This is a genomic window from Actinomyces procaprae (assembly GCF_004798665.1).
GTDB lineage: Bacteria > Actinomycetota > Actinomycetes > Actinomycetales > Actinomycetaceae > Actinomyces > Actinomyces procaprae.
Window position 1 is genome coordinate 115,344 of record NZ_CP039292.1, and the last position, 57,671, is coordinate 173,014.

Below are 57,671 nucleotides of genomic sequence, written 5' to 3' on the forward strand. Positions count from 1 at the left end.
CGCGTGCCGTCAAGGTGCCGCTGACCGCCGCCGGCCGCCACGACGTGCCCGCCATGATCGCCGCCATCACCCCCCGCACGCGCGCCCTGCTTGCCTGCACCCCCAACAACCCCACCGGACCGGCCCTCACCGCCGATGAGCTCGCCGCGCTGGTGGAGGGCGTCCCGGAGCGGGTGCTGGTGATCGTGGACGAGGCCTACCTCGACTTCGTCGCCGACCCCGCGGTCGGGGACGCGCTCAGGCTGCTGGAGAAGTACCCGAACCTGCTGGTCAGCCGCACCTTCTCCAAGGCCCACGCCCTGGCCGGCATGCGCGTGGGCTACCTGGTGGGCGAGCCCGGCATCATCTCCGCCATCCGCTCCGTGGCGACACCCTTCGGCGTCAACCTGCCGGCACAGGCAGCAGCCGTCGCCGCCCTCTCGCCCGAGGCGCTGGCCGAGACCGCCCGACGCGCCGCCGTCGTCGCCGCCGAGCGGGACCGGGTGCTGGCCGCGCTGCGGGAGCAGGGCTGGCAGGTGCCCGATGCGCAAGGGAACTTCTTCTGGCTGGCAGTCGGGGAGGAGACGAGCGCGCTGGCCGAGCACCTGCGGGCGGCCGGAATCCTGGCGCGACCCTTCTCCGGCGAGGGCGTGCGCGTATCCATCGGCACACCGGCCGAGAACGACCGCGTGCTCACGGCCGCGTCCGCCTGGCTCGCGCGCTGAGCCCCACGTCCCCGGCAACGGACGCCGACGGTCGGCGCAAGGCGAAGCGATCAGTCGGTGCGCCGTCGTCTGCCCGCCGACGGCTCAGCGGCTCTCCGGCGCGCACGCGCCCCGGACGCTTCTCAGGCGGCGGCGATGGTCAGCACGAACAACAGGCAGAAAACGATCTCGGTGATGCCCATGACCCGGGGGCGCAGCGGGGCCCTGCGGACGCGCACCAGATGCCACTGCCACAGTGGGATGGCCAGGGAGCGCACCGCCAGCACCACCCACAGGGCGGCGTGCACGACGGGCAGCCAGCCGCCGCGGGCGAGGTACACGGTGACCGCGGCGACCAGCACGTGCCAGGCGACCGTGCCCGCCAGCAGCGGTCGGTTGAAGCGCTCGCGGATCATCGACTTGATGTAGGGAACCGTGCCGCAGAAGTAGGCGGCGGTCAGCGCCGTCACCAGCCACATCCACGCCCAGCCGGTGAGTTCTCCATTGGGCGAGGCGCCGGGCAGGCTCGTGGCCTCGGCCCCCAGGCCCAGGAAGCCGCCGCGACCGCCGACGCCTAGTGAGTAGGTGACTGCCGCTATGAGCGACGTGGCGGTTGTAGTCGCCAGTCCCGACACAAGTGAGCGTTCCTGGCCGCGCCAGGACTCCCACAGGGCGATTGCGAACAGCGGGGCCAGCGGCACCGCCCACTGCAGCAGGTAAGGGGCGACTGCCAGCGTCAACACGCCGAGCAGTGCTGTCCACGTGGTGTAGACCGCCAGCGGCGGCAGTGCCAGCGCCCGGCGGCGTGGGGAGCGTGCGCGCGCCCACTGCGACCAGGCCCAGTAGGTCAGGTATGCACAGATCCATGCGGGGATGAACAGCAGGTTCACCCAGCTGAACCCGCCCACGATCCAGCCCATGATCGGCGGCAGTGCCAGCATGTAGTGCGCGCCGTGCTGGTTGGGCAGCCAGGCCCGGCGCCCACGCTGACCGCCCGGACGTGCCGGGGACGAACCAGGCCGCGGAGAGGCCGACCTGGCGCCGGCCCCCGCAGAGGACGGGCGCACGGGCTCCCCGGTCGCCAGGAGGAGATCATCCTCGGGTCCGGGGCGTGACTGCTGGTGCGGGATGGAGCGGCGCGGGCCGCGGGCGGTGGAACCCGCCGAGGTCGAGCCGGCTGCGGCGGGGTCAGTGTTCGCGTCTGACAGCCCGGAGACGTACTCGATGTGGCGGTCGGATGGGTCCGAGGGGCGCTGCTGTGTCACGCAGGTCAGCCTAATTGGGGCGGATCTGTCATGGAATGCACCACTTTCGGATGTCCCCCGGCTTCGTCGCTGCACCGATCCGCATGATGATGCGCCTGGTCTTCCGACTCGCGGCTAGGGCGGCCAGAATGTGGTGCATCCAGTGACACCGATGACGGTTTTAGCCGGTGGATGTGTCTGCCACGGTGGGCTGCCGGTCCGGAGTGGACCGAGGGTCAACGGGTTTTCCACAGGCTGTGACTGCTTATTGAGTATTGTTTGTGCTGTTTGACAGTATTTGGTTGTGGATCGTGTTGACAGAGAAGGTCGTCTCCTGGTTGACCTCGGCCGCTGCGGCGGCGCGGCGAGGCGTGCGAGTCTGTGCCGTGACCGCTCCGACTGGCGTGCCCTCTCAGCATTAGTGGAGGGAGGCAAGGTCAGTTCCTATCCCCAGGGGGTCGTCGCCCTCCCGCAGGCCGACCGGGCGAAGGTTGTGGCCAGGCGCGTCGGCGGGCTGCTGACTTGCGGGCACGCTCTTGCCCGCTACGGGATTCCCCTCCGCGAGGAGCCGGCTGCGGTTCACGTCGCGGTTCGGCGCGGGCGCAGTCATATCCCGTCCGGAGTGGGGCGGGTCGTCATCCACCGGGTCGAGGGGCTGGCGCCGCGTGGCCCTCTGGAGCCGCCGATCGCCGATCCCGAATCCGTTGTGCTGACGGTTATGCGGTGTGCAGACGAGCTCGATGCGTTGATAGCGCTGGACGCTGCGCTGAGGGTTGGCCTGGTTCACGAGACCATGCTGTTAGCGAGGTTGGCAGGTCCGCGCAATGGTCGCCTGCGGTCGCTGCTGCGGCGGGCTGATCCTCGGGCTGGTTCCCTCCTGGAGACGATTGCTCGGTACGACCTGCAGGAGGCCGGGCAGGAGCCGGAAGTCGCTGCCGATCTCGGCTTCGAGGTGGACCTGCTGATGGGGCGCCTGGTCATCGAGACGGACGGATACGCCTACCACGGCGACCGGGACTCTTGGGAGAATGACCATAGGCGTGACCAGTCGCTGCTGCGGCGCGGTTATGTGCCGCTCAGGCTTACCAGCGCCCAGGTGCTCTCGCGTCAGACGGTGGGGCTGGTTGAGCCGGTGGCCCGCCGCCTGGGCTGTTGGCGTGAGAGCTGAGCGCAGGCCGGGTCTGTGGGGAATGAAGCCGTATGGGACTCATGTCGCCCGGATGCCTTGGGTGATCCGGTGGAAGAATGCGCGTGCATGAGCGATGTGGAGGTGCCGGCCGTGCCTCTGTCAGAGCCGAAGGTAAGAGCTGATCGCGCCCTGCGCCGGCTGCTTGGCGCGGATTGGGGTGTGGTGTGCCCGCTGTTGGTGCGGCCCGGGTGGGTGCGGCCGAGTTGAAAGGCGTCAGCCCGCTTGCGGCATCAGCCGTCCTTGGCGCTACTGCCGGACATTGTTGTCTCGCTGGGCTGGCAGGTCGCCTGCGGGCGGGGGTCAGGATGGTGAGCGTGGTGGAGTCGGTGAGAGCCTTTGGCAGGTCGCCTGCGGGCGGGGCTGAGTGACCTGCGAGGCTGGCTACTGCAAAAGTGAGGGCGGACTGCACTCCAGCTTGCTTGCTGCACATGCGGGGTCCGGCGACGGGGGCTGACCCCCGTCGCCGGACCCCGGCTGTGTTGTGGCGCGGTGCTGTGCCTACCGTGCGGCGGCCTGGTCTCAGGCGCCGAGTGCGGCGGAGACGACCTGCTTGGCCTCCTCCTGGACCTGGGCCAGGTGCTCGGCACCCTTGAAGGACTCGGCGTAGATCTTGTACACGTCCTCCGTGCCCGAGGGGCGCGCGGCGAACCAGGCGTTCTCGGTGGTGACCTTGAGCCCGCCGATGGGGGCGTCGTTGCCGGGGGCGCGCACCAGGCGGTCGGTGATCGGCTCCCCGGCCAGCTCGGTGGCGGTGACGTCCTCTGGCGAGAGGGCGGCCAGCTTGGCCTTCTCCTCCTTGGTGGCAGCGGCGTCGATGCGGGCATAGGCGGAGGCGCCGAAGCGCTCCACCTGCTCCTCGTGCAGCTGGGAGGGGGTCTTGCCGGTGACGGCGATGATCTCGCTGGCCAGCAGGGCCAGGATGATGCCGTCCTTGTCCGTGCTCCACACGGTGCCGTCCTTGCGCAGGAAGGAGGCGCCGGCGCTCTCCTCGCCGCCGAAGCCGACGGAACCGTCCAGCAGGCCGGGCACGAAGTGCTTGAAGCCGACCGGCACCTCCACCAGCTTGCGGCCCATGGCGGCCACCACCCGGTCGATCAGGCTGGAGGACACCAGCGTCTTACCGACCGCGGCGTCCGCGGGCCAGCCGGGCCGGTGGGTGAACAGGTACTCGATTGCGACCGCCAGGTAGTGGTTGGGGTTCATCAGCCCGTCGGGGGTGACGATGCCGTGGCGGTCGGAGTCGGCGTCGTTACCGGTGGCGACGTCGTAGGGGGTGTTGCCCTCGGCGTCGGGGGTCATGGCATTCCTCAGCGACGCCATGGCGTTGGGGGAGGAGCAGTCCATGCGGATCTTGCCGTCCCAGTCCAGGGTCATGAAGGACCAGGCCGGGTCGACCTTCGGGTTGACCACGGTCAGGTCCAGGCCGTAGCGCTCCCCGATGGCGCCCCAGTAGTCCACGGAGGCGCCGCCGAGCGGGTCGGCGCCGATGCGCACGCCGGCGTCCCGGATGGCGTCCATGTCGATGACGTTCTCGAGGTCTGACACATAGGTCTCGAGGTAGTCGTGCTTGATGACGTAGTTGCCGTCCAGGGCCTCGGCGATCGGCACGCGCGGCACGTCCCGCCAGCCGTCGGCCAGCAGCTCGTTGGCGCGGGCGGCGATCCAGCTGGTGGCGTCGGAGTCGGCGGGGCCGCCGTGCGGGGGGTTGTACTTGAAGCCGCCGTCGCGGGGCGGGTTGTGCGAGGGGGTTACCACGATGCCGTCGGCCAGGCCGGGTCCGGTGGTGCGCACGCCGGACTCGGTGCCGGCGCCGTTGGCCAGCAGGATCGAGTGGGAGACGGCGGGCGTGGGCGTGTAGGAGCCGCGGGCGTCGACGGCGGTGGTGACGCCCGCGCCCGCCAGCACCTCAATGGCGGTGCGCCAGGCGGGCTCTGATAGGGCGTGGGTGTCACGGCCGATGTAGAGCACGCCGTCGGTGCCCTGGGAGCGGCGGTACTCGACAATCGCCGCCGTGGTGGCAACGATGTGGGCCTCGTTGAAGGCGGTGTCCAGAGACGAGCCGCGGTGTCCGGAGGTGCCGAAGACGACCTTCTGCGCCGGGATCGCGGGGTCAGGGACGAGTTCGTAGTAGGCGTTGACGACCTCATCGACGTCAATGAGGTCCTCTGGTTGGGCGGGAAGTCCTGCGCGTTCGTGCATGGGTGCAGTGTGTCACGGACCACGGAGCGTGTCCTGGGAATCCCGGAGATCGGACGTATTGGTTTTGGCGATGCGACGCAGCGTCCCCAGATGACGCCGGGTGACGCGCGGCGGCGGCCGCGTGCTTAGGATGCCGCCATGTCGACCGCTGCACAGACCGCCATCGCCACCACCAGCGCCCCGGCCGCCGTCGGCCCGTACTCCCAGGCCGTGTCCACCGGCGTGGGCAGCGGCGCCACCGTCTACATCTCCGGGCAGGTGCCGCTCGACCCGGCCACCGGAAAGCTGGTCGACGGCGATATCGCGGCCCAGGCCGAGCGGGTGCTGGCCAATATCGGTGCGATCCTTAAGGCCGCCGGCCTGGGGTACGAGCACGTCGTCAAGACCACGGTGCTGTTGGCCGACATCGCCGACTTCGCCGCCGTCAATGAGATCTATGCGCGCTTCTTCACCGGCGCGGTGCTGCCCGCCCGGGCGGCCTTCCAGGTGGCGGCGCTGCCGCTCGGCGCGGGCGTGGAGATCGAGGCCGTCGCGGTGCGCCCATGAGAGGTGTCGCCGACGCCGCCGCGGCGCCTGCTACTGACAAGCTACTGACAACTACTGCTAATTTCTTTACAGTAGACGCATGGATGTGATCGGTAGAGAACCTCCAAGCAGGATCGACTTCGAGTCACTGGTAGCGGCAGATCCGCGACAGCGCGGGGTGATGCTCGTTGGCGCGCCGGAGAACCAGTGGTTCGAGCGCAAGTCGGTTCGCGTCGACGCCAAGCGGCTCGCCGCCGCACTGATCGGGATGGCCAATGCTGAGGGCGGCATGGTGGCTGTGGGGGTCAGCGAGGGACGAATTGAAGGCATTGACGGCGAGACCCGCAAGGTCAACCGACTGCGCCGGGTCCCGGTTGATCTCATCGATCCGCCGCTCGTACTCAGAGTGGAGGAGATGCCGGTCGAACGCTCCGACCGCACGCAGGACCATGTCCTGGTGTTTCTGGTGGAGCCGAGTCGTCACGCCCATCAGCGCACCGACGAGGAGGCCTTCATACGGGCGGGTGACTCGACCATCACGCTGAGTCGGACTGCCTGGCAGGAACTCGTCTACGACCGTGAGGCCGATGCCTATGAGGCGCAGCCCGCTCCAGTCGGCCGCGAGGGTGTGGACTCGGCTCGTGTAGATGCGCTGCGGGAGGCTATTGGCGCGGTAGGGGATGACCTGCACGTACTGCGCGCACGCTCTCTGGTAACCCCCGATGATCGATTGACGGTTGCCGGACTGCTCCTGGTGGGGGTGCACCCGCAGCGATTCCTCCCGCAGGCACTCGTGCGCGTGCTGCGATACCAGGCCGATGAGACCGGTGTGGGATCACGCCAGACAATGGTTGCCGACGGTGATCGCCGCCTGGAGGGAACGATCCCGGAGATGATTGAGGCCGCATTCTCCTTGGTCGAGGAGTGGGCTCCGCGCCGTCGTGCACTCGGCGTAGATGGCAAATTCGGTCCGGTGGATGTCATTCCTCGCGAGGCGTGGATGGAGGCGATCGTCAACGCAGTCATCCACCGCTCGTACTCGATGGCTGGGGACCACATCCGGGTCTCGATCTTCCCGCATCGTATTGAGGTCTCCTCGCCGGGCCGTTTCCCCGGTCTGGTCGATCCGTCCCGACCGCTTGAGATCGCCAGATATGCGCGTAACCCGCGTATCGCGCGCGTCTGCTCGGACCTGGGATTCGCTCAGGAACTGGGTGAGGGGATTCGTCGCATGGTGGGGCAGATGCGCCAGGCAGGTCTCGGCGACCCGGTGTACCGGCAGACGTCGACGAGCGTAATAGTGAGTCTGGATGCCGCCTCGCGAATTTCGACGACGGTTGCCGACCGACTTGGCCAGCCTGCGCTCGATGCCATGGCGTTGCTGCGCGGCACCGGTCCGCTCGGTACTGCGGACATTGCTGCCGCGATGGGTGTCACCCGCCAAACGGCGCTGAAGCGTCTCAAGGCTCTGGAGGCCGAGGGATTGGTGATGCGCACTGGCAGGTCGCCGCGCGACCCGCGATCTACGTGGGTCATCCCCGGGGCGTGACCAGCAGGTGGGTACCGCCGAAGGTGTAGATCCCGCAGGCACCTGCTACTGACAAGCTACTGACAACTACTGTTAAGAAATTAACAGTAGTTGTCAGTAGCGGGCAGTCCTGGTCAGTGGGCGCCGACCTCAGGCCCAGTCCTCGATGTCGGTGGTCACGTCCCGACCGGAGGCGGCGGCCTCGTCGATGGCGCATGACAGCAGGTGGTCCTGGCAGGCCTGCGCCAGCGGGTAGGGGGCCGGGCCCTCGCCGCGCGCCCACCGGCCGGTGTCGGCAAGGATGGTGGCGGCGGCGAGGTCGTCCTCGCTCATGCGCGTTCCCACCCACCGGTTGCGGTAGAGGACCCGCCCATCCAGGCCGGCGTGGACCAGGTCGTTGCCCTCGAGGTTCAAGTCGCACCCAGTGCGCCGGTACTCGATCCGGCTGGTCACGGGGCCCGCGTCCGGCACCCAGCGGGTGACGGCGTCGTCGACGATCTCCCCCAGGGTGCCGCGCACGAGCACTCGCCGGGACAGCAGCGGGTTGTGCCACTGGTTGGAGGTGAACTCGTAGACGCCGGTGCGGCCGCCGTCGAAGGCGAGGGCGGCCAGCACCGTCTCGCCCGGCTCGACCGCGGGCACTGCGCTCCAGCCGGCGCGGTCGAGGGGCTGGAGGAGTGGGGCGGGGAAGCTGCGGGCGGTGACGGTGACGGGGCCGGCCAGCGGGGCGCCGTCGTCGGCCAGGAAGTGCCGCAGTAGCGAGACGGCGTGGTAGCCGTGCGTGGAGGAGACCTGCGCCCAGGTGGGGGTGCCGATGGTGCCGGCGCGGATGGCCGCGAGGCGGGCGGCGTGGCCGGGCATGCGGGTGTACTGCTCGGCGACCTGGACCAGGCCGGAGGCGCCGACGTCGCGCCACAGGGCGCGCAGCGAGTCGGGGTCTGGCGCGGGCGGGGTCTCCGACAGCACCGGGATGCCACGGTCCACCAGTTCGCGAACCAGGTCCGGCATGGCGGCCCAGCCCACCGACGGCACGACCAGCTCGGGGGAGCGGGCTCGCAGGCCGTCGAGGGAGTCGGTGGTGACGACGCCGAACTCCTCGGCGAGCGCCTGGCGCGACTCGGCGCGGCGGGCCAGGGCGCCCACGCACTCCAGGCGCTCGGGGGCCATGGCGGCCAGGCGCAGGAAGAAGCGGGCCCGCCAGCCGGCGCCGACGACGCCGAAGCGCACCGGCCCGTCCGGCGGCGGGGCCGGGCTCTGGTCGGGCATGGGGGCGCTGTAGGGGCGGGTCGGCTCGGGCGCGGCGGGGTGGCGCGGGTATCGCGGCGGCGGCGTGGGGGCTTGGTCGGTGGTGTGGGCGTCGCTGCTCACGGCGGTCTCCTCGGGCTGCAGACTTCATCGCCGAGACGGCAACGACGCTATACCCGGGGCGAGGAAGGGGCAACGGGGCTTATCCCTTGACGGCGCCCTCCGTCATGCCCGAGATGAACTGCTTCTGCAGCAGTAGGTAGAGCACGACCATCGGCAGCGCGACGAGTACCGCGCCGGCGGCTAGCAGGGTGGAGCCCTGCGTGTACTGCCCCTGGAAGAAGGCCAGGCCGAGCGGTGCAGTGCGCATCTTGCCGGAGGGGGACATGACCAGCGGGATCAGGAAGTCGTTCCAGGTCCACATGAAGGTCAGCACGACCTGCGTGACGATCGCCGGTCGGCCGAGCGGGAGCAGAATGGAGGTCAGGATGCGCAGGTCCCCGGCGCCGTCAATGCGTGCGGCCTCGAGAATGGCGGGGTTGACGCCGCGGAAGAAGGCGCGCATCCAGAAAGTGCCGAAGGCCAGGGACTGCGCTGTCTGTGGCAGCGCCACCGCCCAGATCGTATCCGTCAGACCGGCGTCGCGCAGGTCGAAGAACAGCGGCAGGACGATTGCCTCGGAGGGCACCATGATGCCGAGCAGGAAGACGTAGAAGAGAATGTCGCCGCCGCGCGGCCGAAGAATGCCGAGCACGTAGCCGCTCATGAGCGATAGCACGAGCGCGAGGGAGACCACCAGCACGGCGATGATGACCGAATTGGTCATGTATTGGGAGAAGTGGCCCTGCTCCCAGGCGGTGGCGAAGTTCTCCAGGTGCCAGAAGGAGTTGTCCCCGATCCGCTCGGGTTGAAGTGCGAGCACGAGCACATAGAGGATCGGGACCAGCGCCTGCGCGGCGAAGGCGACGAGGACGACGTAGTTGAGGACCTTCTCGGTCGTGGAGGCCCGCATCAGTCGCGCTCCCCGAGGAGGTTGATGGTGAGGTTGATGGCGAAGATGACCAGGGTCAGGATGACCGCCAGCGACGAGGCCGTGCCCACGCTACCGAGTCGGAAGGCCTGGTTGTAGACCTCGTAGGAGGGGACGGTGGTGGAGGTCCCGGGGCCGCCGGAGGTGGTGACGTAGACGAGGTCGAAGGTCTTGAGTGCGGCGATGACGGTGAGCGTGAGCGAGACGAGGATCTCTGCCCTGACTCCTGGGATGGTGATGTGCCAGAAGCGTCGCCACCAGCCGGCGCCGTCGAGGGTGGCCGCCTCGTAGTAGTCCTTGGGAATGTTTGAGATTCCGCTCATGAGCAGCACGGTGACTAGCCCGGTGCTGACCCAGGTGCCGATGAGCCCGACGGCGATGAGCGCCGTCGAGAAATCGCCCAGCCAGGTGCGGGTCAGCGCGCCGAGCCCGATGCCCCGGAGAAGGGAGTTGAGCAGGCCGTCGGGTGCGTAGATGCGCCGCCAGGCGATGGCCAGGACCACCATCGCGATCACCTGCGGCAGGAAGACTACCGTGCGGAAGAAGCCCAGTCCGCGCATCTGGGCGCGCGTCAGCAGGGTGGCCAGTACGAGGCCCACGGCCAGCGGGATGACGGCGTAGAAGATGATCAGGATGAGCGCGTGGAGGAACGCCCCCAACAGGCGGTCGTCGGAGAAGGTCTTGACATAGTTGTTCACACCGACCCATTCCCCGACGCCGAGGCCGTCCCACCGGTAGAAGGACAGCATGAGCACTCGTCCCAGGGGATACAGCATGAACAGGCCGTAGACGAGTAGTGGCAGGGCGAGCAGAACCACCGAGATCACCGCGCGTCCCTGTCGCTTGTTGAGAAGGCGCCGAGGTCGTGGGTCGCCCGCGTGGGGTGACTGCGGCGTCGCGGCGGTGCCGGGCATGATGGGTGCGGTCATGATCAGCCTTGGTGAGAGATGGGTGAATGCCGACATGGTTCCCGTTCGCCGGCGGTTCCGGACCGGACTCGGAGTCCGGTCCGGAACCGCCGTGGCCGGAAACAGGGGGTTGGCTCAGTCCCCGGTGAACTCGGTGTAGGCGGCCTCCAGTACGTCGAGGAATTCCTGAGGGGTGGACTTGCCGTCGAGGAGCTCTTGGAGCGCGTCCCCGAGGACCTGGTCGAAGGTGGGAGTTGCGTAATCGAGGTACGGGAGTACGTCACCGGTGGTGGTGAGCGTGTCGAAGGCGGTCATGACGTCGTTCGTCACACTGGTGGTGTCCGTGGCGAACGAGGCCGTGTCATTGACGGGCACGTTGCCGGTGTCCGCCAGCACCTGCATCGCGTCGGCGTTGGTGATGAAGTCTATGTACGCGGCGGCGGCATTCGGCTCCTTCGCCGCCGAAGTGATGGCGAAGGGCAGCCCGGTGCCACCGGTGCTGGCGACCCTCCCGGTCTCGGACGACGCCGGGGGCAGCATGAAGACCACGTCGTCGCCGAGGACGTCGGCCAGGTCCGGGGCCAGCCACGAGCCGGCCATCAGGTAGATGCCGGTGCCCTTGGCGAAGTCCTGCCAGACGGTGTCGTAGTCCAGGCCGTTGAATCCCTCGTTGAAGTAGCCCTTCTTCGCCCAGTCCTGCAGCTCGGTGGCGGCGGCCAGGTTCTCGTCGGTCACCCATGAGGCCCCGGCATTCCCGAAGCCGAGGTCGCGGATCTGCTCGGCGGGGACGTGTGCCCCCTGGACGGGACCGAAGACGTGCAGGGCGGGCCACTTCTCGACGTTGCCGAGCATGAGGGGGGTCTGGCCGGCGTCCTTGATCGTCTGGAGCTGCTTGCCGAAGGCCTCCCAGGTGGTGGGCGGTTCGAGCCCGAGTGCCCGCAGTCGTGAGGGGGAGTAGTAGATGCCGACGGCCTCACCCACCTGGGGCAGGCCCCACAGTGATCCCTCCCCGAAGACGCTCCCGTCCTCCGAGTAGGAGGAGTAGGAGAGGATTGCTGGACTGTAGCTCTGGTCCCAGCCGTAGGCGCTGATCCAGGGGTCGAGGCTGATGAGCTGGCCCGCCGGGACGAATTGCCCCATGGTGTTGCGGCCGTTGTTGGCTTGAACCACGTCCGGAGCGTCATCGCCCGTTAGCGCCAGGCGCAGAGTGGTCTGCAGGTCGTCGAATGACTGCGAGACCCGGTTGATGGTGATGTTCGGGTACTTCTCCATGAACGCGGCGTTGAGACGCTCCATCTGCTCGTTCTGTCCGCCGCGGGTCTCCTGGTCCCAGACGGTGAGCGTCTGCTCGGGCAGGCCCGAGATGTCGGTGGACACCTCGACGGCGTCGGCGGAGGCGGTCGAGGAACCGCCGCCTCCGGGGGCGCAGGCGGTCAGGATCCCGAGGGTGGTGAGTGCGCCGGATCCGATCAGGAGACGACGACGGGTGATTGAGGTCCGACCCATCGACGTTGATGGGGTGGTGCGGGGGCGCATTGGCCTTCTCCTTTGCTTGATGGTTGGAGTCGTGTCGGTTGCTACGGCTGTGGCGGGCGTTGTCAGGTCTTTGTGGGTGCGTCGGGGATGGCTCCGTCGCCGATCAGGTCCAGGAACTCGGCGTCGAACCCGTCGGGCAGGGGCGTGGCGCGGACCAGCGCCGCCACCTGGACAAGTGCGGGCGCGTTGAGCGAACCGCCCGGACGCCCCAGGGTGGCGGCGGCCGTGGCGGAGGCCAGGCTGACGGCCGCGCGCAGCCCCAGGCCGTGCAGGCGGGCCCACACGAGCCCGGCGGTGAAGGCGTCCCCGGCGCCGGTGGTGTCCACCACGGGCACCTCCAGGGCCGGCAGCGCGAAGGGATCCCCGCCGGCGCAGGCGATCACGCCGTCGCGCCCGCGGGTGACCACCACGACGGGCACCCGCTCGGCCAGCAGCCGGGCCGCCTCGGCGGCGCTGTCGGCCCGGGTGTAGTGGAGCGCCTCGGTCTCGTTCGGGGTGAACACATCCGCAACCTCCAGCGGGGCGAGGTCGTCCGCGCTCCAGCGCCCGGTCGGGTCCCAGGCGGCGTCGGCGAAGACGGCGGTCGGGGTCGCCTCGGCGCGCCAGCGGGCGCGATCGTCTCCCCGCCCGCGCGGACGGCCCCCAGGCCCGCCACGAGCGCGGCGGGCGCGGGAGCCCCCGCCGGCAGGCCCGGGGCGGCGTCGCTCCCGCAGGTGGTCATGGCGCGGTCGCCGTCCAGGGCCAGGGAGACGGTTACGCTCTGCCGCGGGGCGGTTCGCGCGCCGGACAGGCCGATCCCCTCGGACTCCAGCATGTCGCGCACCAGGCGGCCCGCCGGGTCCGCGCCCAGGTACGTGCACAGCCCCGTCGGCAGACCGAGGCGGGCCAGGGCGACCGCCTGATTGGCGGCGCCGCCCGGCATGAGGGCGCAGTCCTCGACCCACTGCTCCTCGCCGGGGGCGGTGGCGTGGCTCAGGCCGCTCATGACGACATCGAGGAAGGTCGGGCCGACGACGAGGACCGGTCGAGCGGGGGTGGCGGGTGTTGCGCGATGCGGCATGTGACCTCCTCGTCAGACGCACAGATTGCTGCGACGTGCACCACTATACGTGAAGTTGCGTGAAGCTGCGCAATCTTGCGCACAATTGATGCCAATGCGATAGACTGCTCCCATGTTGGCTCAGCAACGCCGCTCGGCGATCGTGGAGATGGTGAAGGAGAGCGGCGGCGTCTCGGTCACCGATCTCGCCCGCGCGCTCGACGTCTCCGCCTCCACCATTCGCCGCGACCTGAACGCCCTGGGCCGCGAGGGCAGGCTCCAGCGAGTGCGCGGCGGAGGCACGATCGAGGCGGACGCCCAGCCCTTCGCCCACGTCGCCGCCCGGGCGGCCGGGGAGAAGGACCGCGTCGGTGCGGCGGCGGCCGGGCTCGTGCGCGATCGGGACGTCGTCCTCATCGACATCGGCACCACGGGCGCCGCCGTCGCCCGGCACCTGCGGGGACGGGACGTCACCGTCGTGACCGCCTCACTCGCCGTCGTCGACGTGCTGCGGGAGGACCGGCACGTGGAACTCATCGTGCTGGGCGGGGTGCTGCGCCCCTCCTACCTGTCTCTGGTGGGCGGGCTGACCGAGAACGCCCTGGCCCAGATCAGCGCCGACATCGCCTTCATGGGCACCTCCGGGGTGCGGGCGGACGGCACGGTCATGGACTCCACCGGCATCGAGGTGCCGGTCAAGCGCGCGCTTCGGGCCGCGGCCGAGCGCACCTGCCTGCTGGCCACGGCCGACAAGTTCCCCGGCTCGGGGCTACTGCCGGTGTGCCCCATCAAGGAACTCGAAGTCGTCATAACCACCGCCGCTCCCGGCACGGCCCCGCTGCCGGACCTGGCGGGCACAGCTACGGAGGTGCTGTTCGCATGAAACTGCTCATCGTCGGTGGCGGCGGGTTCCGCGTGCCGCAGGTGATCGAGGTGCTCGCCGCCGCTCGGGCGGGCTCCGGCCCCCACCCGGGGCTGGTGGTGGATGAGGTGTGCCTGTACGACGTCTCCCCGCGGCGCCTGCACGCCATGCGCGCCGTACTGGCCGACCTCGACTTCCCGCACGCACCCGCGCTGACATCCACCACAGACCTGGAGGAGGCGGTGCGGGGGGCCGACTTCATCTTCTCCGCCATGCGAGAGGGCGGCACCCACGGGCGCGTGCTGGACGAGCTCGTCGCCCTGGAGCAGGGCGTGCTCGGGCAGGAGACCGTGGGGGTCGGCGGCTACGCCTACGCCTTCCGCACCATCCCGGCGGCCATGGAGCTGGCGCGCACGGTCCGCGACCTGGCCCCCGAGGCCTGGGTCATCAACTTCACCAACCCCGCCGGCATCATCACCCAGGCCATGCGCACGGTGCTCGGCGGGCGCGTCGTCGGCATCTGCGACACCCCCATCGGGCTGGTGTGGCGGGCAACGACGGCGGTCGGCGAGGATGCCGCGCGCGCGTCCCGGGTCGGGCCGGGGGCGGGGCTCGACTTCGACTATGTGGGCCTGAACCACCTGGGTTGGCTGCGCAGCCTCGTCGTCGACGGCCAGGACCGACTGCCCGGCCTGCTGGCCGACGACGCCGGGCTCGACCACCTGGAGGAGGCGCGCGTCATCGGCTTCGACTGGGTGCGCGCGCTCGGGATGCTGCCCAATGAGTACCTCTTCTACTACTACCTGGGCCGGGAGTCGCTGGAGCGCATCCGCGCCGAGGCGGAGACCCGCGGCCAGTTCCTGGAGCGGAGGCAGGGGGAGTTCTACGACGCCGTCGCCGCCGATCCGCAGCGAGCGGGGGAGCTGTGGCGGCGCGCGCACGCCGAGCGTGAGGCCACGTACATGGCCGAGTCCCGCGACGCCGCCGACCGGGCCGGGCGCCGCGCGGAGGACATCGCCGGCGGCGGCTACCAGCAGGTGGCCCTCGACCTGATGACCGCCGTGCACACCGGCGTGCCCGCCCGCATGATCCTCGACGTCGGCAACGCCGACGCGTGCTCCGCCGGCGGCGGCCTGCTGGTGCCCCAGCTGCGCGAGGACGCCGTGGTGGAGGTGCCGTGCGTCGTCGACGGCTACGGCGTGCACCCGCAGCGGGTGGGGGCGCTCGCGGGCGCCGAGCTCGGGCTGGTGGCCACGGTCAAGGGCTGCGAGGAGCTGGTCATCGACGCCGCGCTCAGCGGGGACGAGACCCTGGCGTGGCGGGCGCTGGCCGGTCATCCGCTCATCGACTCCGTAAACGTTGCGCGCCGCGTGCTCGACGGCTATCTGGAGTGCAACCCGCTGGTGGCCCGGACGTTTGGGCGGTGAGGGCAGCGGAATCTCCTATGCGTCCTCGTCCCGTCGACGAGCGCGGTCAGAAGGCGAGCTATGTTCTCTCCGGTACTACACGTGAGACCAGTGCTGAAGGCGCGTATTGGAGTATCTGAAGTGCTGCCGCTGGTGGGCCTGCAATCTCTAGGAGTGCTTGGACTAAATCGGCACCGGTGGTGTGTCCGTAGGCAGGTGCATGGGGATTCAGTGCTACGGCAATGTCTCCGAGGTCGGCTTGTGGGGCACCTGTGGCGTCTCTGACGACTGCGGCGAGATACTCCATGTCGGTGTGTTCGGCGGCCAGATCGGCGATGGTGCGCGGGATGGTGGTGATAGAGATTCCGTCGATGACCGTGATGGCGCTATCGTCGAGCCGAGCTCGTCGGTAGCAGATGTCGGACTGACGAGTCTGCTTTCGCGTGGGAGCCGTGAAAGTATGCCGTGCCGGTATGACTTCGCCGATGCCGTGCAGGGCCGCCGCGGACGCGTGGGACACGGCGGGACTGCTCGGGTCGTGGGCGCGTTCGTCCGCGAAGCGCTTGGGATCAGTGCCGAGCCAGGCGGCGCGAAGATCCTGATGGGGATCGTGATCCGAGCCGGGCAGCGCGTACACGCCGTGGCGAACACGCGTCAGCGCTTCCGAGGTGGCCAGGCGGGTGAGTGTTGTTCGGTCGATGCCGACCCGCGCTGCCTGGGCCGTGGTGATCAAGCCACGTTGCGAACCGGCGGCAGAGGACAGTGTGCGGAGCGCATCCGCGGTTCTCATGCAACCTCCTGCTGCGTTTGCTACATCAACAGTGTAGCAAACGCAGTGCGCCGCCCGAGGCGGCAGGATGCGTGTAATGGATCAGTCCTTTGTCGCAGGGCGGCGTTCCGCGCCGTCCAGACGCCTCATCAGGTACGACAGGATGCTCAAGGCGTCGAGGCAATCCTTGTAAGTCAGGGAGCCCGTCTTGAGCAACTCCACCTGCTCTCGTGGTCGATGGTGTTACGGAAGGCGCTGAGAACGCCGAGTGAAAGATTCTGCTGGCCACGGTCGACGTTGTCTGCGGTCTGCTCGGTGAATCCTCCGTTCCTCATGTGTCGGGAGAATACCGGCTCTTCCGGTTTGGGGGTGTGGTGGTTGTCTGGGGCGGCGGCAGGAGTGCTGCCGATGTCCTGGGACATGGCATGGGGTGGCGTGGGGTGTCTGGTGCGCTGGCTGGGCGTTAACAACGCTACTTAACGCTCTGCTGTATACCCCAGAGGCCTTCAGCAGACGGTTAACTAGCGTTGTTAACCCCGAAGTGGCGTTGCAGACGGTGAAGTGGCGTTCCAGACGAACCCGCTCCCGGGCGCCGGAGCCGTCGGCAGCCAGGCCTGGCGTTCTGGCGTGGTGAGCCGGCGCCGTGGAGGTTCAACCCGCGTCCTCGAGCACTCCGCCCGGCCGCGGCGAAGACGCCCCCACCGGGCCGACGACGTCCTCGCCAGCCCGAACACGACCCCGCCGGCCCGAAAACGTCCTTGTGCGCCCGGCAACGACCTGCGCCGGTCGAGTACGTCCTCGTAAGCCCGAAACCCTCCCGAACGTGGAGGGTTTGGGGATGAAGAGGACGTTCTCGGCAAACCAGCACCCACCGAGCACGACCCCGCCAGCCCGACATCGACCTCATCCGCCCCCGAGAACGTCCCCGAGAACGTCCCCGCCAGGCCCACACCGACCTCACCACCCCAACCACGACCACCGCGAACACCGCAACCCGGACCAAAGCCACCACGCCGGAAGCGCCACACCCTCAAACCGGAAGAGCCAGAATACCGAGATCGACCCGTCCTTCCCGAAGGACTTGGACAGCATGCGATAAGGGTCATCTCGCGGAATCTCGGATTTCGTCGCTGTCGCCCCAACGTATCTCTTCACGGCCTCGTCGACCGCATGATAATAGTCACCTCGCTCGTAAAAACGCGCGCAGCGTCCTGAATCTCGTGGTGGAGCCTGCGCCAAACGTAGTCCGTGTACGGCGGTGCGAGACAGTGTTTTTCTCATTCAGGGCCGCTTCCTGATCCGCCGTCAGGTTGAGGCCCTCAGAACTCACGTACTCGAGTACCGTTTCGGCCGCCGAGCGGCTCTCCTCCAACTGGATTTACGCTGTCCAGTCCTTCCTTGAAATCTCGGCACTTCGCTGTCCGCGAGTCTTGCGCTTCTGCGACCGCCAGGCCCTCCATTCGCGACCCACCCGAGCGGCGCGGGCCGGGGGCTCCTGGGCATCCTCGCCGGGGGTGGTCAGATCCATGCGCTCCAACACGCATCGGGACACGCGGCCGGAACTCGCGATCCGGCACCTGCTGCACGCCCGGGGGCTGCGTATCTGGGAGCACGTGCCGCCCGAGGAGGCCGTGCGGCTCATCGTCCGGGCGCTCGAGGCGGACCGGGACGAGTGACGCATTGACGGGGCGCACGACTCACTGCTCTCAGTGGCACGCTCACCCACATCACTGAGGTGCTCACTTTATAGAGTGACGCCCTCACTCTAGAAAGTGAGACTATCACTGACGTACACTGAGGTCGTGACTGACGAAGAACTCCAGGAGCACGTCGCCCGCATCTGGCGGCTGGGTGCGGATGACGCCCGCGTCGAGGTCAAGGCCGCGGTGCGCGACATCCCCAAGGGTATCTGGGACTCCGTATCCGCATTTGCCAACACGGAGGGCGGACTGATCATCCTTGGGCTCGACGAGAGCCTGGGCTTCACAGCTGCCGACGGTTTCGATGCCTCGAGGATAGAGAATGCCCTCATCTCCGGCCTGGACGACGCAGAGCGTGCCAACCCCAAGGTGAGGCCTGTTCCGCAGTACCAGGTCGACCGCGCCGAGATCGATGGCGCCCAGGTCGTTTGGGTTCGCATTGAGCCTCTCTCGGCCACCCCGGACAGGACGGCGCCCTGTCATGTCGTTGCGCAGGGCCTGGAACGGGGAAGCTATAAGCGAGTCGGTGATGCGGACAAGCGCCTGACCACGTACGAGGTACACCTCCTGCGGACGCGGAACGTCAACGAGCATGCCGATCGCCAGCCTGTTGACGGGCACACCTTCGCAGATCTCGATCCGGACCTGGTGAGCCGCACGGTGGAAAGGGTGCGGGCAAGCGGCTCGCGTGCACTCGCCGGGCTCGCTCCGGATGATCACGTATCTGCATTACAGAGGCTCAACGCTCTTACGGCCGACGGCACTCCCACCCTGGCCGGCTATCTGGCTCTCGGAATTTACCCACAACAGGAGTATCCCCAGCTGACCATCGATGTAACCGTTCATCCTGGTACCGCCAAGTCTCAGGACCCCACCGTCAGATTCGTAGATCGCCGTAACTGTGATGGTCCACTGCCGCAGGCGATTGACGATGCCGTACGCACCGTCATGCGCAACCTGCGCACGCGTCGAATCGTTGAAGGGACCCGTGGCACTGACGTTCCCGAGATTCCGGAGGATGTTCTACGAGAGGCCATTGCCAACGCGGTCATGCACCGCGACTACTCCCGCTTCGTCACCGGGCAACAGGTTGCTGTCAACGTGTACCTCGATCGCGTAGAGGTCATCAACCCCGGCGGCTTCTGGGGCGATCGCACCAAGGAGAACGTCACCGATGGTCACTCTGCGTCCCGAAACGAGGACTTGGCCCGCCTGCTTACGGTAGTACCCATGCCTGACAACCGCTCCACGGTCTGCGAGAACCAAGGGTCGGGGGTCGTTCGCATGGTCAACGAGATGCGTGCTCACGGCCTGCCCACTCCTGACTACAGCACATCGACGATCGACCACGTAGTCGTTCGCCTTGATCGCTTCGGCCTCATGGATCCGGAGACGGAGGAATGGCTGGGAACGCTGCCCGGGCGATCCGGCTTCTCTCGCAACCACGAGGCCGCGCTCGCCCTGGCCAGACGGAATGGAACCGTGAGTGTGGTCGATCTGCGCGACAACCTGGGACTCGACTCTGACGACTGCCGTGGTGTTCTCGCGCAGCTTGTGGCCGACGGTCTCCTGGTGGGCATGAATGACGGCCCCTATGTGATCGCCGATCAGACAAGGAGCGTTGAGAAGACAGGAGCTGAGTGGGAGATCCTTGCCGTCCTGAGTGCGGACGAAGCTCTTTCCATTCGGGATGTGGCAAAGGCCACCGGTAAGACGCTCACTGCGCTTCGGCCGGTGCTGCGAGGACTCGTCGAGCGTGGACTGGTGGTCGCGACGGCGCCGCCTACGAGCCGCAGCCGTAAGTACCTGCTTGCAGGCGGGTAACAGGGGCGACAGTCGCCCAAGGTTCGCACTGGCCGGTGGGGTCGGGTTGTCTCTCCCGGCCCCACCGGCCTTGGCGGTGAGGTGGCCGCGTCCGGGGTTTCCCGGCTCTTCGTGTTTGAGAGTTTGGCGGTTGGCGGTGCGGGCCTCCGCGGTGGCGCGGCCCGGAGGTGCTGGGAGCGTGGAGCCGAAATGCTAGGACTGCGGAGCCGTGGGGGTGTTGGGAACGCCTCTTCGGCGTCTACTACGCCGGTTAGCCCTCTGTTGAAGACTCCATAGCCCTTCAGCAAACACCTAACCGGCGTAGTAGAGCACGAACCGGCGTAGCAGACGACCCCGGCCATGGGCACCAAGACGCCGTCGGCCCCGCTCCCGCTGCCCGTCGTCCTCCTGGAGCGCCAGACCCCACAGCAATCTCGCATACTGGCTCGGCCTGAATCCAGTCCGGACCCAGACCCCGCACGCACCCTCACAGTGGCAGACCCGCCGGCACCCACCACCACACCCCCAAACACGAAGAGCCTCTTTCACCGCTGCGTTCTCAGCAGGCCGGCGCGCAGTCGACGCCGGGCGGGCCTACATCCGGCGGTTTCCCTAATCGCTGTGCGGCCTTTCCGCGGCGCCACTCAGTAGTTCGAGAACCGCGCATCGCGCTCAAGCGCCGCCATCCGCGCCATCTCGGCCTCCGTCAGCTCGAAGTCCCACACGTCGTAGTCCTCGTTGATGTGCTGCTGGTTGGAAGAGCCGGGGATGCAGACATTGCCGACCTGCAGGTGCCAGCGGATGATGACCTGCGCGGCGGACTTGCCATGCGCCCGGGCGATGTCGCTGATCGTCTCGTCGTCGAAGAGCGTCTGGGTATTGCCGCGCCCACCCAGAGGGAACCAGCTTTCCAGCACCGTTCCGTACTGTGCGATGTGCTCCTTCATCTGTCCGCTCTGGTGGTACGGGTGCGTCTCATTCTGCAGGAGTGCGGGGCGGATGCTGGTCGCCTCCACGAGCCGGTCGAAGTCCTCCGGCTCGTAATAGTTCGACAGGCCGATCGACCGCAGCCGACCGTCCCCCACCGCGCGTTCCAGCGCCTGGTAGGCGTCCACGTCGTTCGCCGGCTGACTGTGATGCAGGATCATCAAATCGATGTAGTCGACGCCGAGCCGCTCCAGGGAGGTGTTGATCGCCGCGTCGGCGTCGTCGTAGTCGGTGGTCCATATTGTGGTCGTGATGAACACGTCCTCGCGGGCGACGACGCCCTCGTCGATGGCCCGCTGCAGGCCCCTGCCGACGCCGGTCTCGTTGCCGTAGATCCGCGCGGTGTCGATCAGCCGGAAACCCGCCTTGAGGGCCCAATAGGTCGAGTCCGCCGCCTCCTCGTCCGACAGGGAGAAGGTGCCCAGGCCCAGGATCGGCATCTCGTAGCCGCTGTTCAGGGTGACGGTCCGGGTGTCGAAGTCGAAGGCGGGGTAGCCGGACACGGCCGGGCCCTGCGGGGAGGCGCCAACAACTACACCGCCGGCGTCACCGCTTTCGGTCTCGGCCCCGCTTCCGCCTCCGCCTGTGGCGCTGCATCCGGCGAGCGCCAGGCACAGCAGCAGGAGGAGCGCGGCCAGACCTTCCCCTGCCCGCTGCCGCCGGTTCATCGTCTGAAGCCGCGGTGTCCGTGCACCCGCAGCGTGCCGAGCTCGGCATCGAGGGCCCGGAACTCCGCGTCGGTCAGCTCCACCCGGCTCGCGCCCAGGTTCTCGATGATGCGTTCCTTGTTCTTCGAGCCGGGGATTGGCACCGTGCAGGACCACTTGTGCAGCATCCACGCCAGGCTGATCTGCGCCGGGGTGGCGCCCTTCGCCCGGGCATATCGGCTCACCAGCTCCACGATGGGCCGATTGCCGCGGAGGTTGCGCCGGGACAGCTGCGGCACCCAGGTGCGCACGTCGTCGAAGGACTCGAACTCGGTGCTCTCGGTGACCTTGCCGGACAGGAGCCCGCTCGCCACGGGACTGAACGCCACCAGGCCGATGCCGTGCTCCTCGCAGTAGGGCAGCACCTCCGCCTCCACGTCGCGCTCCACCATCGAGTAGATGTTCTGCACGGCCGTGAGCGGATACGCCCCGTGGGCGCGGCGGATCACATCGACGTCCACCTGCGACAGCCCCCAGCCCCGGATCAGGCCCTCCTGGGCCAGCCGACCCATGGCCTCCGCGACCTGTTCCACCGGCGTGGAACCCAGGCGATGCAGGTAGTACAGGTCCACATAGTCGGTGCGCAACCGCTCCAGCGACGCCTCCAGGTGGGAGCGGACCTCCCCGTAGACGGAGCCCCGCCCGCCCGAGGCGAACAGCTTGGTGGCCAGCACAACGTCGTCGCGCACCTCTTCCAGCGCACGCCCCACGATGCGCTCGTTGTGCCCGACGCCGGACAGCCCCGGACTGTAGATCTCCGCGGTGTCGAAGAAGGTGCAGCCGTGCTCGTAGGCGCCGCGGATGGCCTCGAGGCTGTACTGCTCGGGCGGGATGCGGCCGTAGCCGTGGCTGAAGGCCATGCAACCCATGCCCACCTCGGAGACGGTCAGCTCGCCGATCCGGCGCGTGTTCATGCCATGTCTCCTCTTGGTGTTCTCTTGCCTTTGAGCGGTGTTCCGCGAGTACGACGACGCCGTGGGCGGTGACGAGGCGGCTCGCCACGCCGCGGGGGGCGGCGCGTCGCACCCGGCATGATCGGTACGGGCGACCACGCCGTACACTGTGTTTTGCAACTCGCGTTACTTATCCTACGAAGGGCGCGTGTCGGCAACAATGGGCGACTCCGCCGGGAAGGTGGCCTAGGAAACCCCGATGCGGCCCGGGTTGCATATCTCGTGAAAGGAAGACCGTGCGCACCACCCCCGCCAAGGATTTGCGCGTCACCAAGACACTCGAGGCCATCGACCGCACATTCCGCGCCATGATGCTTCAGGGCGGCTACGGGTCTATCACCGTCAAGGCCCTGTGCGAGCGGGCACGCATCAACAAGAAGACCTTCTACCGCTACTACGAGACGCTCGACGACCTGCTGGCCGAGGTCATGTCCGCCTACGCCTCGGCCTGGCGCGAGCGCACGGCGCACCTGGGGCGGGCCTCCGACTTCGCCCAGATCACCCGCGAACTCTTCTACTTCGGGGCCGAGCAGGATGAGCTCTACGACGTCATCACCTGTGACCCGGCCTGGGACGGGATACGGCGGCAGCTGCAGGACGACGCCAGCGGCGAGCATGCGGAGAACGTGCCCGCGGGCTTCACCCCGGAGCTCTGGCATCTGCTCTACGCATATGTCTCGCAGGCCGGGCTGGCGATGTACCGCGCCTGGGTGGCCGACGGCAAGGCCATTCCTCTGCCGCGGGCGGCCGAGACGGCGGCCAGGCTGGTGTGCCAGGGGACCGATGCGCTCACCTCGGAGTGGTCGGGGGCGTCCGGCCGCAAGTGACCGGTGCTGGTGCCGCGACGACGCCGCCGACGAGTCGCAGCCGTAAGTACCTTCTCGCCGCTAACTGAGAACTGCCGAAACGTGTTTTGGCCGGTGGGGCCGGGTTGTCTCTCCCGGCCCCACCGGCCTTGGCGGTGAGGCGGCCACTTCCGGGGTTCCCATCCCCGGGGGCTCTGCCTCCTTCGCCGGAGCGTACCGGCGCGGGCTCCCATGTACCCGGCCTGGTTCTCGGTGGCGGTTCGGTCTTCGGGGTCCCCAACCCTCGCGATCCGTACCGTCCGGCGGCAGGAACCATGTAACTCGTCCCGCCTGGACGATCACCCCCAACCCCCCTGAGAAAGTCCGGGGAAGCTCGGCCGTCCGGGGTCGGTCCTGGTGTAACGGTCCCGTGGGTCGCCCCGTGGTGCTGGGTGGGCGTGCTTGGGCGGGCGTGCTGCGAGCCTTTGCCCTCTGTTGCGATGTTTTGCACCCTGGTGCACGGCGAATTGCCGTGCACCAGGGTGCAAAAGCTCGTGGTAGAGCCTTGAGACCGTGTCATAGGCCGGCGGCGGCAGTGTTCCCGCCGTCGTCCACTTATGACCTCCGGTTCGCGGCCTCCTGCTCACGCGTGCTGGACGACGGCGCCAGCTCGGAGCGGGCCGCCCGCGGATCGCGGCCCCGCAGCCGGTTGATGTAGCGCTGGTACCAGGCCAGTGCCAGACCGAGGAACACGACCACGCCGCCCACGTTGTACACCAGCGTCAGCCACAGCGGCTGATCCAGCGGCGTCGTGCCGGCGATGAACACGAAGGCGAACACGGCCAGCAGGAACACCGCCACCGCCAGCCCCACCGGCCGTGAGCCCATGCGGAACTCCCGGGGCGCGGCGTCGTAGCGCAGGCGCAGCACCAGGTAGGCCAGCAGGATCAGCAGCGGCGGGATGAGCGCCGTGGCCGCGGTCATGTTGATGACAATCCCCAGCAGGTCGTTGATGTTGCTCGAACCCAGCGCCGGGATGATCAGGATCGGCACCACGATGGCGAACTGCAACCAGGCCGCCCGCCACGGAATGCCCTGCTCATTGAGTTCGACGATCTTCCCGCCGAACACACCTCGGGGGATCTCGGAGAAGAAGATCTTCACCGGGGTCGAGGTCCACATCAACAGCGAACCGAGCGTGGCCGCGAGCAGCACCAGCCCCACCACCCGGAAGGTGAGCGCCGCCGGCACCCCGAAGTGCTCGCCGACCGCCCCCATCACCACGAACAGGCCATTGGAGTAGTCCAGGCCCCCAGTCGGTACGAACACGTTCATCAGCAGAGAGGCCACCGCGTACAGCAGGCCGATCATCAGCCCGGCCGCAACGATCGTGCGCACGAATGCCTTCACCCCGCCGCGCAGGTCGTTGAGGAACACGCCCACCGACTCCGCGCCGCCCACGCCCTGGATGATCCAGGCCAATGTCCCCAAGAACGCCCAGGTAGTGGCGAAGGAGGATGTGTCCGGACGCAGTGCCCGCAGGGTGATGGGGGAGGCGGGCTCCACGCCGCCGATCAGGGCCGCCAGTGAGGCGACGATGAACACGCCCGTCAGCACCAGCACCGCCGACGCGCCGATCGAGGTGATGGTGCCGATCCACTTCGCCCCCTTGGTGGACACCCAAGTGGCCAGGGCGAAGATCGCGATGGACAGCACCGTGATCAGCCACGGTGACATCTCCCTGTCCCCGCCGGTGAGCAGGTAGGAGGTGAACACCAGGATCAGCGGCAGCAGGGAGGCGAAGTAGAACAGGTTGACGAACCAGTAGCAGAACGCCGTCATGAAGGCCCAGCGCCCGCCCATGGAGGTCTTCACCCACTGGTAGACGCCGGACTCCGAGGAGCGGTTCATGGCCACGAACTCGGCGATGATCAGCGTGAATGGAACGAAGTACAGCAGTGTGGCCAGGAAGAAGGCCGGCGCCGAGGCCAGGCCGATCGCAACGTTGTTGTTGATGACGTTGCGGATGTTGAAGACGGCGGAGACCGTCATGGTCAGCAGCGCGAACTGGCCGATCCGCGCCCGAGTGTCGGAAGACGAAGACATGGTGCAGTCCCTTGTTCATGTGGATAAGTGCGGCCCCACGGCGTTACTCGCGTGTCAGGCGGGTCCACTGGCGACGACGAGAGGTGTCGCCTCGTCGCGGCGTCCGGGCCGTCGGCGTGACCAGGAGGTCGCGGCCAGAGCCGCGCCGCAGGAAAAGCGTGGGGTTTGCGGTTGATAGGACGGTGGATGCACGGCGCCGACGGCGCCTCGGTTCGGTTACTTGTTGGGGAAGGAGGCCTCCTCGACGGTGACGCGGATGATGGCGGCGTCGCCGCTGCCGGGAAGCAGCCGGAACGCCTCGGAGACGTCGACCACGCCGATCCCCCCGGCGGGCACGGTCACCGTGCGCAGCGTCTCGGCGGCCTCGTGCACCTCCCGGTCGGTGAGGTCGTCATAGGGGGTGCGCACGGGGGCGATGGCGACCGGCGCCACCTGCACGGTCAGATCGGCGTCGACGGCGTGCAGCACGTTCAGGTAGCGGCGCGAGGCGACCAGGCCGTCACCGGCGTCCCAGGCGGCCAGCAGGCGGGCGGCCGAGTCCCTCCAGTAGGTCAGGGAGTCGCCCACCGAGTACGCCACTGCGGGCCGGATTGCCGGTAGGCGGTCTATCGCCTGGCAGACCCGCCGCCACTTCTTGACGGCGCCGCGCTCGCGGGCCAGCGAATCGAGGTCGCAGAAGACTCGCATCGGTTCACGCTCCTGTTCCGGGGGCTGCGGGGGTTGTGGAGGACTCGGTTGCCGTGCCCGTCCCGGGCAGGCCGGATGCGGACTCGCCGGCCCCTCCGGTCGGAGCCGCCCCGTCGGCGTCGCCGCCGTCCAGGGGGATCAGGTCGAAGGCGAAGGAGAAGTCCTCCAACCGGGTCCGGTAGGCCTCCAGCACCTCCGAGCCCCACGAGTTGGATCCGAGCCCGAGTACACGGTGGTTGACGTTGACGGTCACGTTCTCCCGGGGCACCAGATCGGTACGGTGGCGGGCGGCGTCGATGTCCTGGCACGTCCAAGGCCACACCGAGAAGTCGAAGTCCTCCGGCGGCTCGCAGGCGCCAGGCAGCGGGGTACGGGCCAAGGCCAGGCCCGCGCCGTCGGCGTCGGTGAGCGTCAGCCAGCGCACCCCGCCCCGGTTGGCGCAGTCCTGCGGCACCACGTAGGGGGTCTGCATCTCCTCCACGGTGGCGCTCCAGCGGCCCACGACGGCGGCCGCGCGGGAGTCGGGGTAGTTCTCACCCGGGCCCAGCCCCAGCCACTCGACCGTCCGGGCGTAGCCGGGGGCCTCCAGGGTGAGGCCGATGCGCGGAATGATGTCGTGGTAGTCGCCCCAGGCGCGACCGACGGCGCCGACGCTCACCGTGGAGCCGGTGACCGTGTAGCTCAGGTCCACCTCGAAGCCCAGCGCCTGCGCGGGCGGACCGATGATTTGCGCCACCTCCACGACAACGGCGTCCCCCTCCCGCCGCAGCACCACCGACCGGGTGGAGGTCTGCATCAGCTGCAGGTGGCGGCCGGACCACAGCGCATCGAACTCCTGCTGGTGGTTGTCGATCAGCGGCGTCCAGAAGCCGACTGCGGGCGGCGCCGCCAGCACCCGTCTGCCGCCGCGCACCCAGGAGGTCAGGGCGCCGGTGACGATGTCGAAGCGGAGCTCCTGCTCCACTCCGAAGATGACGAACTCGTCCCCCTGGGCGCGCACCTCCATGCGGGAGGTGGCCGGGCGCAGGTGAACCGCGGCGTCGGGGCCGGCGTCGTCGGCGACGACGAACTGGTACACGCCCAGCTCATATCCCTCTGGCGCCCAGGGCGGGCGGGCTGTGGAGCGCACACGCACCCGCAGGTGGGTCAGACGCCCCGCCTCGACATCCACCGGCAGGACCTGGCGCATCTCCTGCTGCGGTGCCAGCGGCCCCGGCGCGAGACGACCCAGCGGCTCGGCGACGCCGTCGACGACCCGCTCCAGGTCCAGGACCACATCGGCGGCGTCGGTGAAGAACCGGCCGTTGCGCACCCGCAGCTCGCCCTCCTCCCAAACCACGCCGATCGGGCAGATCACCTGCTTGTACTCGGCCAGGCCCGGGCTCGGCTCCTGCCAGGGGAAGACGAGCCCGTCGATGCAGAAGTTGGAGTTATGCGGGTAGTCGCCGTGATCGCCGCCATAGGAGTGGTACTCGCGGCCGTCCGCGGTCTGGGCCACCAGCCCCTGGTCGCACCACTCCCAGATGAACTGGCCCTGGATGGAGTCCCAGCGGTCGATGACCCTCTGATACTCCGCCAGGCCGCCGGGGCCGTTGCCCATGGCGTGGCCGTACTCGCACAGGATGCGCGGCTTGGGGTGCGGGTGCTCGCCGAAGTCGTTCATCTGCGACACGCGCGAGTACATGGTGGAGACCAGGTCCACGCATTCGGCGTCCCGGTCCTCCTCGTAGTGCACCGGCCGCGCATCCAGCTGCTTGCAGCGGGCGTACATGGCGCGGATATTGCAGCCGAAGCCGGACTCATTGCCCAGTGACCAGGCCACAATGCAGGCGTGGTTGCGCTCCTGGATCACCAGCCGCTCGATGCGGTCCACGAAGGTCGGCTCCCAGGCGGGATCGTCGGTGATGCGGGCGATGTCGCCGGTGTTCTCGAAGCCGTGGGTCTCCAGGTCGGTCTCGGCCATCACCAGCAGGCCCAGCTCGTCGCACATCTCGTAGAAGCGCGGGTCGTTGGGGTAGTGGGAGGTGCGCACCGCATTGATGTTGTGCAGCTTCATCAGCTCCAGGTCCCGGCGCACCCGTGCCATGCCGACGGCCCGGCCGCGGCGGTCGTCATGGTCGTGCCGGTTGACCCCACGCATCTTGAAGTAGGTGCCGTTGAGCAGTAGGCGGCCGTCCTCGATGCTCACTTCGGCAAGGCCCAGGCGGTGCGGTACGGTCTCGGCGACGGTGCCGTCGGCGTCGTGCACAGACATGACCAGGTCGTACAGGGCGGGGGACTCCGGGCTCCAGGTGCGCGCCTCGGGCACGTGCAGGGTGCCGGGGGCGTCGTCGTCGGCGATGCCCTCCAGGCGGGTGCCGTCCGGGCCGGTAAGGGTCAGGCGGACGTTGCGGGCGGCGCGGGTGCGCACCGCCACCGTCACCTCCGCGCCGCCGTCGTCGCTCAGGCGGGTGGTGACGTGGAAGTCCTCCAGCCGCGCGGCCGGGCGGACCATCAGGTAGACGTCGCGGAAGATCCCCGACGCCCACCACATGTCCTGGTCCTCCACATAGGTGCCGTCGCTGAACTGGAGGACCTTGACGGTCAGCAGGTTGGCGCGCCGGGTCAGCAGTTCGGTCACGTCGAACTCGGCGCTGAGCCGGGATCCCTTGGTCATGCCGACGAAGGCGCCGTTGAGGTAGATCTCCGCGTAGGAGTCGACCCCGTCCAGGCGCAGCACCGCCTGCTCGCCCGGGGCCAGGACGGGTCGGAGCAGTTCGCGCTGGTACACGCCCGTCGGATTGTGCGAGGGGACTTCCGGCTGCCTGACCGGAAAGGGGAAGCCCTCGTCGGTGTACTGCAGCGGACCGTGTCCGTCCACCTGCCACAGGTGAGGGACGCGCACCCGCCCCCATTCGGGGTGGGGTACGGCCAGGTGTTCGGCGCGCACCCGGCGGGGGGAGTCGAACAGGCGGAAGAACCACAGACCGCTCAGGTCCGTGAATCCCCGGGAACGTGCCCGGTCCCGGGTGGCGGCCGCCTCGGGGGAGTCGTATCCGAAGAAGTAGGCCCGTGCCGGCAGACGGTGCCGATGGGGCAGCCCCGGGTTCTCCCAGTCATTCGCATGCACCATTGACGTGCTCCTTTGACGATGGAACCGCTTCCACGCTTTTGTGGAAGCGGTTCCACAATGTAGGGGTACGTTGCACGGAGCGCAAGTGGGATGCAAGAATCGATATGTTCGAGCAAGATGAGCCCGTGACTTCTCCGGGCAGGCGCGTGACCATCGCCGACGTCGCCCGCGCCGCGGGCGTGGCGCCGTCGACGGTTTCGCGCGCGCTGAACGGTTCTCCCAAGTGCAAGCCGGCCACGCGCGAGCGCGTCATGCGAGCCGTGGAGCAGACGGGCTTCGTCGTCAACCGGCGGGGGCGAGCGCTGGCTGTGGGCCGCTCGGAGGCGATCGCCCTGCTGTTCACCGACCCCTTCGCCGAACTGTTCACCGACCCCACCTATGCGCGCCTGTGCGATGGGATCGTCTCGCGACTCGCGGACGGGCCCAACCTGCCGATGATCCTGGAGGCGGCCACGCCTGCGGAGCGTGAACGTGTGCTTGAGCATGTCGGGCGGGGCGCCGTGGACGCCGTCATCGTCATCACGCCTTATGCGGGCCGTGAGTTGCTGGACCGACTCGCCGAACTGTCGGTGCCTGTGGTGCTGTGCGGCCAGTTGGAGGGGGATCCCTACCGGGGGGTCTTCTCCACGGTCTACTCCGACGACGTCATGGGCGCCGCCCTGGCCGCCCGGGCGCTGGAGGAGGTGGGACGAGAAGCGCCCGTCAGCGTCATGGGTCCGGCCGACAACCCTGCCTCCGTCGACCGTATCCGCGGCTACCGGCGCGTACTCGGCTCCCGCCTGGGCGATGAGCGGGTTGTCCACACCGGCTGGGACCAACTCAGCGGGCATCGGGCCATGCGTGAGATTCTCGCCCGCGGCATCGGTTTCGACGCAGTGCTGGCGGGATCGGACCGCATCGCGGTCGGGGTCATCGAGGCCCTGCGGGAGGCCGGACGGGATGTGCCCGGCGAGGTGTCGGTGGTCGGATTCGACGATCACCCCCTGGCAGCTCAGTATGAGCCGGCGATCACCACGGTGCATCAGCCGCTGCGGGAGGAGGGGAAGCGCGCCGCCGAGATGGCGGTGGACATGATTGACGGCGTGGAAGCCCAGACGGTGGTCATGGACATGTACCTGGTGGAGCGGGACACGGTGTGATTGCCGGCCAGGTGGGGCCGGGTTGTCTCTCCCGGCCCCACCGGCCCGTGGCGTCGAGGGGAGCCTCCCCGGGGTTCCCATCCCCGGGGGCTCTCGCCTCCTTCGCCGGAGCGGACCTGCACGGGCTCCCATATACCCGGCCTGTCCTCGGTGGTGGGTCGGTCAGCGGGCTCCCCAACCCTCGCGACCCGCACCGTCCGGCGGCAGAACTCATATAACTCGTCCCACCTGAACGCTCGCCCCCGACAGACCTTGGAAAACGCGGGGAAGTTCGGCCGTCCGGCGCCGTCCCGTCCCTCCCGCCGCCTGCCCCTGTCGCGGCGCGGGCAGCGCTCCCCATGGCCCCGGCCGCGCCCGAGCCGTTACTGTTCTGCAAGAATGCTCCGGAGGTGCCCGTGTCCGATCTGATTGTCCGCTGGGGCGGCCTGCGCGCCGTCGCGGCCCTTGCTGTCAAGATTCTGATCGTCATCGTGCTGGCTCTCGTGGTACCGCTGCTCGCCCTGGACCCGTTCGGCGCCACGCACGCCCCGGCGGTCGAGATCCATGATGAGGCCGAGGTGGTCGACGACGAGGCCCTCCGGTCCTCCCTGGAGGGCATCGGCTTCCGGCGGGACATCCGCCTGGCCGTGTTCACCACCGACGACGTCGACCCCTACGCCAAGTCCGACAACGTCTTCAACGACGCCGTCCTCGACTACGCGCTGAATCGGCAGCCGTCCTGGATCTCCACCACAGACCCCGACTACTGGGCCGACGGCCTGGTGATCCTCGCCGTATCTCCGCAGGGGCGCTGGGTCGGCTGCTACTTCGGTGAGGACGTCAAGGTGGACCTGCGCACTCAGCAGCAGATCCAGGACGCCGCGAAGGGCTCCTTCCGCGTGGGGCGCTGGGACGTCGGCTTGCAGACCATGGCGCAGCGCACCGCCGACTCGCTCGGCAGGCCCATAGCGTCCACGGAGATGACGGTGTTCGTGGCGTTCATGAGCCTGGCCGCCGCCCTTGTACTGCTGGCGTGGATGTTCTGGTCCCGCCACGAGGCGCGCGACGCCTACACGCAGGCACGCCGTCACTTCACCCGGATCACCACCGACTACGACGCCACCCAGATCCGTGCCGGCACCATCCCCGCCGACGACGCCCACGGAGCCCAGGTGCTGGCCCGCTTCGCCTGGTTCGAGGAGCGCTATGCGGGACTGGCGCGCCTCTTCGGCGACTTCGGCTCCCCGCGCGGCGCCCAGTGGTTCATGGGCGGCCAGCGGCGGCGCGCCCAGGTGCTGGCCGTCAGCGCCAAGGAGTTGGACAAGGTCGACGACGTCATCGCCGCCGCCTCCGCCTTCCTCACCCTCGGCCCCGGCTGGGACAAGGCCTGGGAGAACGAGAAGGGGCCGGTGCGTGAAGACCTCGCCTCCTACACGGACCTGTGCACCTCCGTTGCCGAAAGCACCCGGCTCGCCCACGTGAGCTTCGACGTCGAGGCCGACCGCGCCTGGATCCGGAGCCGTGAAGACCGGCTCGCAGCGATGACCTTCGAGCTGGTACTGCGCAGGATCACGCCGTCGGCCGCCCTGAGTGAGCTCGACGTGATCGCCGCGGACGTGCATCACCGCTGCGAGAGCCTGGCCCGGCGCGCCCTGGAGGCGGACACCTCGAGCCTGGGCCAGGAACGGCTCAACCGCTACGAGCGTGCGCGCCGGGCGGACGCCTACCGCAGCGGTGGCTCCGACTACCAGGGCTGGTGGTCCACTTCCCGCAGCGGCCGTGTGCAGTACAACCCCGCCACCACAATTCGCGTCAACTCCAAGTCGGCGGGCCTGCGTGCCCCGGGCCTGTTCGCCTCCGGCACCGGCCCGATGCCGGGGTTCTCCAGCCCGGTTGCCGGCCTGGTCACCGGCTACAGCAAGGCGTCCACCTACACGCCCCCTTCATCGAGCGGGGGTGACTTCTCCGGGTCCGGCTCCTCCAGCCACTTCAGCGGTGGTGGTATCAGTGGCGGCAGTAGTTTCCACGGCTCCGGCTCTTCCTCCCGCTTCTGAGCGGGCCGGCATTACTGGGGGTATCCGTGTCCGATCTGATGGTCCGCTGGGGCGGCCTGCGCGCGGTGGTATCGCTCGCGGTCAAGTGCTTGGCCGTCGTTGCGCTTGGCCTGGTGATTCCGCTGTACATCGTGGCGCCGTTCGGCGCCACGCACGCCCCGGCGGTCGAGATCCATGATGAGGCCGCGGTGGTCGACGACGAGGTCCTCCGGTCCTCCCTGGAGGGCATCGGCTTCCGGCGGGACATCCGCCTGGCCGTGTTCACCACCGACGACGTCGACCCGGATTCCGAGGTCGACACTGTCCTCAACGACGCCGTCCTCGACTACGCGCTGAATCGGCAGCCGTCCTGGATCTCCACCACAGACCCCGACTACTGGGCCGACGGCCTGGTGATCCTCGCAGTGTCCCCGCAGGGGCGCTGGGTCGGCTGCTACTTCGGTGAGGACGTCAAGGTCGGCAAGTACACCGAGGGGAGGATCCAGGACGCCGCCAGGGGCTCCTTCCGCACGGCGCAGTGGGAGGCCGGCCTGGAGGCCATGGCCCGGCGCACCGCCGACTCGCTCGGCAAGCCCATCGCCTCGGCGCGGGCGGCGGTAGTCGTGACCTGCCTGAGCATCGCCGCCGCCCTCGCCCTGCTCGGGCTGGTCTTCTTCTGCCGCTACGCGGCGCGCGGCTCCCAGCGGCGGGCCCGGCGGTACTTCGCCCAGGTAACCGCGGACTACGACGCCACCCAGATCCGTGCCGGCGCCGTCCCCGCCGCCGACGCCTACGGCGCCCAGGTGCTGGCCCGCTTCGCCTGGTTCGAGGAGCGGTACATGCAGCTGGTGCGGCGGTTCCGCGAGTTCGGTGAGCCCCGTGGCGCCCAGTGGTTCACCTTGCGCTGCTTCACGGATGCCGCGGAGCTGGAGGGCAGGGCGGAGGAACTGGACCGGCTCGACGACGTCATCGCCGCGGCCTCCGCCTTCCTCACCCTGGGCCCAGGTTGGGAGAAGGCGTGGGAGAACGAGCTGGGCCCGGTGCACGAGGACCTCGGCTCCTACGCCGCCCTGTGCGCCTCCGTGGCCTTCAGCACGCTGCGGGCCAAGGTGAGCTTCGACGTCGGGCCGGACCGGGCCGTGGTCCAGGAGCGGCGCAACCGGCTGGCGGGAATGACGAGCGACTTGGCCTCCGGGGCGCTGACGCCGTCGGCGGCCCTGGACGAGCTCGATGCGATCGCCGTGGACGTCCACTACCGCTGCGACGACCTGGCCCGGCGGGCACTGGCCGCCGACACCTCCAAGCAGGGGCGCGAGCGGCTGGCCCGCTATGAGCAGGACTATGCGCGAGGCAAGTACGCCGACGGGGGCGCCGAATACCAGGGCTGGTGGTCCAGCTCGGCGCGCAGCGAGCGCCACTACTACGACCCGGCCACCACCATCCGCATCAACTCCAAGTCAGTGGGCCTGGAGGCCCCGGGCCTGTACGAGTCGGTTGTGCGCGGGCGGGGCGTGCCGACCGCGGGCCTGTACGGCGCCGATCAGCACTCGCCGGGAGCGGGCACGCCGAGCGCCGGCGCGGCGCCGCTGTTCTTCCGTCCCGTCGGCGCCCTGGTCACCGGTTACAGCGAAATCGCCTCGCCCGCGGCCGGGTCCGCCTCCGGCGGCTGGTCCGGCTCCTCAAGCGGCTACGGCGGCGGCTTCTCGGGTTCCGGCTCCAGCTCCCGCTTCTGAGGCCGACGACGGTGCTGCGCGGCCGGCCGGGAGGGCGCGCGTGGAGCCGGCCGCCTCTGGTGCGGGCGCGGCGCCTGCCGTAGGCGGTTGCCGCGGCCCGCAGGGGTCGGGCGGTCGTTGCCGGTCCCACCCGGTAGGCTGGCGCGCATGTCGAAGAAGAACCGCCAGCGGCGTCGCGACGACCGCAAGGCCGCCAAGAAGCAGCAGATCCCCTTCGTGGCCCGACCCTTCGAGGGGCTTGCGGCCGAGCAGGACCTGGTGGCGATGATGCAGATCATCCCCGCCGCATCCCTGACGGTGCGCCTGAACGCCGACCACGGCGGCCAGGAGGTCCAGCTGGTCACGCTCCTGCCGGAGCTGGCCCGCTCCCTCAAGCGCGCTGACGGTCAGGTGCTCGTGGCCATGCAGACCACCGTGCACTCCGGGGATGCCAGCCGTGACGTGGCTGCCGCCCTGCTGGACGCCCTCGACCTCGAACCGGGAACCGGCCTGCCGGCCAGCGGCCTGCCCGAGCCGGGCGAGCGCCTCCAGGACATCCTCGATCCCGATGACACCGCGCGCATCCGGGTGCACGAGTCCTTTGACTTCTGGCTCACCGCCGAGCAGGCGGAGCAGCCCGAGGCGGCGCAGATCGTGGAGGATGCCAAGAGCGAGATCGCCCCGACCGTGCCGGTGCCCGGCGTTGAGAACGCCTACTGGTGCCGCATGAACGGCAAGGAGTTCGTCCGCTGGGTGCGTGGCGAGGATGAGGACGCCTTCTTCAACGCCTTCGCCCGCATCCACGCCGCCCGCGCATCCGACCTGGAGGAGGGGGCCCGTTTCCTCGGGGCCTTCCGCGCCTGCGGCCTGGCCATCCCCGTGTGGGAGCTGGTGCCCGGCACCGAGGCCGAGGAGCTCACCGAGCCCATGCGTGCCATGGCGCAGCGGCTGGAGGCCGCCCTCGCCGAGGACGGCCCGCTCGACGCCGAGGCCCGCCGGGCCAAGGCCGGCATCATCTCCCGTCAGGTGAACCTGTAAGTGTTAGGCGCGCGGCGTCGGCCTCAGGCGTAGCGGCGGGCCACCGCCACCGCCTGCGGCCCGTAGCCGCCCCCGAACAGGAACACGTGGATCATCAGCAGGTGCAGCTGGTGCAGTCCCACGCGCTCGCGCCAGCCATCCGCCAGCGGTGAGGCCTCGTGGTAGCCGGCCACGATCCGCTCCAGATACGGCTGCCCGAACACGCCCAGGGCCGCCAGGTCTGTCTCCGCGTGCGCACCCTGGGCGAGCGGGTCGATCAGCACGCCCACGGTTCCGCCCGCCCCATGGTCCGCGCCGGCGGGAGCCCAGTCGGCGACTTCCGCCGTCGGCACCCACAGGACGTTGCCGGTCCACAGGTCGCCGTGCGTGCGCGCGACGGCGACGGCGTCGCCCCGCGCGGCGGCGGCGTGGCGGGTGAGGCGGGGCTGGGCGGAGTCGAATTCGCCGTCGGCCAGGCGCTGGCAGACCCGCTCCAGGACGGCGGCGTCGGCGGCGGAGAGCGTGCCCGCATCCCGTCCCGGGCGGATGTAGGGGGCGATGCGGTCCGCGGCGTAGAACTCGCCCCAGCGGCGCGGCGTTCCGGAGTCGACCGCGTGCGGGCGCAGGCGGATATCGCTGCGGCCCATCTGGGTGTGCCCGTCCCAGCCGGGCGGGGCGCACCCGAAGGCCGGCGCCCCGGCGGCGTGGGTGACGGCCAGCGCCCGCCCGAAGGCCTCCGCCGCCGCCGGCGTCACCCGAGAATCGGTGAGCCGCGGCTCCTCGATCCAGCCGTCGCCGACGCGTGCCGGGACGACGCAGGCGCCGCCGTCGGCCATGGCCCGGCCGAGCCAGGCCAGTCCCTGCGCCTCCAGGCGGGTGGCGCCGGGCAGATCGTCCTGCTTGCGGATGGTGGGCCGGTGAGCGTGCACCCGCCCAGCATCCCACGCGGCCGTGCTCAGGTGGTTGAGGCCCGGTAGACCTCGGCGATCGAGGCCTCCAGGGCGGCGTCGAACTCCGCCTGGGTCTGTGAGGCGTCCAGGCCCTCCAGCAGGGCGCGGGAGAAGCTGGCGATCAGGCCCCGGTTGCGGGCCAGGCGACGGTTCGCCTCGGCGCGGGTGTAGCCGCCGGACAGGGCCGCCACGCGGGCGACGCGCGGGTGGCGCATGAGCGCGTGGTAGAAGTCCGTGACCGAGGGGATGGTCAGCTTCAGCACGACGTCGCGGCCGTCAGGCAGGTCATCCAGGTGGGCGTTGAGGGATGCCAGCAGGAGCAGCTCGATGCCGGTCTTGTCCGGGGCGTGGATGTCCACCTCGGGCTCGATGATGGGGGTGAGCCCGGCGTCGAGGATCTGGTTCGCGATCTCGAACTGCTGGTCGACGACGGCGGCGACGCCCTGGGTGTCGGCGTGCAGGATGACCGAGCGCATCTTCGTGCCGAAGACATGCTTGTTCACGGCTTTGGCCAGCGTGTCCTCCAGGTCCGGGATGGGCTTCATGGTGCGGGCGCCGTGAGCCTCCTCGGCCAGGCCCTTGTCCACCTTCAGGAAGGGCACGATGCCCTTGACGTCCCACAGGTAGTCGGCGGTGGGGCGGGCGTCGACCTCCGAGTCGAGGGTGCGCTCGAACAGGATGGCGGCGAGGATGCGCTCAGAGGTGAAGGCGGGGCTGGTCATGACGCGGGTGCGCATGGCGTGGACCAGGTCGAACATCTCCTCCTCGCTGCTCCACGCGTTGGGTTCGATGCCGTAGGCCTTCAGGGCGCGCGGGGTGGATCCGCCGGACTGGTCGAGGGCGGCGATGAAGCCGGCGCCGTGGCGGATCCGTTCCATCTGCTGGTTGCTTCGTTCGGTACGCGGTTGGGTGGACATGGCGTGCCTCCTGGCTGGATTGTGCGGGTGCTCGGGACGACGTTGTCGCGGCGTTGGCGGCTGTGCCAGCTCGGGCACAAACCATTATATGTGAGAACGGTTCTCATATAAAGGGGGTGGCGGGGTGGGCTGCGCGGTGGGCGCGGCTGCGTAGATGTCCGCCGTCCGAGGGAATGCGAGGGTGACCGCGCGCCCCGAAATACGGCCCGGTCCGTGCTCGTATGGGGGAATGTGAGGGTGACCGCGCGCCCCCGAAATACGGCTCGGTGTGTGTTCGTGTGGGGGGAATGCGAGGGTGACCGCGCGTCCCGAAATACTGCTCGGTCCGTGCTGGGGGCTGTTGTGCGAGGTCTGCTCAGGCGGCCGCGACCGATGCGGCGCGCGCGGTGGGCAGCACCTCCGCGGCGAAGACCCTCCCGGGCTGCCCGAGTATGCCTTCCCTCCCGCAGAATCCCAGGGTGAACCAGATGGTCTCCACCGTGCCGGCGAGTCGCTCGCCACAATCCCGCCGGGAGTCACCGCGGGATGCCTGCACTGACCGCCTCCATGCCATGTACTCGGCCGGCTCGCCATTCGGGCCGCCCAGGATGTTCAGCTCGTAGTCGCCCAGGTCTTGCTGTGCCACCTGCTCGATGTCGCCCCATGCGGTGGGGGCGCCGTCGGCGCCGTTCGGGGCTCCGCACGCCGCCGCCCAGTGCGGTGCCAGTGCCTCCACCAGCCCGGGCACGACCGGGTCGGTGCTGATCCGGCCCAGCCATACGGCGACCTCCTGGCTGGGGCTGGACGAGGAGAGGCTGAGGGAGTCGAATACGGCGTCGTGCATGGACAGCAGGTCCGGGCGGGAGTCGCTTGCATCGGTGGTCGGCGTCTCCCACCGTCCTCGGGTGTTCAGGGCGTGAAGCCCCAGGGCGAGTTCATACAGACGCCCGAGTCCGACGGCGAGTGTGGTGGTGACGGAGTCGCGATTGGTCTCAGACAGGCCGCCTTGGCGCAGCACACGCACTCCGGTGGCAAGCAAGTCGCGTGCTGTCACGGATCGGAAGCGGAGTTCGAGGTCCTGCTGTGCCGATAGCGTCAGGGCGGTCATGACGTGAATGTTATGTTCTCGATGCGGGATCGTGGTGAGGCGCGCCGGGGTGTCGGGTGCTCGGGCGTGTGCCCGCCGGCCTCCGGTCCGGTTGCCCTGCTGCGGGCAGTGTCTCAGCACGCCTGAAGCGCCTTGCGCGGCGTGTGGCGAGCTACCATGGCGGGCAGGCCGACCGAATCGTCTCGTGTCGGGAGGGAAGCCGGTATGGCTGAGGCCAGCAGGGTAGGAAAAAGCGATGGCGGTGAGCCCGCTGTCCCGGACGCGTTGCACGCTCCGGAACCGGGCCGTGAAAGGTCAACAAGCGTGGCGGTTAGCGCGCCGCGCTATGCGGCGCTGCCCAGTCGCGACACGGCGCCAGAGGTCGCGCTGCGCCGCGCGTTGTGGCGAGCCGGCTTCAGATGCCGGGTGCAGTATGTGGTTCCGGGGCTACCACGAAGAAAGGTGGACATTGCCTTCACCAGGCAAAAGGTGGCGGTTCAGGTCGACGGCTGCTTCTGGCACGGGTGCCCGCAGCACTGCGTTCCGCCGACGAGGAACCCGGACTGGTGGAAGTGGAAGATCGCGCGTAACCAGGCCCGGGACAGGGACACCGATGAAAAGCTTGCGGCGCTGGGCTGGGATGTTGTGCGCGTGTGGGAGCACGAGCCGATCGACACGGCATTCGCACAGGTAGTTGCGCGGCTGGTTGGCCCTGCATAAGGGCACGTCCAGTACCGCATGCCCCATGCCGCGGTACTACGCGCCTGTCTACGCCAACGCTCCATCAGGCTTGCGCGCGCTGAACCACGGCGGGCCTGGCGTCGGCTCGAGGGAGTCCCCGCCGGCTCTACGCGTCCTCTGACCGGCAAAAACGTGCACTTCCGGTTTGGGGGTGTGGGGTTGTTGTGGCGGGCCGATCCGGGGTGTGGGCCGTCGGCCCTGTTATGTGGGTGCTTGGGTGGCGGTGTGCGGTCGGGCGTCTGCGTGCGTGGCCGTTGAGCCTGCCAGTTGGACCGCTTGTGCCCCCGTTGGACCGCTGTGCCCCCGTTGGACCGCCGTAGCCGCTGGTTACAGCGGTCCAACCGCGCGTGAGCGGTCCAACGGGGAGTGGGCGGTCCAACGGGGGCGTGAGCGGTCCAACGGGGCGGCACAAGACCCCGCCCGCCCCCTTCGGCTGCCGACAACCAGGCGCCCGGCACCGCGGGAACGGCCCTGGACGCTCGACTGCGCACAACAATCCTCACCGAGCACACGGGCCAGCCCGCCCGGAGGCACCCACATCGCCGGCACCGCCCCACCAGCGCAAACGACTCGCACAACACGGCGTAGCGGGGTGTCCAGATTCGGCGCGGGTGGGCCCGGCGTGCGCGCGCCGCACGCTCAGTCGTGGCGCTCTTTCAGAGACTTGGCGGAATCATGCGGAAAACACCTCAGCCGGTGAACGGGGTGCTCGGCTCCGGCGTGCGCCGACCCCTGCGGCGCACGCCGGAGCCGTTGGGGCTCCTTCAGCTCAAGGTCAAGAACGTTGAGATACCGGGCAAAACTCGCTGTCCTGCCGGAGCGGCAAGATGGCTGAGCGAGCGCTGTCCCCGGGAGTAGGCACCCGACCGGACCCTAGCCACCCGCCAACCACCCAACACCAACACCACCCACACCCGCGCCCAGCCACCCACACCCGCGCCCAGCCACACCCACCACGCCCCCAAACCGGAAGAGCACCAAAACGTCCTCGCCAGCCCGAAAACGACCTCGGACACCCGAGCACGACCACCCGCGGGCCCGAACCACCACACCCGCAAACGCGAAGAGCGGTGAAGGGCGTGCGGGGGCTGTGGGCATGGCGACGGGCGGGCGGGCACGGCGGACGGGCGGACACACGTGGTGCCCGCCCGCCGTGCCCGCCGCGGTTGCCGCCGCTGCGCCCGCCGGGTTTGCGCGCCGCGGTTGCTGCCGCTGCGCCCGCCGGGTTAGCGCGCCGCGGTCGTCTGCGCGCGCGCCTCGTCGCCGCCGGCGCGCAGCCGGTCGTTGGAACGCTCCACATCCAGGCGCGAGAGCAGGAACAGGATGATGCCGTTGACGATCGCCGGGATCCACAGGTACATGAAGTACAGCATGTTGATGGCCGACTCAGGCTGCACGGGGGCGTTGGCGATGTAGCCGCTCGCGGCCAGCAGCCAGCCCGCCAGCGCCGTGCCCAGGCCACCGCCTACCTTCACGCCCAGTGAGGTGCAGGAGAACATCAGCCCATCGATCCGCTTGCCCGAGCGCAGGAAGGTGTGCTCGGAGGCCTCCGCGATCAGCGCGTTGACGGTGCCCTGCAGTGGGCTCATGCCGATGGAGGCGATCCCGGAGCAGATCAGCATCAGTGGCAGGCTGCCCGCGTACGCCGCAGCCACCACTCCCAGCCGGCCGAGGACGGCGATGATGTAGCCGACGATATTCACCCGGTACATGCCGCCCACCCGGGACACCACCCAGGGGGTCACCAGCAGGCCGACGATAAGTGGAATGTTGATCGCCCAGGCGAATACGCCCAGCAGGTTCGCATCGCCCAGGATGTAGGTCATGAAGTAGATGCCCATGTTCAGCGTGGCGGTGAAGATCTGCGTCATCAGGAACACCACCAGGATGATCAGGTAGTACTTGTTGGCCAGCAGCAGCTGCATGGACTCCTTGAACGGGAGCTTCTCGGCGTCGGCCCCACTGGCGTCAGCGGCCGCGGCGCGCTCGGCGTCCTCGGCGGGCATGTCGGAGCGGTCGGCCAGCTCCTCGGGGGACAGCTCCCGCACGGACATCACCGACAGCGTGTTCACTGCCAGGCCGATCAGCGCGTAGATGATGGCGATGGTCCGCCAACCCTCGGCCCCGCCGCCCAGCAGCTCCACGCCCTTAACGGTGAAGGTCTGAATCAGCAGGCTCGTGCCGAAGGCGAACATGAACCGGATGGAGCCCATCTGCACCCGTTCGGCGCTGTTCTTGGTGATCAGCGCAGTCAGCGAGGAGTAGGCGATGTTGTTGGCCGTGTAGAACACCGAGTTCAGCAGCGTGTAGGCGATGAAGAACCAGGCGTACTTGGCGGTCTCGCCCAGGCTGGGCGGGATGGCGAAGACGGCGATGATCATCAGCGTGCAGCCCACGAATCCCCACAGCATCCAGGGGCGGGCCTTGCCCATGCGGGTGCGAGTGCGGTCCAGCAGGGTGCCGAAGAGGATGTCGGAGAAGCCGTCGAAGAACTTCGACAGCATCATGAGCGTGCCGATCACGCCGGGGTTCAGACCGGCGGTGTCGGTCAGGTAGATCATGACGAACGCGGACAGCAGCGCGTACACCACGTTCCCGGCCACGTCACCGGAGCCGTAACCGACCTTGTTGTACCACTTGAGGTACTTCTTCTCTTGCATCAGTTGACCTCACTGTGAGTCGTACCCGCGAGCGCCGATTCGCCGCGGGTGGTGGATGGAAGGAGGAAGAGGTGAATGCTGAGGTCCGTCAGGCGTGACGGGTCCACCCGGTAGACGTCCCGCAGGGCGGGGCCGCAGGAGGCCGAGCCGATGCCGGCCATGGCCCAGTCAAGGCACAGCACCGTGGCATCGCAGGGCCGCAGCTCCACATCGTGACGGGCGCGGGTGAGCTCCTCCTGGGTGTACCTGGAGGCGTTGAAGGACAGTGGCTGGAGGCCGGCTGCGGTCAGGCAGACGGCGTCGTCGCCGACAGTCACGTAGTCGCAGTCGGCGCGGCTGCCGCCCTCCTGCGGGCGCAGGTAGGGCACGTGCAGGCCGTCGACGTCGGTGCGGAAGGCGCCGTGGTAGGAGGCGCGATGCTTGTCCACGTAGCTCTCGTGCGGGCCGAGCCCGTGGTAGGCGACCGTCGTCATGGACGGCGGCAGGAACAGGCGCAGCCCCAGGCGCGGCAGCGGCGGGAAGGCCGGGTCGAGCATGACCCGCGCCTCGAGCTCGAGCAGCCCGGTGGGGGCGATGGTCCAGGTGCCCGCGGCCCGCAGCACCGGCTGCACCGCGGGCGCACCGACCGATGCCTCCACGTGCACGACGACGGCGTCGCCCCGCTCCTCGGCGTCCATCCGGTAGGTGCGGGTGGTGGTGCGGTGGTACTGGGCGGTCTCCCACTGCTTGCGCACCTCGGCGTCGTTGTCCGTGGGGGCGCGCCAGGTGTTGACCTCCATGGGCCGGGTCAGTAGGTTGCGTCCGCCCACGATGAGCCGGCTGGGCAGGCCGGTGCGGGCGTCGAACTCGTAGTTGAAGGACTCTCCGGCCACCACCAGTCCGGTCGGGCCCGCCGTCGTCAAAGTGGGGCGGATCGCCGTCGTGCGCGACGACGCCGCACCGGACAGCGCGGCCAGCCGGTCCAGTACGTGGTGGCGCGGGTGGGCGGTGGGCAGCGGCACCTCGTCGAAGCCCAGCTCGTGCCCGGCCTCCAGCAGCGGCACCGCGGTCTTGAGCCGGTAGGAGACCAGCAGGTGGCAGCGGCCGGACGCGGGCGCCTTCGCGGCGCAGGGGATGGTGACGGCGGTGTGCGGCGGCACCGAGCCCGGCAGCGGCAGGTCGCCCGAGTCGACGACGACGCCGTCGCGCCGCACCTCGTAGCGGACCTCCAGGTAGTCGGCCAGGTCGGTCGCGTCCAGGTCGTTGCGCAGCGTGAGGGTGCCGGCGTCGGCGTCGAAGCCGGTCACGCGCGCGGGCCGCTGCACGTTCTTCAGCTCCAGCAGTCCGGTGTGGGGGACGCGGTCGGGGGATACCAGCCCGTCCACGCAGAAGTTCCCGTCGTGCAGCTCCTCGCCGCTGTCCCCGCCGTACAGGTAGACGGGGCGTCCGTCGTCGGCGGTCCCGGCGCGGATGGCGTGGTCGCACCACTCCCACACGAAGCCGCCGCACATGCGCGGCTCGGCGAGGATCAGCTCCCAGTACTCCTCCAGGTCGCCGGGGCCGTTGCCCATGGCGTGGCAGTACTCCACCAGCAGGAAGGGCTTGTCCGGGTTCGCGTCCAGGTAGGCGTGCACCTCGTCCAGCCCCGGGTACATGCGCCCGTACAGGTCGATGCCGGAGTAGTCGTAGGTGCGCTTGGAGTCGCGGTAGAAGGCGCTTTCGTAGTGGGTGACGCGGGTGGGGTCGGCGGCCTTGATCCAGGCCAGCGCCGCCTCGAAGGTGCACCCGTAGGCGCACTCGTTGCCGGCCGACCAGGAGATGACGCTGGGACGGTTCTTCTCCCGCTCGACCATGGCGCGCACCCGGTCCAGGGTGGGCTCGGTCCACTCGGGGTTGTCGGCGATGGGCTCGTTCCAGTGCTCCACCTGGCTCTCCCAGGAGGAGTCGGCCAGGACGCGCACCTGCGTGCCGTGGGACTCGACGTCCGCCTCGGACATGACGAAGAACCCGTAGGCGTCGCACAGCTGGTAGAAGCGCGGGTCGTTGGGGTAGTGGGCGGTACGCACCGCGTTGATGTTGTGCTGCTTCATCAGGCGCAGGTCGCGCAGCATGTGCTCGACGCCGATCACCGGCCCGGTGACCGGGTCGGACTCGTGCCGGTTCACGCCGCGCAGGGTGACGGGGGCGCCGTTGACGTATAGGACGGCGTCCGCGGTGGTGACCTCGCGCAGGCCGACCTGCTCGGTGATGACCTCCCCGGGGGTGGCCAGGTGCAGGGTGTACAGGTAGGGGTCCTCCGCGCTCCACAGGTGCGGGGAGGCGACGTGCAGGACGGCGGTGTGGGTGTAGTGGGAGCCGGCGTCGGCGTCGTCCGCCGTGACTGCGGCGTCCGGCGTCGGAGCCTCCTGCCGCGGTTCCAGCTCCGCCGTGGCGACGACGGCGCCGGCGGCGTCGCACAGCTGCAGGCGGGTGGGGACGGGGGCGGCGTGGAAGGCGCCGCGGACGGTGACGGCGGCGGCGTCGTCGCCCAGTGCGGTGGTGACCGCGTAGTCGCGCAGGTGCGCGGCGGGGCGGTCCAGCAGGTAGACGTCGCGGAAGATGCCGCTGGTGCGGAACTTGTCCTGGTCCTCCAGGTAGGTGCCGTCACACCACTTGAGCACGAGCACGGCCAGCCGGTTGGTGCCGGGGATCAGGAAGTCGGTGACATCGAACTCGCTGGTGGCGTGGGCCACCTGGCTGTAGCCGAGGTAGCGGCCGTTGAGCCACACGTAGAAGCAGGAGTCGACGCCCTCGAACACCAGGTGGGTGAGTGGGGCGGCGGCCGGGGCGGTGTGCTCGAAGTCGAGCAGGTAGGTGCCGCAGGGGTTGTCCTGTGGGACGAAGGGTGGGTCGAGGGGGATGGGGTAGCGGAAGTTGGTGTACTGGTGACGGTCGTAGCCGCGGTGCTGCCAGCTGGAGGGGACCGGTATGCGGTCCAGGCCGGTGGTGGGGGCGTCGGGATCCCAGAAGCCGTCGGGGACGGCGTAGGGGCCCGGGTAGTAGGCGAAGGCCCAGTCGCCGTTGAGCAGGTCGAAGCGGTCGGAGGTCTCCCGCTGCCAGGGTGCGGTGCTCGCGGGGGCGGAGGCGGGAATGTAGTAGGCGCGTGGGGGCAGGACGCCCTCGTGCAGGACGTCGAGGTTCTCGTGGTGCCCGGGAAGGATCATCGCTGACTCTCCTGTGTGCGGCGGGCCGGGCGGGCTCGCCTGGGTTGATGCCTTCACGGCGTCCGCGGACGCCGTCGGGGCGGGGTGCCGTGGAGTCGGGCAACACTGCCCTGGCGCCCCGTCAATGTCGACGTTAACATACAAGTGGGCGGGTGTGGAACACCCGACAACCCAAATGGACAGTGTGATGAGGAAAATAAGAGACGAAGGAGGTGTGTTCTTCGTGGCGACGTTATCATTACTGTGCGGGTGGGGTGGGCTCGCGCTCCTGCCCGGGCGGGCTGCTAGGCTCACCAAGATGACTGGGACACGACGCGGTAGAGGTGCACCCTCGGTCGCGGACGTTGCCCGGCTGGCCGGAGTGTCCTCGCAGACCGTCTCGCGCGTGTCCGCCGGAGCCACCAACGTGCGCCCGGCCACCCGGGACAAGGTGCTCCAGGCCATGCAACAGCTCGGCTACACGCCCAACCGTGCCGCCCAGGCGCTGCGCAGCGGCAGCTTCAAGGCGATCGGCGTGCTCACGCAGCAGATCCTGCGCACCGGCGAGGCCCAGACCACCGACGGCGTGCTGCAGGCTGCCTGGGACGCCGGCTACACGGTCTCAATGGTGCAGGTGGACCGGCCCCAGTCGGAGGACATGGGTACGGCCGTGCACCGGCTGACCGCACAGGCGGTGGACGGGCTCGTCGTCGTCCAGGCCGGTCGGGCCGGGCCCGAGCACCTGGTGCTGCCGGCCGGGATGCCGGTGGCGGTGTCCGACTCGGCGCTGGTGGGGTACTACCCCTCGGCATCGGCCGACCAGGTCGGGGGCGTGCGTGCCGCAGTGGGGCATCTGCTTCAGCTCGGGCACCGCACCGTGCACCACATCACCGGCCCGGCCGACTCCCAGTCGGCACTGATCCGCTCGGCCGCCTGGGCGGCCTGCCTGGAGGAGGCCGGGCGGGAGGTTCCCGAGGCCGTCCCCGGAGACTGGGACGCGGCCGCCGGCTACGCCGCGGGCCGGAGACTGGCTGCGGACCCGGAGGTCACCGCGGTCTTCTGTGCCAACGACGAGGTCGCCATCGGCCTGGTGCGGGCGCTGCACGAGGAGGGGCGGCGCGTTCCCGAGGACGTCTCCGTGGTCGGCTTCGACGGGCTGGCGCTGGCCGAGTACTGCTTCCCGCCGCTGACGACGATCCGCCAGGACTTCCACCGGGCCGGCGTGGAGATGGTCAACCTGGTGCTGGAGCAGGTCGCTCACGGCGTGCAGGACGGCAGGCGGCGCATCATCATCCCCACCGAACTGGTGGTACGCGGCTCTACCGCCCCGCCGGCCCGCTGAGCCCCGGATCTGGCCCCACTGCGCTTGGACCGCCGGGCTCTACTTGGACCGCTCACGCCCCGTTGGACCGCTCACTTCCCGTTGGACCGCTGTAACCCGTGGCTACGGCGGTCCAACGGGAGCTCAGGGGTCCAACGGGGGAACGGGGGTCCAACGGGGGCGCAGGGGTCCAGTCTCGGGTACGTGGGGTAGGGGCCGACGATGTTGGCGACGACGATTCTGGCATTGGCGTGACCTCGGGTGCGCGGCCGCGCGCTCCGAGACGCGCTGATCCCGGTGTCACATGGTCAACCGCTCGTCGAGCAGATGCCGGGCGGGCACTCCCAACGCCCGGAGCGTGTGCCGCATCGCCAGTACCGCCGGTGCGGGGCCGACGACGACGAAGCGCCCGTGGGCGAGCAGATCGGCGTCGAGGAGCGCGGCGAGGTCGGCGCGCGTGTAGCGATGCCTGTGATGGTTGTAGTGGAGGGTGGGGTGGCGCCGGGCCAGGGAGCTAAGCACGTCGTCGTAGTACAGGTCCTCCGGGCGGGAGACGGCGTGCAGCACCATCACCCGGCGGGAGGCGGCGTAGGCCTGGGCGAGTCCCACCAAGGGCGCGATGCCGGTGCCCATTCCCAGCAGGACCAGGGGACGACCCTCGGCGGCGATGACCCGGTTGAAACGGCCGAAGGGGCCCTCGAGCGTGACGTCGGCGCCGACCGGCAGCCGCGACAGTTGGGAGGTGAAGTCGCCCGCCTCCCGGATCGTCAGGACCAGGGGCGCGGGGCTTGTGGTCGTCGGACTCTCCGCGGCCGCCGAGGCCCGGGCGTACTCCGGGGCGAAGGTCACCGAGAAGGGGTGGGCCTGGGCGGGCAGTCCGGGGGTGTGGAAGGTGACGAAGCAGAAGTCGCCGGGCTCGTACGCCGTCGCGCCCGCCGCCGGCGCGATCACCACCTGGCGGGTGGTGTCGTTCAGGGCGGTGTTGGCGACGACGGTGCCCCGCCGACCCGGCGCAGCCGGCGCGATCAGCTTGCCCCACAGGTATACGGCCAGTGCGGTGAGGGTGTACAGGTCGAGGGCGATGACGAATCCGGTCGCGGCGCTGACACGCGGAATGACGTGGACGTGCAGCACCACCAGGCCGATCATCACGAAGTTGAGCCGGTGGATCCACACCGAGGCCTCATGGGTGAGGAAACGCCCGAGCCACCTTTTCACGGCCGCCGCGCGGGGCAGGCGATCCACCAGCCAGCCGCTCATGAGCAATGCCGCGTATACGACGCCGAAGATGGCCAGATACCAGGCGACTCGCCCCGACCAGTAGATGATCGGGTGCATGGTGAACAGGTTGAGTACGTGGGCGGAGGCGAGCAGCAGGGCGAGCACGCCGAGCACCCCGTGCAACTGGTAGAGCGCCGGCAGCCCGATGCGCCGGTCCAGGGCCGTCGGCCGTGTGCTGAGAGCGACCGAAACCAGCCACCACGTGTAGGCGGCCACGCCGCAGTCGTACAGGACCAGGTCCCGGGTGGGCGCCAGCAGCTGCGTGTTGAGCAGGAGGATGAGCGGCGTCGGCGCCGCCAGGCTGACTGCCCAGGCGGCCCACCAGGACGGTGGGCGCAGCGCGTCGCGCCGTCCCCGCCGACCGCGCGGCCGTGTCCGTTTCGGCGCGCCATCCTCCTGCCGCGGCGGTGTCATCGCGGCAGCGGGGCGCGCGGCCCGACGGCTCACAGGCCCAGGCCCTCGAGCCACGCATCCACATCCGGCTGGGCGTCGGCCGCCTGACTTCCCCGCACCGCCAGGCCGTCCAGCACGGTGGCCTGCGGGTACTGGGCCTCAAGCTGCTGTTGGGTGTTGCCCAGGCCGGAGCCCTCGTGGGTGGTGAAGGGGATGACGGTCTTGCCGTTCAGGTCGACGGCGTCCAGGAAGGTGCGCACCACCATCGGGTACTCGCCCCACCATATGGGTGCGCCGACGAACACCGTGTCGTAGCCGGACACGTCCGGCAGCGGGTCGCGGATCTCGGGTCGGGCGTCGGCGTCGAGCTCCTCCTGGGCGACCTCGGTGGTCTCCTGGTAGTCACTCGGGTAGTCCGCGAGCGGGACGATCTCGTAGGAGTCGGCACCGGTGCGGTCCTGGACCATCTGGGCAATGCGGGCCGTGTTGCCGACCGTCAGGTCGCCCCCGTAGACGCCCTCGGTGCGGGAGAATGCGGGAGAAGTAGACGACCAGGATCGAGCTGTCGCCCGCCGGGGTGTTCTCGGCGTCGGCGGTCGGCCGCTCGGAGGGCGCCGCCGGGGCCGCCGAGCGCGATGCGGACGTAGACGTCGTCGCCGAGGGCCTTACTGCCAGCTCATAGCCGACGACGGCGGCCACGACCACGGCGAGGGCGCTAACGAGTGCGACGATGCGGGCGCGCTGGGACATGGAATCACTCCCCGGTGGTGTTGTAGGAATGCCCAGGGCCAGAAGGCCTACGCATGAAGACTATTGAGGGCCGGCCCGGTCAGGGAGGTCCGGTGAGGGCCTGGATGACTTGCATGAGTCGCGCGGTTAAGCGTCGCGTGGAGGCAGTTCTGCTGAATACGCAGGGGCCGCGTCGCGACAGCGCCTTTTCGACGTCGGCGTCTTAGGCTGGCCCCATGAGCGAGTACTTCGGGGGCAAGCGGGACCAGGCCGCGCCACGGGGACTCCCGGAGAGTGGGAGGTCAGAACCCTGGACTCCCTTCCCGGGGCGCCGACCGGATACGGTTTCCAGCGCCGAGATTCCGGGCCGGTCCCGGCCGCGGGAACGCTCGCACGGCCGTCATGTGGCACCGCCGGCGCCCGAGCACGTGCGCTTCGGGATGCCGTTCAACGACATCCTGCCCCTGTGGCACGACGGCACGGATATCACCTGGCACCGCCCGGTCGACGACGTCGACTTCGCCTCGATCCTGGGTCTGGGTCACGTGCAGACCGAGCCGGGCCCAGCAGTCGCGCCCGGCGGCTGGCAGGAGCTGGTGGAGACCGCCACGCTGCTGCCCGCGGCCCCGCAGTCCGACGACGGCCCGGTGCTGCGGTTGCGCGCGGCCACGCCGTCGGGGCGCCGCGCCATCAATGACCCGGGCGACGGCGTCGCCATCCGCCTGTCCAAGGCACTGCCGGTGGAGGAGGCCATGGGGGCGGGGAGTGGCTTGGACGTCGTCGGCTTCTCCGTTCACATCGGCCGCCTGATGCTGCGGGCGGCGCGTGACGGGGCGATCCTGCTGTTCACGCTGCGTGCGCCGCGGGACCCGGAGGCGCACCACCTGCTGTCCGTGCCCAGCGAAGTGGACTCCCGTCAGGTGATGCACTTCCACCTGGGCACCCTGCTGGACATGAGCGACGGCGCCTGGGCCCGTGCCAAGCACGCAGACAACATGACCCTGCTGGACCTGGACGTCCCTTACCAGAGCCTGCTGGGTGGGGGAGGTGCTCAGGGGGCGCAGGGACTGGAGCTTGAGCGGCTGACGGAAATGGCGCAGCCGGTCGTGGAGTGCCTGCTGCGTCCGGGCTTCCCCTTTGCGCTGGGGTCTTCTGTGATCATGCCGGTGGGGCGGCCGCGCTGAGTTCCGTGAGGACGGCGTGCCGGGGCCGTGGCTCGCATCGAACAGGGCGCCGAAAATGACCTCGTACACCCGAGCACGACCACCCGCGGGCCTGAGCCACCACAGCCGCAAACGCGAAGAGCCAAAGGGGCTCTTGCGGTTTGAGGGTGTGGTGCTTCCGGCGTGGTGGCTTTGGTCCGGGTTGCGGTGTTCGCGGTGGTCGTGGTTGGGGTGGTGAGGTCGGTGTGGGGCTGGCGGGGACGTTCTCGGGGGCGGATGAGGTCGATGTCGGGCTGGCGGGGTCGTGTTCGGGCTCAGGGGGTCGTGCTCGGTGGGTGCTGGTTTGCCGAGAACGTCCTCTTCATCCCCAAACCCTCCACGTTCGGGAGGGTTTCGGGCTTATGAGGACGTGTTCGACCAGCGCGGGTCGTTGTCGGGCGCACAAGGACGTTTTCGCGCCGCCGAGGACGTCGTCGGGCCGGCGAGGTCGTGCTCGGACCGGCGAGGGCGTGCTCGGGCCGGCGAGGTCGTCTTCGCCGCGGCCGGGCGGAGTGCTCGAGGACGCGGGTTGAACCTCCACGGCGCCGGCTCACCACGCCAGAACGCCAGGCCTGGCTGCACCTGGCTGCCGACGGCTCCGGCGCCCGGGAGCGGGTTCATCTGGAACGCCACTTCGCCGTCTGCAACGCCACTTCGGCGTTAACAACGCCAGTTAACCGTCTGCTGAAGGCCCCAGAGGTATACAGCAGACCGTTAAGTAGCGTTGTTAACGCCCAACCGGCGCACCAAACACCCCACCCCACGCCACCCCACCCCATGCCATGCCCCAGGACATCGTCAGCACTCCTGCCGCAGCCCGAGACACCACACCCACAAACCAGAAGAGCCGCGAAAGGCCTCAACGTCGCTGGCTCCGCCTCGGCTTGAAACCCCGCCCCGAGTCGGTCAGGCTCCTGCCATGAACGCACGCCCAGGCTCCACCGCCAACACCGGCTCGCCCGCGCCGCGCCCTCCCGCACCCCGCGATCCGTCCGGGCCATACGGCGTCGTCATGGTGTGCACCGGCAACATCTGCCGCTCCGCCATGGCCCACGCGGTACTCGTGGACCGGCTCGCAGCCGCCGACGTCCCCGCCGTCGGCCCGGGCGCAGTCGCCGTCACCTCGGCGGGCGTCTCCGACGAGGAGGCCGGCAACCCCATGGACCCGCGCGCCCGCCTAGTCCTCGCCGAAGCCGGCTACGGCACCGGGACCGACGCCGCCTCCCTCGCCGTCGCCGCCGTCATCGGCACGCACGCCGCCCACCGCATCAGCGACGCCGAGCTGCGCCGCGCCGACCTCGTCCTCGCCATGACCGCCGCGCACCACCGTGCCCTGACACGCCGCGCCGAGCGCCTCAACGTCGATCCCGCGCGCATCCGCATGTTCCGCGAGTTCGATCCCGACGCCCCGGACGCCGCCACCGCATCCGCTCCCTCGCCGAGTCTCGACGTGCCCGACCCCTGGTACGGCACCATGGCCGACTTCATGGACACCCTCGACGTCGTCGAGCGCGTCAGCGACGCCCTGGCCCCCGGACTCGCAAAGCTGGTAGGCGCCTCCGGCACACGGTGACCGGCGCCGAACGCAGAGTCGTCAGCCCCGAGTCGTCAGCTCAGCGCTCAACCCAGCCGCTGGACCAGCCACCCGGTGACCGTGGACAGGTAGTCCGCACGCGCCCGCGAGGGGGACAACGCCAGGTCGTGCACCCCGCCGGGGATCTGCACCACGGTCACGTCCTCGCCCAGGAACCTGGAGCGCTCCACGATCTGCTCCACCGACAGCACCGTGTCGCAGCGCAGCGCCTCCTCGCGCGAGACGTCCGGCCCGCCCGACGCCGTCGAGCAGCACACCAGCACCGGCACGCCGATGCCCAGGCCGTGGCGCACCTCCCGCTGCAGCCGCCGAATCCCAGCCAGGAAGCCCGCCCGCACGGGGAACGACGGCGACGGCTTAAGCGACAGGTCCCAGTCCCACTCGCCGCCCCACCGCCGGTGCAGAGTGCGGGCGTACACGTCGACCTCAACCGGGCCGGGATCGGCGTCGACCGGGATGGCGGTGGCGGCGTCGTAGCCCTGAGCGCCGGGCGCGGAGCCCGCCGCGGACGCTCCGGAATCCCCGCCGGTGGGCGCAAGCTCCTTCTTCTCACTCGGGTTATCGATAATGCGGTCGGGGGCACGGCGAGAGAGCAGGTCGATGAGGGCCGAGCCGTAGGATCGCACCAGCGCGGAGGAGTTCAGCTGCAGCCACGGGGAGTTCAGGGTCACGGCCTCGACCGACCCGGGGTGATCGGCCGCCCAGATCACCGCCTGCAGGCCGCCGGTGGAGTGCCCGTTCAGCACGACGTCGCTGTGCCCGTGCTCCTCGCGGATGATCCGCAGGGCCTTGGTGATCTCCTCATCGTGCACGCGCAGGTCGCGCACATCGTGCGGAGACCGGTAGCCCACGCCCGCCCGGCCGCAGGCGCGCAGCTCCAAGGCGTAGAACTCAAAGCCGGCGGCGAGGAACGCGCCGGCCAGCCACGTCTGGAAGAAGTAGTCGTTGCGCCCGTGCAGGTACAGGACGGCACGCGCGTGCCGGGGTCCGCTCACTTGCCCGTCCGGCCCCGGCGTCGGCGCGGCCCGGCGCTGATGCACCAGCACGGCGTGGTCCGCCCCCGGCGCGGCGGGGGACTCGGTCACCGGGATTGTGCGGGCCACCCAGGGTTCACCCAGGATATCGGTCACCAGCGGCGCGGGCGGCACCGCGGTGGAGGAGGCGCGGTCGGCCGGTTCCGACGGCGGCTGCGGGGCTGGGGGCGTCGCGTTCATGGGTGCCATGGCTGCATCCTGTCACGGGCATCGTCGTAGCGGCCGGTCATGACGGGTCACCGGTGTCGGGGTCGATGCGCAACCTCAACCGACCTCGGTCGTGGTAACCAGCGCTTCCGGTTTGGGAGTGGGGTGTTCACGGGCTGGTCGGGAGCCGTGGTCCGGGGGGCGGGTGCGTGAGTGGGCTGGGGTGTCTGCTGCGCCGGTAGGGCGTTAACAACGCTACTTAACGCTCTGCTGTATGGCCCGGAGCCCTTCAGCAGACGGTTAACTGGCGTTGTTAACCCCGAAGTGGCGTAGTAGACGCGATGTGCGTGGTGGTTGGACCCGCTTGCGGGCGCGGGGTTGGTGGCGGACTAGTTAGGCGTGGTGTTCCGGTGCTGTTCATCGGGTCCCTCAGGTTGAGACATACCGGTCTGATGCGCCACGTTCGTGCCGGTGGCTGTCGGGCCTCGGGGTTTGTTGGGGGCGTTGTATCTGGTGCCGGTGGTTGCCGGCTTGGGGTGGTTGGTGATGGTCTGCTCGCCGACGTCCATGGCCTCGAAGTCAGCCTCGGACTCAGCCTCAGCCTCGGACTCAGCCTCAGCCTCGGACTCAGCCTCAGCCTCGGACTCAGCCTCGGACGCCGACGGGGGCTCGGGTTCGGACGCCGACGGGGGCTCGGGTTCGGGCTCGGCGATGGTGTCGGTGGCGGTGCCGCTTGCGCTGCTCCTATGTTCTGCACGACCTGGGGCCGTGTTCCACGACCTTGGTGTGTGTTGCACGACCCCGGGGTGGTCGTGCAACACACACCAAGGTCGTGCAGAAGCACCGGGGCCGTGCAGAAGCACCGGGGTCGTGCGGTGTCGCCGCCCCCTACGCTCCACCGGGCAGAGGCACGCGCTCATCTCCACCGGGCAGAAGCGCGCACTCATGCCGACGCCGCGGCCTAAGGTGCCACGCTCGCGCCGGCAGCCGGCTTATCCGGTCCCCGGGGGTGTAGTGGCTGTTGTCTGGAGCCTCCGGGCACGGATGCTGACAGTGTGCCAAGACACCCCAGCGCTGCCGCCACATGGGTCAGGCTCATGAGTTCCATACTGGTGTCCCGCACGCCCCGGTCCACTGCCGCCAGGGTGAGGACGGCCCGCTTGGCGGCGGCGCGAGACGCCTCCTGCCACCCGCACGCGTTCGCGGCCCTGGCGCCGCCACCGCCGCAGGCGCACCAGCAAGTGCGTGGGCAGCCACCCCACCGCCACACCTCCAACCGGAACAGTCCGGTATCGACCGACCTCGGTACGTAAGATCTACCGACCTCGGTACGTAAGATCTACCGACCTCGGTACGTAAGATCTACCGACCTCGGTACGTAAGATCTACCGACCTCGGTACGTAAGATCTACCGATCTCGGTGTAGTGATGCGCGCGTCGTTTTCGGCGACCGGCTTGCTCCGGGCGCCGCTTCCCGCCTAACGTAGGCGCCGACCATCCAGAGCAACCGAGAGACCTGGCTCGTCGACGTTGCAGCAACCCCCGTTCGCGGTGAGGGTGCTACCGCCAGGACCGATGGAGGATCACGTGACGCAGCTACCTGCATCCGATGCACCGGGCCCCGGGCGGCCGGGCGCGGACGGCGTGGCGTCCGGTGCCCAGACGCCGGAGCCCATGATCTCCCTGCGCGATGTCCACAAGGTCTACAAGCTCCCGGGCGGCAACACGGTGCGCGCCCTGGACGGCGTCACCCTGGACGTGCACGCCGGCTCCATTCACGGCATCGTCGGCACCTCCGGCGCCGGCAAGTCAACGCTGGTGCGCTGCCTGACCAGCCTTGAGCGCCCCACCTTCGGGGAGGTGCGCGTGGCGGGCAAGAACATGACCGACCTGTCCGCCCGCGACCTGCGCGAGGCCCGCCGCGCCATCGGCATGGTCTTCCAGCACGCCAACCTGCTGGACTCGCGCACCACCGCCCAGAACGTCGCCTACCCGCTGGCACTGGCCGGCGTGCCCAGCGGCCAGAGGCACGACACCGTCGCCCGCATGCTGGACCTGGTGGGCCTGGCCGACCGCGGCTCCTCCTACCCCTCCCAGCTCTCCGGCGGCCAGAAGCAGCGGGTCGGCATCGCCCGGGCGCTCGCGGATCAGCCCGCCGTCCTGCTGTGCGACGAGCCCACCAGCGCCCTGGACCCGGAGACCACCCGCCAGATCCTCGGGCTCATCCGGGACGTGCGCGACCGGCTCGGCGTCACCGTCGTCATCATCACTCACGAGATGAGCGTGGTCCGCCAGATCTGCGACTCCGTCAGCCTGCTTGATGCGGGCCGCGTCGTCGAGTCCGGCCCGATCGAGGCGGTCGTCTCCGACGTCGACTCCCGGCTGTCCCACGAGCTCGTCCCCACCCCGGAGATCCCCGAGGGGGCGCTCGACGACGGCGATCTGGTCATCGACGTCGCCCTCACCGCCCGGCACGGGCAGCCCGCGGCGGCCCAAGTGCTGGCGCTCGCCGCCGAGCAGGGCGCCGACGTCGCCGGCGGCCTGTTCGAGACCCTCGGCTCGGCCCAGGTCGGGCGCCTGGCCCTCACTGTCCGCGCCGAACAGGCGCCGGGCACGCTCACCGCCCTGCGCGAAGCGGGCGTTACCGCGGAGGTGCGCGCATGAACACGCTGATCGGTTCCGGAGTCCTCGCCCTGGCCGCCAGGGGCGACGACACCTGGTTCAACAACCCCGCCATCCAGCGCAAGCTCGGCCCGGCCACCCTGGAGACCTTCCAGATGCTGGGCGTGTCCGGGGCGCTGACCATCATCCTCGGCATGCTGCTGGGCCTGGCCCTGGTCAGCACCGGCAAGCGCGGGCAGCACGCCAACCGGGCCGTCTACGAGGTGCTGTCCCAGATCGTCAACCTCGGGCGCTCCATGCCATTCATCATCCTGATGGTGGCGCTGATCCCCTTCACCCGCATGCTCGTGGGCACCTCCCTGGGCTGGGGGGCGGCCTGTGTGCCCCTGACGATCGGCGCCATCCCCTTCTACGCGCGCCTGGTCGAGACCGCGATCAACGACGTCGACCACGGCAAGGTCGAGGCGGCCCTCATGATGGGCGCCTCCGGCCGCCAGATCACCTGGGGCGTGCTGGTCCGTGAGGCCCTGCCCACCCTCATCCAGTCGGCCACGGTCACCCTGATCACCCTGCTCGGCTACACCGCCATGGCCGGGACCGTGGGCGGCGGCGGCCTGGGCGACCTGGCCATCCAGTACGGCTACCGGCAGAACGCCTCCGACGTCATGGTGATCGTCGTCGTCCTCATCGTGCTCGTGGTCGCCGTCATCCAGGTGTGTGGCGACATGCTCAGCCGGCTGGTCGACCACCGCTGAGCCTCGACCAGCCGGAGTCCCGGGGCGCGGCCCCGAAGGAAGGCTCGGCTCGCATATCCACCCCGGCGACGGCGCTCCTGGCGTGAGCGCCTCACCGCCCACCCCGAATTCCGTGCAGCAACCACTGCTCTCAAGACAAGGAACCACCATGACCACCACCATTGCTCGCCGCACCGTACTGGCCGGCGGACTCGCCTCCGTCGTCGCCCTGACCCTGGCCGCCTGCTCCGGCAACTCCAGCGGGGTCGACGGCATCAGCGTCGACGGCGACACGGCCACCATCAAGATCGGCGCGTCCTCCCAGCCCCACGCCCAGATCCTCCAGTGGGTGCAGGACAACCTCGCCGCCGACGCCGGACTCAACCTCGACATCGTTGAGATCGAGGACTATGACATCCCCAACGCCTCGCTCTCCGACGGCTCCCTGGCGGCGAACTTCTTCCAGACGCCCAACTTCCTGGAGCAGCAGAATGAGGAGAAGGGCTACGACCTGGTCGCCATCGCCGACGTGCACATCGAGCCCATGGGAATTTACACCGACAAGGGCTACAGCTCCGTCGACGAGGCCGCCGAGGGCGGCAAGATCGTGCTCAACAACGACCCCGCCAACACCGCCCGCGGCCTGAAGCTGCTGGAGTCCGCCGGCCTGATCACGCTCGACCCCGACGTCGAGGTCCCCACCACCCTGGACGTCACCGAGAACCCCAAGAAGTTCGAGCTGATCACGGTCGACGGCGCCCAGACGCCCCTGTCGATGGCCGATTCCGAGCTGGCCGTCATCAACGGCAACTACGCGCTCGCCGCAGACCTGAACCCCAGCGAGGACGCGCTCGTCCTGGAGCCCAGTGGGGAGTCCCCCTACGCCAACCAGCTCGTGGTCCGCAGCGCCGACAAGGACAACGAGTACCTGCTCAAGCTCGCCGGACTGCTGAACACCGACGAGCTGCGCACCTACATCGAGGAGACCTGGACCGACGAGTCCGTGGTCCCCGCCTTCTGAGGCGCATTCGCGCCACCCCCTCGCGCGCCATCACCTCCGCCAGGCCCCGCCCGGCCACCACCACGCGCTCAAGCCGAAGCGCCGGCAATTGAGTCGCGGGTGGCGGCCGGGCGGAGCCCCGTCAGGAGGCGGGGCGGTAGCCGGCTAGCGTGCCGGTGGCCGGGTCGTAGCCGACCACGTAGTCCTCAGCCACCAGGTCGAAGAGGGCCCCCGAGTCCGTGTCCATCCCGGGGAACGCGATCCTCTCCCCGGAATCGACGTCGTACATCAGGCGGAAGGTCTGGACGTCCTGGGCGTCGGCGGCTTCCGGGCCGGCGGTCAAGACGGTGCGATCCGCGGAGACACGGACCGAATACAAGCAAGTGGGGGCGTCACTGAACTGCGCCAGCGTGATCGTTCGCTTGTCAGTGACCTCGACCGACTGGGCGCAGTCGTTGCTGTCGCGGTTGACGATGCCCAGCACGGTCTGGGTCGAGCCGTCGGCGAAGCGCGCCTTGAAATCGGCCAATGAGCGTGGCGCGGTGGCGCTGATCGCCGCCTGGTTGTCGGCGACGACGGTGACGTCGTCGTAGGAGTCGACCGGCTCACCGCCCTCCGGGTCGTATGCGTAAACGGTCGTCCGGTTGTCGTAGGCGGTCAGGTAGATCATCCACCCGTCGGTCGCCGCATAGGCGGCGTACCCCATTATCGTTTCGGCTGGAACCGGTATGGTCAGTGGAACCCGCTCCCCGGTGTCGAGGTTGTGGATGGTGCGGGTACCGAGGATGCAGTACCGCTGCCCGTCGCGCACGAAAACCGTCTGGTAGAAGTTCGACGCATAGTTGAAGTAGCGGTCGGGGTACTCCATGGTCGCGCTCCACAGTGAGGTTTCCGGCTGGTCCTCTCGATACGCGGTGCAGTTGCCGTCGGCGGTGCAGGCTATGGCGACGTCGTCGGCGACCATCACGCCGTCGCTGGAGGACCAGGGGATCTCACGGGTTTCGCCGGTGTCCAGGTCGTACAGCGTGGAGTCGTGGATGAGGGTGCGCTCCCCCCACTTGAGGTAGGCGGGCTTCGTGGCGACATCGAAGTCGTCGCTCGAGTCGCCCGCGTCGGCGGAGGCGTCCACCTGCGCCGACCAGGACTCGGTCACGCCGGAGTCGGTCAGCGCGTACGCGGTCAGCGTCGCATTAGCGGGATCGTCCCCGGTCTCCAGGGTCAGCAGATAGCCCGGCA

The 57,671-nt window shown here is 69.4% G+C and carries 42 protein-coding genes, 1 pseudogene and 1 riboswitch (2 of these 44 cut by a window edge); of the genes and pseudogenes, 20 read left to right on the forward strand and 23 right to left on the reverse strand.

Annotated elements, in window-relative coordinates; translation table 11 throughout:
• Positions 1-704: the 3' portion of a histidinol-phosphate transaminase gene (gene hisC / locus E4J16_RS00475; protein ID WP_204519890.1), read on the forward strand. It extends 367 nt beyond the left edge of the window; only the last 704 of its 1,071 coding nucleotides appear in the window; its start codon lies off the left edge, out of view; its stop codon occupies positions 702-704.
• A 122-nt stretch (positions 705-826) separates the two neighbouring features.
• Here the strand turns inward: hisC and E4J16_RS00480 are convergent, their stop codons facing one another.
• Entirely contained in the window at positions 827-1,948 is a 1,122-nt protein-coding gene (locus E4J16_RS00480; RefSeq protein ID WP_136312936.1) for a YwiC-like family protein, read from the reverse strand.
• A 283-nt stretch (positions 1,949-2,231) separates the two neighbouring features.
• Here E4J16_RS00480 and E4J16_RS00485 point away from each other — a divergent pair, with 283 nt between their 5' ends.
• On the forward strand, positions 2,232-3,095 hold the full coding sequence (locus E4J16_RS00485) for a hypothetical protein (protein WP_136312937.1): 864 nt from the start codon (positions 2,232-2,234) through the stop codon (positions 3,093-3,095).
• A gap of 540 nt (positions 3,096-3,635) precedes the next feature.
• Here the strand turns inward: E4J16_RS00485 and pgm are convergent.
• On the reverse strand, positions 3,636-5,315 hold the full coding sequence (pgm, locus tag E4J16_RS00490; RefSeq protein WP_136194291.1) for a phosphoglucomutase (alpha-D-glucose-1,6-bisphosphate-dependent): 1,680 nt from the start codon (positions 5,313-5,315) through the stop codon (positions 3,636-3,638).
• Positions 5,316-5,453: 138 nt separating this feature from the next.
• Here pgm and E4J16_RS00495 point away from each other — a divergent pair, with 138 nt between their 5' ends.
• Together E4J16_RS00495 and E4J16_RS00500 are read left to right on the forward strand one after the other, a co-directional pair.
• A complete protein-coding gene (locus E4J16_RS00495; protein WP_136312938.1) occupies positions 5,454-5,861 on the forward strand; it encodes a Rid family detoxifying hydrolase in 408 nt (135 codons plus the stop codon).
• A gap of 79 nt (positions 5,862-5,940) precedes the next feature.
• Positions 5,941-7,389, forward strand: a complete 1,449-nt coding sequence (locus E4J16_RS00500) for an ATP-binding protein (protein WP_136312939.1) — start codon at positions 5,941-5,943, stop codon at positions 7,387-7,389.
• A gap of 129 nt (positions 7,390-7,518) precedes the next feature.
• Here the strand turns inward: E4J16_RS00500 and E4J16_RS15885 are convergent, their stop codons facing one another.
• The 6 genes and pseudogenes from E4J16_RS15885 to E4J16_RS16125 form a co-directional block, all read right to left on the reverse strand.
• A complete protein-coding gene (locus E4J16_RS15885) occupies positions 7,519-8,736 on the reverse strand; it encodes a Gfo/Idh/MocA family protein (RefSeq protein WP_204519892.1) in 1,218 nt (405 codons plus the stop codon).
• A gap of 79 nt (positions 8,737-8,815) precedes the next feature.
• The gene (locus E4J16_RS00510; RefSeq protein WP_136194296.1) at positions 8,816-9,625 is read right to left on the reverse strand and encodes a carbohydrate ABC transporter permease; all 810 of its coding nucleotides are present in this window, start codon (positions 9,623-9,625) and stop codon (positions 8,816-8,818) included.
• Entirely contained in the window at positions 9,625-10,572 is a 948-nt protein-coding gene (locus E4J16_RS00515) for a carbohydrate ABC transporter permease (RefSeq protein WP_136194297.1), read from the reverse strand. The genes E4J16_RS00510 and E4J16_RS00515 overlap by 1 nt, the downstream gene beginning before the upstream one ends.
• A 114-nt stretch (positions 10,573-10,686) precedes the next feature.
• Positions 10,687-12,087 carry an ABC transporter substrate-binding protein gene (locus tag E4J16_RS00520; RefSeq protein WP_240038194.1) on the reverse strand — a complete coding sequence of 467 codons (1,401 nt, stop codon included), beginning with the start codon at positions 12,085-12,087 and terminating at the stop codon, positions 10,687-10,689.
• A 62-nt stretch (positions 12,088-12,149) separates the two neighbouring features.
• Positions 12,150-12,800, reverse strand: a complete 651-nt coding sequence (locus E4J16_RS16120; RefSeq protein WP_420809332.1) for a carbohydrate kinase family protein — start codon at positions 12,798-12,800, stop codon at positions 12,150-12,152.
• Positions 12,779-13,147, reverse strand: a pseudogene (locus E4J16_RS16125) (carbohydrate kinase family protein); the annotation flags it as partial. The pseudogene E4J16_RS16125 and the gene E4J16_RS16120, both read right to left, overlap by 22 nt.
• Positions 13,148-13,259: 112 nt before the next feature.
• Between E4J16_RS16125 and E4J16_RS00535 the strand changes: the two are divergent.
• Together E4J16_RS00535 and E4J16_RS00540 are read left to right on the forward strand one after the other, a co-directional pair.
• A complete protein-coding gene (locus E4J16_RS00535) occupies positions 13,260-14,009 on the forward strand; it encodes a DeoR/GlpR family DNA-binding transcription regulator (RefSeq protein WP_136194299.1) in 750 nt (249 codons plus the stop codon).
• A complete protein-coding gene (locus E4J16_RS00540) occupies positions 14,006-15,415 on the forward strand; it encodes a family 4 glycosyl hydrolase (RefSeq protein ID WP_136194300.1) in 1,410 nt (469 codons plus the stop codon). Before E4J16_RS00535 ends, E4J16_RS00540 begins: the two co-directional genes overlap by 4 nt.
• 58 nt (positions 15,416-15,473) lie before the next feature.
• Here E4J16_RS00540 and E4J16_RS00545 read toward each other — a convergent pair whose 3' ends face one another.
• Entirely contained in the window at positions 15,474-16,184 is a 711-nt protein-coding gene (locus tag E4J16_RS00545) for a type IV toxin-antitoxin system AbiEi family antitoxin domain-containing protein (protein WP_136312941.1), read from the reverse strand.
• 1,505 nt (positions 16,185-17,689) lie between these two features.
• Between E4J16_RS00545 and E4J16_RS15000 the strand changes: the two genes are divergently transcribed.
• Both E4J16_RS15000 and E4J16_RS00550 read left to right on the forward strand, forming a co-directional pair.
• Positions 17,690-17,839, forward strand: a complete 150-nt coding sequence (locus E4J16_RS15000; protein ID WP_168709421.1) for a PDDEXK family nuclease — start codon at positions 17,690-17,692, stop codon at positions 17,837-17,839.
• A gap of 126 nt (positions 17,840-17,965) precedes the next feature.
• On the forward strand, positions 17,966-19,687 hold the full coding sequence (locus E4J16_RS00550; protein WP_136312942.1) for an ATP-binding protein: 1,722 nt from the start codon (positions 17,966-17,968) through the stop codon (positions 19,685-19,687).
• 623 nt (positions 19,688-20,310) lie between these two features.
• Here E4J16_RS00550 and E4J16_RS00555 read toward each other — a convergent pair.
• Complete coding sequence (locus E4J16_RS00555) at positions 20,311-21,321, reverse strand: aldo/keto reductase (protein WP_136312943.1); 1,011 nt, start codon at positions 21,319-21,321, stop codon at positions 20,311-20,313.
• Positions 21,318-22,274 (reverse strand): aldo/keto reductase, encoded by a 957-nt coding sequence (locus E4J16_RS00560; RefSeq protein ID WP_136312944.1) that lies wholly within the window; start codon positions 22,272-22,274, stop codon positions 21,318-21,320. Before E4J16_RS00560 ends, E4J16_RS00555 begins: the two co-directional genes overlap by 4 nt.
• A gap of 275 nt (positions 22,275-22,549) precedes the next feature.
• Between E4J16_RS00560 and E4J16_RS00565 the strand changes: the two genes are divergently transcribed.
• Positions 22,550-23,140 carry a TetR/AcrR family transcriptional regulator gene (locus tag E4J16_RS00565; RefSeq protein WP_136312945.1) on the forward strand — a complete coding sequence of 197 codons (591 nt, stop codon included), beginning with the start codon at positions 22,550-22,552 and terminating at the stop codon, positions 23,138-23,140.
• 573 nt (positions 23,141-23,713) lie between these two features.
• On the opposite strand, the gene E4J16_RS00570 is transcribed toward E4J16_RS00565, so the two are convergent.
• The 3 genes from E4J16_RS00570 to E4J16_RS00580 all read right to left on the reverse strand — a co-directional run bounded on the left by E4J16_RS00570 (position 23,714) and on the right by E4J16_RS00580 (position 29,003).
• On the reverse strand, positions 23,714-25,204 hold the full coding sequence (locus E4J16_RS00570) for an amino acid permease (protein WP_136194304.1): 1,491 nt from the start codon (positions 25,202-25,204) through the stop codon (positions 23,714-23,716).
• Positions 25,205-25,420: 216 nt separating this feature from the next.
• Positions 25,421-25,891 (reverse strand): NanQ anomerase/TabA/YiaL family protein, encoded by a 471-nt coding sequence (locus E4J16_RS00575; RefSeq protein ID WP_136312946.1) that lies wholly within the window; start codon positions 25,889-25,891, stop codon positions 25,421-25,423.
• Between the two features lie 4 nt (positions 25,892-25,895).
• Positions 25,896-29,003, reverse strand: coding sequence for a glycoside hydrolase family 2 TIM barrel-domain containing protein (locus E4J16_RS00580; RefSeq protein WP_136312947.1), 3,108 nt, complete (start codon positions 29,001-29,003; stop codon positions 25,896-25,898).
• Positions 29,004-29,107: 104 nt separating this feature from the next.
• Between E4J16_RS00580 and E4J16_RS00585 the strand changes: the two genes are divergently transcribed.
• The 4 genes from E4J16_RS00585 to E4J16_RS00600 all read left to right on the forward strand — a co-directional run bounded on the left by E4J16_RS00585 (position 29,108) and on the right by E4J16_RS00600 (position 34,904).
• Positions 29,108-30,142, forward strand: a complete 1,035-nt coding sequence (locus tag E4J16_RS00585; RefSeq protein WP_168708200.1) for a LacI family DNA-binding transcriptional regulator — start codon at positions 29,108-29,110, stop codon at positions 30,140-30,142.
• Positions 30,143-30,537: 395 nt separating this feature from the next.
• The gene (locus E4J16_RS00590) at positions 30,538-32,175 is read left to right on the forward strand and encodes a DUF5129 domain-containing protein (RefSeq protein WP_136312948.1); all 1,638 of its coding nucleotides are present in this window, start codon (positions 30,538-30,540) and stop codon (positions 32,173-32,175) included.
• Between the two features lie 26 nt (positions 32,176-32,201).
• Positions 32,202-33,887: a DUF5129 domain-containing protein gene (locus E4J16_RS00595; protein WP_136312949.1), complete on the forward strand. Its 1,686-nt coding sequence runs from the start codon at positions 32,202-32,204 to the stop codon at positions 33,885-33,887.
• Between the two features lie 147 nt (positions 33,888-34,034).
• Complete coding sequence (locus tag E4J16_RS00600; RefSeq protein WP_136194309.1) at positions 34,035-34,904, forward strand: DUF5926 family protein; 870 nt, start codon at positions 34,035-34,037, stop codon at positions 34,902-34,904.
• Positions 34,905-34,927: 23 nt separating this feature from the next.
• Here E4J16_RS00600 and E4J16_RS00605 read toward each other — a convergent pair whose 3' ends face one another.
• From E4J16_RS00605 to E4J16_RS00615, 3 genes are all read right to left on the reverse strand, one after another.
• Positions 34,928-35,812 carry a fructosamine kinase family protein gene (locus tag E4J16_RS00605; RefSeq protein WP_136312950.1) on the reverse strand — a complete coding sequence of 295 codons (885 nt, stop codon included), beginning with the start codon at positions 35,810-35,812 and terminating at the stop codon, positions 34,928-34,930.
• A 26-nt stretch (positions 35,813-35,838) separates the two neighbouring features.
• Positions 35,839-36,750 (reverse strand): fructose bisphosphate aldolase, encoded by a 912-nt coding sequence (locus E4J16_RS00610; RefSeq protein WP_136312951.1) that lies wholly within the window; start codon positions 36,748-36,750, stop codon positions 35,839-35,841.
• 355 nt (positions 36,751-37,105) lie between these two features.
• On the reverse strand, positions 37,106-37,837 hold the full coding sequence (locus E4J16_RS00615; RefSeq protein ID WP_136194312.1) for a hypothetical protein: 732 nt from the start codon (positions 37,835-37,837) through the stop codon (positions 37,106-37,108).
• 303 nt (positions 37,838-38,140) lie between these two features.
• Between E4J16_RS00615 and E4J16_RS00620 the strand changes: the two genes are divergently transcribed.
• The gene (locus E4J16_RS00620; RefSeq protein ID WP_240038195.1) at positions 38,141-38,536 is read left to right on the forward strand and encodes a very short patch repair endonuclease; all 396 of its coding nucleotides are present in this window, start codon (positions 38,141-38,143) and stop codon (positions 38,534-38,536) included.
• 1,247 nt (positions 38,537-39,783) lie between these two features.
• On the opposite strand, the gene E4J16_RS00625 is transcribed toward E4J16_RS00620, so the two are convergent.
• Together E4J16_RS00625 and E4J16_RS00630 are read right to left on the reverse strand one after the other, a co-directional pair.
• Positions 39,784-41,217 (reverse strand): MFS transporter, encoded by a 1,434-nt coding sequence (locus tag E4J16_RS00625; protein ID WP_136312953.1) that lies wholly within the window; start codon positions 41,215-41,217, stop codon positions 39,784-39,786.
• On the reverse strand, positions 41,217-44,399 hold the full coding sequence (locus E4J16_RS00630) for a glycoside hydrolase family 2 TIM barrel-domain containing protein (RefSeq protein WP_136312954.1): 3,183 nt from the start codon (positions 44,397-44,399) through the stop codon (positions 41,217-41,219). The genes E4J16_RS00625 and E4J16_RS00630 overlap by 1 nt, the downstream gene beginning before the upstream one ends.
• Positions 44,400-44,697: 298 nt before the next feature.
• Between E4J16_RS00630 and E4J16_RS00635 the strand changes: the two genes are divergently transcribed.
• A complete protein-coding gene (locus E4J16_RS00635) occupies positions 44,698-45,720 on the forward strand; it encodes a LacI family DNA-binding transcriptional regulator (RefSeq protein ID WP_136312955.1) in 1,023 nt (340 codons plus the stop codon).
• Positions 45,721-45,999: 279 nt separating this feature from the next.
• Here the strand turns inward: E4J16_RS00635 and E4J16_RS00640 are convergent, their stop codons facing one another.
• Both E4J16_RS00640 and E4J16_RS00645 read right to left on the reverse strand, forming a co-directional pair.
• Positions 46,000-47,394, reverse strand: coding sequence for a ferric reductase-like transmembrane domain-containing protein (locus E4J16_RS00640; protein ID WP_136312956.1), 1,395 nt, complete (start codon positions 47,392-47,394; stop codon positions 46,000-46,002).
• Between the two features lie 29 nt (positions 47,395-47,423).
• Positions 47,424-47,873, reverse strand: coding sequence for a flavodoxin (locus E4J16_RS00645; RefSeq protein WP_275669595.1), 450 nt, complete (start codon positions 47,871-47,873; stop codon positions 47,424-47,426).
• Positions 47,874-48,338: 465 nt separating this feature from the next.
• Here E4J16_RS00645 and E4J16_RS00650 point away from each other — a divergent pair, with 465 nt between their 5' ends.
• Both E4J16_RS00650 and E4J16_RS00655 read left to right on the forward strand, forming a co-directional pair.
• Positions 48,339-49,286: a hypothetical protein gene (locus E4J16_RS00650; RefSeq protein ID WP_136312958.1), complete on the forward strand. Its 948-nt coding sequence runs from the start codon at positions 48,339-48,341 to the stop codon at positions 49,284-49,286.
• Positions 49,287-50,223: 937 nt separating this feature from the next.
• On the forward strand, positions 50,224-50,877 hold the full coding sequence (locus tag E4J16_RS00655; protein ID WP_338028864.1) for a low molecular weight protein-tyrosine-phosphatase: 654 nt from the start codon (positions 50,224-50,226) through the stop codon (positions 50,875-50,877).
• Between the two features lie 47 nt (positions 50,878-50,924).
• On the opposite strand, the gene E4J16_RS00660 is transcribed toward E4J16_RS00655, so the two are convergent.
• Positions 50,925-52,112 carry an alpha/beta hydrolase gene (locus tag E4J16_RS00660; protein ID WP_136314514.1) on the reverse strand — a complete coding sequence of 396 codons (1,188 nt, stop codon included), beginning with the start codon at positions 52,110-52,112 and terminating at the stop codon, positions 50,925-50,927.
• Between the two features lie 1,458 nt (positions 52,113-53,570).
• Positions 53,571-53,661: riboswitch (SAM riboswitch) on the forward strand.
• Here E4J16_RS00660 and E4J16_RS00670 point away from each other — a divergent pair.
• The 3 genes from E4J16_RS00670 (at position 53,655) to E4J16_RS00680 (ending at position 56,456) form a co-directional block, all read left to right on the forward strand.
• Positions 53,655-54,743 carry a methionine ABC transporter ATP-binding protein gene (locus E4J16_RS00670; RefSeq protein WP_420809317.1) on the forward strand — a complete coding sequence of 363 codons (1,089 nt, stop codon included), beginning with the start codon at positions 53,655-53,657 and terminating at the stop codon, positions 54,741-54,743. Its footprint overlaps the riboswitch before it by 7 nt.
• Positions 54,740-55,456 (forward strand): methionine ABC transporter permease, encoded by a 717-nt coding sequence (locus E4J16_RS00675; RefSeq protein ID WP_136312960.1) that lies wholly within the window; start codon positions 54,740-54,742, stop codon positions 55,454-55,456. Before E4J16_RS00670 ends, E4J16_RS00675 begins: the two co-directional genes overlap by 4 nt.
• 148 nt (positions 55,457-55,604) lie before the next feature.
• Positions 55,605-56,456, forward strand: coding sequence for a MetQ/NlpA family ABC transporter substrate-binding protein (locus E4J16_RS00680; RefSeq protein ID WP_136194032.1), 852 nt, complete (start codon positions 55,605-55,607; stop codon positions 56,454-56,456).
• 121 nt (positions 56,457-56,577) lie between these two features.
• Here the strand turns inward: E4J16_RS00680 and E4J16_RS00685 are convergent, their stop codons facing one another.
• Positions 56,578-57,671: the 3' portion of a hypothetical protein gene (locus E4J16_RS00685; RefSeq protein ID WP_136194033.1), read on the reverse strand. The gene runs 274 nt beyond the window's last position; 1,094 of the gene's 1,368 nt are visible here — the last part of the coding sequence; its start codon lies beyond the right edge, outside the window; its stop codon occupies positions 56,578-56,580.

What these genes read in the sequence shown, in the direction of transcription:
- pgm (WP_136194291.1), bottom strand. Translation starts at nt 5,315, where the DNA reads ATGCACGAACGCGCAGGACTTCCCGCCCAACCAGAGGACCTCATTGAC.
- E4J16_RS00495 (WP_136312938.1), top strand. Translation starts at nt 5,454, where the DNA reads ATGTCGACCGCTGCACAGACCGCCATCGCCACCACCAGCGCCCCGGCC.
- E4J16_RS00500 (WP_136312939.1), top strand. Translation starts at nt 5,941, where the DNA reads ATGGATGTGATCGGTAGAGAACCTCCAAGCAGGATCGACTTCGAGTCA.
- E4J16_RS00510 (WP_136194296.1), bottom strand. Translation starts at nt 9,625, where the DNA reads ATGCGGGCCTCCACGACCGAGAAGGTCCTCAACTACGTCGTCCTCGTC.
- E4J16_RS00515 (WP_136194297.1), bottom strand. Translation starts at nt 10,572, where the DNA reads ATGACCGCACCCATCATGCCCGGCACCGCCGCGACGCCGCAGTCACCC.
- E4J16_RS00520 (WP_240038194.1), bottom strand. Translation starts at nt 12,087, where the DNA reads ATGCGCCCCCGCACCACCCCATCAACGTCGATGGGTCGGACCTCAATC.
- E4J16_RS00535 (WP_136194299.1), top strand. Translation starts at nt 13,260, where the DNA reads ATGTTGGCTCAGCAACGCCGCTCGGCGATCGTGGAGATGGTGAAGGAG.
- E4J16_RS00540 (WP_136194300.1), top strand. Translation starts at nt 14,006, where the DNA reads ATGAAACTGCTCATCGTCGGTGGCGGCGGGTTCCGCGTGCCGCAGGTG.
- E4J16_RS00545 (WP_136312941.1), bottom strand. Translation starts at nt 16,184, where the DNA reads ATGAGAACCGCGGATGCGCTCCGCACACTGTCCTCTGCCGCCGGTTCG.
- E4J16_RS15000 (WP_168709421.1), top strand. Translation starts at nt 17,690, where the DNA reads ATGCGCTCCAACACGCATCGGGACACGCGGCCGGAACTCGCGATCCGG.
- E4J16_RS00555 (WP_136312943.1), bottom strand. Translation starts at nt 21,321, where the DNA reads ATGAACCGGCGGCAGCGGGCAGGGGAAGGTCTGGCCGCGCTCCTCCTG.
- E4J16_RS00560 (WP_136312944.1), bottom strand. Translation starts at nt 22,274, where the DNA reads ATGAACACGCGCCGGATCGGCGAGCTGACCGTCTCCGAGGTGGGCATG.
- E4J16_RS00570 (WP_136194304.1), bottom strand. Translation starts at nt 25,204, where the DNA reads ATGTCTTCGTCTTCCGACACTCGGGCGCGGATCGGCCAGTTCGCGCTG.
- E4J16_RS00575 (WP_136312946.1), bottom strand. Translation starts at nt 25,891, where the DNA reads ATGCGAGTCTTCTGCGACCTCGATTCGCTGGCCCGCGAGCGCGGCGCC.
- E4J16_RS00580 (WP_136312947.1), bottom strand. Translation starts at nt 29,003, where the DNA reads ATGGTGCATGCGAATGACTGGGAGAACCCGGGGCTGCCCCATCGGCAC.
- E4J16_RS00585 (WP_168708200.1), top strand. Translation starts at nt 29,108, where the DNA reads ATGTTCGAGCAAGATGAGCCCGTGACTTCTCCGGGCAGGCGCGTGACC.
- E4J16_RS00600 (WP_136194309.1), top strand. Translation starts at nt 34,035, where the DNA reads ATGTCGAAGAAGAACCGCCAGCGGCGTCGCGACGACCGCAAGGCCGCC.
- E4J16_RS00610 (WP_136312951.1), bottom strand. Translation starts at nt 36,750, where the DNA reads ATGTCCACCCAACCGCGTACCGAACGAAGCAACCAGCAGATGGAACGG.
- E4J16_RS00615 (WP_136194312.1), bottom strand. Translation starts at nt 37,837, where the DNA reads ATGACCGCCCTGACGCTATCGGCACAGCAGGACCTCGAACTCCGCTTC.
- E4J16_RS00625 (WP_136312953.1), bottom strand. Translation starts at nt 41,217, where the DNA reads ATGCAAGAGAAGAAGTACCTCAAGTGGTACAACAAGGTCGGTTACGGC.
- E4J16_RS00630 (WP_136312954.1), bottom strand. Translation starts at nt 44,399, where the DNA reads ATGATCCTTCCCGGGCACCACGAGAACCTCGACGTCCTGCACGAGGGC.
- E4J16_RS00635 (WP_136312955.1), top strand. Translation starts at nt 44,698, where the DNA reads ATGACTGGGACACGACGCGGTAGAGGTGCACCCTCGGTCGCGGACGTT.
- E4J16_RS00640 (WP_136312956.1), bottom strand. Translation starts at nt 47,394, where the DNA reads ATGACACCGCCGCGGCAGGAGGATGGCGCGCCGAAACGGACACGGCCG.
- E4J16_RS00650 (WP_136312958.1), top strand. Translation starts at nt 48,339, where the DNA reads ATGAGCGAGTACTTCGGGGGCAAGCGGGACCAGGCCGCGCCACGGGGA.
- E4J16_RS00655 (WP_338028864.1), top strand. Translation starts at nt 50,224, where the DNA reads ATGAACGCACGCCCAGGCTCCACCGCCAACACCGGCTCGCCCGCGCCG.
- E4J16_RS00660 (WP_136314514.1), bottom strand. Translation starts at nt 52,112, where the DNA reads ATGAACGCGACGCCCCCAGCCCCGCAGCCGCCGTCGGAACCGGCCGAC.
- E4J16_RS00670 (WP_420809317.1), top strand. Translation starts at nt 53,655, where the DNA reads ATGGAGGATCACGTGACGCAGCTACCTGCATCCGATGCACCGGGCCCC.
- E4J16_RS00675 (WP_136312960.1), top strand. Translation starts at nt 54,740, where the DNA reads ATGAACACGCTGATCGGTTCCGGAGTCCTCGCCCTGGCCGCCAGGGGC.
- E4J16_RS00680 (WP_136194032.1), top strand. Translation starts at nt 55,605, where the DNA reads ATGACCACCACCATTGCTCGCCGCACCGTACTGGCCGGCGGACTCGCC.